The following is a 57,671-nucleotide window of genomic DNA, read 5'->3' on the forward strand; positions in this document are numbered from 1 at the left end:
CGCGCCACCCTTGCCGATGACCACGCCAGGACGGGCGGTCCACACCGTAAAGCGCATGACGTTTCCGATGCGCTCGATCTCAATGCGGCTGATGCCTGCGTGTCCCCAACGCTTCTTGACCCATTGGCGCAGCCTCAGGTCCTCGTGCAGATTCTTCGCGTAGGTCTTCTTGTCGGCGTACCACCGGGATTCCCAGTCGTAAATCACGCCGAGGCGGTATCCCACCGGGTGAACTTTCTGGCCCACCGTCACCCCTCCTCCTAACGTTCGGCCACGACCACGGTGATGTGGCTCGTGTGATGCCGGAAAGCATGGGCTCGCCCCATGGACGCCGGCCGAAAACGCTTCATGTAGGTCCCCTGGTCCGCCGTGGCGGTGACCACCACGAGCTTGTCCATATCCAGACCCAGATTGTGCTCCGCATTCGCCACGGCGCTGCGGAGGACCTTTTCCACCAGTTTCGCACCCTTCTTGGGGGTGTACCGCAGGGTCATCAGTGCCTCTCCGGCCTTCTTGCCCCGAATCAGGGGAAGAATCTGCCGGACCTTGGTCGCGGAAATGCGAACCTGCCACGCCATCGCCTTCGCTTCCATGATGGCCCTCCCTACCTCGACTTCGAGGAGCGTTCCTGCCCCGCGTGGCCGCCGAACTTGCGGGTCGGGGCGAACTCCCCCAGCTTGTGTCCCACCATGTTGTCGCCGATGAACACGGGGATGTGGGTCCTCCCGTTGTGCACCGCGATGGTGTGTCCCACCATCTCCGGGGTGATACTGGAGCGCCTCGCCCAGCTTTTCAGGACGCGCTTCTTCCCCGAATCGTTCATCTCCTCCACTCGACGGAGGAGCTTCGCATCTACATAGGGCCCCTTTTTCAGCGATCGAGCCATCTTCGAGTCCCTCCTACCTTACTTGTTCCGACGACGGACGATGAACTTGTCGGACGGCTTCGCCTTCCGGGTGCGGTAACCCTTTGCGGGGGTACCCCAGGGCGAAACCGGGTGTTTGTGGGACTTGCTCCGGCCTTCGCCGCCACCCATGGGGTGATCCACGGGGTTCATCACCATGCCGCGGACATGGGGCCGACGCCCCTTCCAACGGGTCCTTCCCGCCTTGCCGGAGACGGCGTTCTCATGATCCTCGTTGCCCACCTGCCCCACCGTGGCGGCGCACTCCTGGAGAACCAACCGCAGCTCCCCGCTGGGCATCCGGATGAAGGCGTATTTGTTCTCCTTCGCCATGAGCTGGGCGCTGGCTCCGGCGGACCGGACCAGGACGCCCCCCCGACCGGGCTCCAGCTCGATGTTGTGGACTACGGTGCCCACGGGGATGTCTTTAAGCTTCAGGGCATTGCCGGGGCGGATGTCCGCCGCCGGACCCGCCATGATCTGATCGCCCACCTTTAGCCCCACCGGGCAAAGGATGTAGCGCTTCTCCCCGTCCAGGTAGTGGATGAGGGCAATGCGGGCGGAGCGGTTCGGATCGTACTCCACCGCAGCCACTTTCCCGGGCACACCCAGCTTGTCCCGCTTGAAATCCACGATGCGGTACTGGGTGCGCGCACCGCCGCCCCGGTGACGCATGGTGATGCGCCCCAGGTTGTTGCGGCCCGCGCTGTGCTTGATGGACTTCAAGAGACTGCGCTCCGGGGTTTTCTTGGTAACCTCCTCAAAGCTCGGGGTCACCATGAAACGACGGCCGGGGGTCGTGGGGCGGTACTTCTTCATTCCCATCCTGATTCCCTCCTGCCTCAGGCGCCAGCGCCTTCAAAGAACTCGATGCGTTCGCCCGGGGCCAGTTTGACGAAGGCCTTTTTCCACGAGCGCGAGCGTCCTAAAAACGCGCCAAGGCGTTTGGGCTTCGACCGCACCTGCACGGTGTGCACCTTCAGGACCTTCACCTTGAAAACCGTCTCCACGGCCTTGCGGATCTGGATCTTGTTGGCATCCCGGTGCACTTCGAAGGTGTACTGGTTGTGCTCCATCATGCGGCTGCTCTTCTCCGTGACGATGGGGCGCAGAAGAATGTCGTGGGCCAGAAGGTTCATCGGCCGAACACCTCCTCGATCTTGCGCGCTGCTTCGGCGGTGACGATGAGCTGGTCGTGGTGCAGCAGGTCGTACACGTTGAGGCTGTCCACGTGCAGGACCGCAGCGCCGGGGATGTTGGCCGCCGACTTATGGACCCGGGGGTCCGACTCATGGGTCACCAGAAGGGGCTTCTTGCCGCTCTGCACCTTGCCAAGAAAGGCCAGCATGGCCTTCGTCTTGGGGGCATCCAGGTCAAAGCGATCCAGGACCAGCAGAACCTCTTCCTGGGCCTTCAGGGTCAGGGCGCTGCGCAGGGCTAGCCGCCGGACCTTCTTGTTGACCTTCTGATGGTAGTCCCGGGGATGGGGCCCATGGGCCACACCGCCGCCCACCCAGATGGGAGAACGGGTGCTACCCTGCCGAGCCCTTCCGGTGTGCTTCTGTCGCCAGGGCTTCCTGCCGCCGCCCCGGACCTCGCCGCGGTCCTTGGTGTCGTGGGTCCCCAGCCGGCAGTTGGCCAAATGGGCCACCACGACCTGGTGCATGGCGGGCGCGTGGACGGGGGCGGAAAACACCGCGTCGGAGAGTTCGAATTCCCCGATCACGTCGCCCTGAAAGTTGACTTGCTTGACCCGAGGCATGTCTGTTCCTCCTTGCCTTATTCCGCGGTCTTCCGGATGAGGACGAGACCGTCCTTCGCCCCGGGAACGGCTCCGCGCAGGAGGATCAGATTGTTCTCCACGTCCACGGCGAACACCCGAAGGTTCTTCACCGTGACCCGCTCTCCTCCCATGCGGCCAGGCATCGTCTTTCCCTTGAAGATGTGCCCCGGGTAGCTGCTCGCACCGCTGGAGCCGGGCTGACGATGAAACTTCGACGCACCGTGGCTGGCAGGGCCGCCTCCGAAGTGGAAGCGCTTGATGACGCCCGCGAAGCCTTTCCCCTTGCTGACCCCGATGACGTCGACCGTTTCCCCTTCGGCGAAGAGATCCGCCCGAACTTCCTGGCCCTTGTCGAATCCGTGGCCCTCTTCGACCCGGAACTCCCGGAGCCAGCGCTTCGGCGCGACATCCTGCTTCGCGTAGTACCCCCGCACAGGCTTGTTCAGCCTCTGGGGTTTCACGTCACCGAAGCCGAGCTGGACCGCGCTGTACTGGTTCTTGTCCGGGGTGCGCACTTCCACCACCGGGCAAGGGCCCGCCTCGATCACCGTGACGGGGACCGCCTTGCCTTCGGCGTCAAACACTTGGGTCATTCCGACCTTGCGGCCCAAGATCCCCATGCTCATCTTCCGCTTTCACTCCTTTCGACCCAACGCTTCCCTCGCGCTACAGCTTGATCTGGATGTCCACTCCCGAAGGAAGGTTGAGCTGCATGAGCGCTTCCATCGTCTTCTGCGTGGGATCGACGATGTCGATGAGTCGCTTGTGGGTCCGCAGCTCGTACTGTTCCCTCGCATCCTTGTCCTTGTGAGGGGACTTCAGGATGGTGTACTTCTTGATCTCCGTGGGCAGCGGGATGGGGCCGGAAACCCTGGCCCCGGTCCGCTCCGCCGTGTCGGCGATCTGGACCGCAGAGGCATCTAGAACCCGATGATCGAACGCCTTAAGCTTGATGCGAATCGTCTTGGCCACGTCCATTCCCCCCAGGGGCTACTTCTCGAGGATTTCGGTGACGACTCCGGCGCCCACGGTACGGCCGCCTTCCCGCACCGCGAACCGAAGGCCCGGCTCCAGAGCCACCGGCACGATCAGCATAACTTCGAACTGGCTGTTGTCTCCCGGCATGACCATCTCCACGCCCTCCGGAAGCTTGATGTCCCCCGTCACGTCGGTGGTCCGGAAGTAGAACTGGGGCTTGTAACCCGTGAAGAACGGGGTGTGACGGCCCCCCTCTTCCTTCTTCAGGACGTACACTTCCGCCTTGAAGTGCTTGTGCGGCTTGATGCTCCCGGGCTTCGCCAGAACCTGGCCCCGCTCCACGTCGTCCTTGCCCGTCCCCCGAAGCAGCACGCCCACGTTGTCCCCCGCTTCGGCGTCGTCCAGGATCTTCCGGAACATCTCCAGGCTGGTGGCCACGGTCTTCTGGGTGTCCTTCATACCCACGATCTCCACTTCTTCACCCGGCTTGATGATCCCCCGCTCCACTCGCCCCGTCACCACGGTGCCGCGGCCGGTGATGGTGAAGACGTCTTCGATGGGCATCAGGAACGGCTTGTCCGTCTCCCGCGTGGGAGCCGGGATGTAGTCGTCGCAGGCGTTCATCAGTTCCCAGATCTTCGCCGTCCAGTCGTCTTCCGTCTCGCACTCCAGGGCCTTCAGCGCAGATCCCCGGATGATGGGGATTTCGTCTCCCGGGAACTGGTACTTGTTCAGAAGGTCCCGGATCTCCATCTCCACCAGGTCCAGCAGTTCCGGGTCGTCCACCATGTCGCATTTGTTCATGAACACCACCAGCGCAGGCACGTTCACCTGGCGCGCCAACAGCACGTGCTCCCGCGTCTGAGGCATCGGGCCGTCCGCCGCCGACACCACCAGGATCGCTCCGTCCATCTGCGCCGCCCCGGTGATCATGTTCTTGATGTAGTCCGCGTGGCCCGGGCAGTCGATGTGCGCGTAGTGACGGTGGTCCGTCTGGTACTCCACGTGGGCGATGTTGATGGTGATCCCGCGCTCCCGCTCCTCCGGCGCCTTGTCGATCATGTCGAACGGCGTGAAGTCCGCGTACCCCTTCTTCGCCAGCGTACGAGTGATCGCCGCCGTCAGCGTCGTCTTCCCGTGGTCGATGTGTCCGATGGTCCCGATGTTCAGATGCGGCTTCGACCGGTTGAACTTCTCCTTCGCCATCTCCTGCGTACCTCCCTTGCTTCTGCAGGCGCCCCAGGCGGCGCCTCACCAGTCCTCAAACGCTATTTCTTGAGGAGTTTCTCCGCCACGTCCCGAGGCACTTCTTCGTAATGGCTGAAGGTCATGGAATAGGAGGCGCGCCCGGAGGTGCGGCTCCTGAGGTCCGTGGCGTAGCCAAACATCTCCGCCAAAGGCACGAAAGCCTTGATGATCCGGGCGTTTGCACGTTCGCCCATACCCTCCAGTTTGCCCCGCCGGGAGGAAAGGTCGCCCATCACGTCGCCCATGTAATCCTCCGGCGTCACCACTTCCACGTCCACGATGGGCTCCATGAGGACCGGATCGGCCTTTCTCATGGCTTCCTTGAAGGCCATGGATCCGGCGATCTTGAAGGCCATCTCGGAGCTGTCCACGTCGTGGTAGCTTCCGTCCACGATGGAGACCCGCAGACCGATGACGGGGTAGCCGCCGAGGATGCCGTTGTTCATGGCCTCCTCCACGCCCTTCTGGGCCGCGGGGATGTACTCCTTCGGCACCACACCGCCCACGATGCGGTCCACCCACTCGTAGCCCTTGTGCCCTTCCAGCGGCTCCAGCTCCAGCACCACGTCGCCATACTGTCCGCGACCTCCGGACTGGCGCACGAAGCGCCCCTGGGCGCGGGAGGGTTTGCGGATGGCCTCGCGGTAGGAAACCTGCGGACGCCCCACCTTGACCTCCACATTGAACTCCCGACGCAGACGGTCGACGATGATCTCCAGATGAAGCTCCCCCATGCCTCGGATCAGGGTCTGCCCCGTCTCCTCGTCCACGTTCACCCGGAAGGTGGGGTCTTCTTCCGAGAGGGCCTCCAGACCCTTGGCCAGCTTGATCTGGTCCGCCTTGCTCTGAGGCTCCACGGCCAGAGAGATGACCGGTTCCGGGAACTCCACGGACTCCAGGAGCACCGGGTGCCCCTCCATGCAAAGGGTGTCTCCGGTGCGGACCTGCTTGAGGCCGGGGATGGCCACGATCATGCCCGCATGGACGGCATCCAGCTCTTCCCGCTTGTTGGCGTGCATCCGAAGGATGCGCCCCACCCGCTCGCGCTTGCGCGTGCTGGCGTTGTAGATCCCCGAGCCGCTTTCCAGGGTGCCCGAGTAGACCCGGCAGAAGGCCAGCCGTCCCACGAAGGGGTCCACCATGATCTTGAAGGCCAGGGCCACAAAGGGACCTTCCACGGAGGAGTCCACCTCCACCGCATCCCCCGTCTCGGGGTTGACCCCCTCGTATCGGGGAATGTCCAGGGGACTGGGAAGGTAATCCACCACCGCGTCCAGGACGAGCTGGACTCCCTTGTTCTTGAACGCGGAACCGCAGAGGACGGGAACCACGTTGAGGGCAACGGTCTCCCGGCGCAACGCCTCGCGGATCCAGGCTTCCTCCACGGGTTTGGCATCCAGGAAGGCGGTCATAATCTGATCGTCGAAATCCGCCAGGGTCTCCACCATGGCGTCCCGGGCGAGCTGCGCCTCCTCCAGGAGTTCCGCAGGGACCTCCACCTTCCGGTACTCCGTCCCCAGTTCGTCCTCGTAGATGGCGGCCTTGAAGTCCACCAGGTCCACCACACCCACGAACCCATCCTCCACGCCGATGGGGATCTGGATGGGCACAGGCCTCGCCCCCAGGCGATCCTTCATCTGGGTGACCACGGACCAGAAGTCCGCCCCCACCCGGTCCATCTTGTTGATGAAGGCGATCCGGGGAACTCGGTACTTGTCCGCCTGGCGCCACACCGTTTCGGACTGGGGCTCCACCCCTCCCACGGCGCAGAACACGGAAACGGCACCGTCAAGGACGCGCATGGACCGCTCCACCTCCACGGTGAAGTCCACGTGCCCGGGCGTATCAATCAGGTTGATGGTGCAATCCTTCCACTGGCACGTGGTGGCAGCGGAAGTGATGGTGATCCCGCGCTCCCGCTCCTGTTCCATCCAGTCCATGGTGGCAGCCCCTTCGTGGACCTCCCCCAGCTTGTGCTTGCGACCGGTATAGAACAGGATCCGCTCGCTCGTCGTGGTCTTACCCGCGTCGATATGAGCGGCGATGCCGATGTTGCGAATTGATCGAAGATCCGTTGCGGTCACGACAGAATCGTCCTTCCTGACCAACTACGCCGAGCAGGCCACCCTACCATCGGTAGTGCGCAAACGCCCGGTTCGCCTCCGCCATGCGATGGGTGTCCTCCCGCTTCTTCACGGACCCACCCTCGCCCTTGCAAGCGTCGGTAAGCTCCCGCGCCAGACGCTCCACCATGGGGATTCCCTTGCGGGAACGGGAATACTGAATGATCCAGCGGATCGCCAAGGCCTGGGCCCGGGCGGGCTCCACTTCCACGGGAACCTGGTAGGTGGCGCCGCCGACCCGCCGGGGGCGAACCTCCACCGCCGGGCGGACATTGGCCATGGCCTTCTCGAAGACCTCCGCGGGTTCCAGGGTCAGACGCTTCCCCGCCAGATCCAGGGCTCCGTACATGATGCGCTCTGCCAGGCTCTTCTTGCCCGACAGCATGAGACAGTTGATGAACTTGGCGATGGCCTGGCTCTGGAAGTGCGCATCCGCAGCCGTGGTCCGCCGCTTCACATGTCCCTTACGCGGCATTCTCTGGTCCCCTCCTCTTAGGCAGCGCTCTTCTTAGGACGACGAGCGCCGTACTTGGACCGAGACTGCCGGCGCTTCTCCACCCCGCCGCAGTCCAAGGTCCCCCGCACGATGTGGTACCGGACACCCGGGAGGTCCTTCACACGCCCGCCGCGGACCAGCACCACCGAGTGCTCCTGCAGGTTGTGCCCTTCCCCGGGGATGTAGGCAGTGACCTCGATCCCGTTGGTCAGGCGGACACGGGCAACCTTCCGCAACGCGGAGTTCGGCTTTTTCGGGGTCACGGTGTAGACCCGAGTGCAAACCCCACGCCGCTGGGGGTTTTCCTGGAGCGCGGGGGCGCTGGAACGACGGCGCTTCTCCTCGCGACCATGCCGAATCATCTGGCTGATTGTCGGCACATAACTCCCTCCTTCCTCTTGATCCTTGCTTTCCCTTTCTTACAGGGAAGCACTCCTCTTCTTCAAACCCGCCGCTGCGGCGCTCCTGGAAATGGCGCAGGCCCTTCCCAACAGGAGAGCCTCGTCCACCCATTCCACGTCGAGACCCCGTTGCAGCGCTTCTTCCTCGAGAGCCTGCACCAGGCGAAACTCCGCATCCTTGGCGAGAAAGAGCTTGCGCAGCTCCCCCGTCTGGAGTTTGCGCTGGACCTGGTGCAGTCCCACCACCCGATCCGGTGAAGCCAGCTCGCACAAAGGCACACGTATCCCTCCCGTGCAGACGCACCGAGCGATCATAGCAACGGGCGGCCCCCCTGTCAAGGAAGGCCGCCCGTTCCTGCCATCTGGTGGACAATCCTCAGATCGTGACCGGGGCTGCCTCCGGCACGGATTCCTTGACCTCCACCTTGCGGTAACGCTCGATACCCGTGCCTGCGGGGACCAGCAACCCGATGATGACGTTTTCCTTCAGTCCCCGGAGCCCGTCGATCTCTCCCCGGACCGCAGCGGCCGCCAGGACCTGGGCGGTCTGCTGGAAAGAGGCAGCGGAGAGGAAGCTGTCCGTGGCCAGGGCCGCCTTGGTCACCCCGTGGACCACGGGACGCCACTCCGGCTCCTCCCGAAGCCTCCGGACGAAGGTCACCCGCTGGATGACCCGCCTCAGCTCCGACTGGGCCAGGATGGGACGCACCACCAGGTCGGAGGGACAGGCCTTCACCAACTCTCCCAGGGTCTGGTGGTTGATCTCCCTTCCTGCGGGGACCACCACGTCTCCCAAAGCGTCCCGCACCGGCTCCAGGAGGACCTTGCCGTACACCTTGTCGGTGAGCACCTGGTGCACCAGCTTGTCCCGGGTCAGGATGCCGCTTTCCAGCTCCACGGCGGTGACGCTGCCCGCCAGAAGTCCCTCCACGATCTCCATGTCCACGCGGTTCTCCTCCGGGACGAGGGAGTTCCCCTCCCCATCGATGACCTGGAGGAGTTTCTGGGACAGGTACGTCCCGATGAGGAACTCGTAGAGGTCCTTGGAAAGGTCGATGCGTTCCGGATTCTTCCAGAAACGAAGGTTCTCCTGGGAGGAACGGCGCAGCAGGCCCAAAAGCTCCTCGTCCAGGGCCCGGTCCTTAGCCGGCACCAATTCCCCGTCCACCTTCAGGTCCTCCGCCAGATAGGCCTCGCTGCGAAGCTGTTCCAAAGCCTTAATGTCCCGAACCCAGACGGGTTTCGGTCCTCTGGCGATGAGACGGTTCACGTCTCCGGCGGTCAGGCGGGAACCTGCGGAGAGGACACAACCCTCCGCCACTTCCACCTCCCGGATCAGCTCCAGCCCCTCCATCTCCCGCTTGAAGGAAGCATCTCCCACCACCACGCGCAGCTGCCCTTCCCGGTCCTCGCAGAGCAGCTCCGCCACGGTGATGCCCGGGGCCAGCAGCCGCTTCAGGACCTGCGGCGTCACCGCTTCGTCCTTCAGGCTGCCCGCGCCGTCCATGGCCCCCTGCCCCTGAACCTCCCGAAGAGTGGTCCCCCCCAGGGCGTCCACGGCCTCGGAGAGGGCCGCCTCGTTCTCCCGGCGGATCCGCTCCAGCTCCGCGTCCAGATCCTCCAGCCACACCAGTTCCCCCGACACGAAGGGGCTGTCTCCTTCCTCCACCACCCGGACGCGGTTCACCGGAGCCACCTTGCGGAGGATGGTCTCGATGTGCTTGTCGTTGATGGAGACGCCCTGGGAGCGATAGACCTCCTGGATGCCGTCCAGGATGTACCGCTGCACCGCCTCCAGCCCCTCCACCTCCAGGAGCTGCTGCGGATCGATGTACCCTTCCGTCAGGACCTGCCCCTTGTGGATGGACACGCCTTCTTCGATGCCCACCAGAAGGTTCTGGGACGCGGGGATGTTGTAGGGAATCTTCTCCTCGTTGCCGTTCGCGTCCGTACGGGCAAGGATGACCTTCTTCTTGCCGTCGCTCTCCCGGATCTCCACCACCGTGCCGTCGTGCTCCGCCAGGATGGCCACCTTCTTGGGACGGCGCACCTCGAAGAGCTGCTCGATCCGAGGCAGCCCCTGGGTGATGTCCTCTCCGGTGAACTGCCGCACCCCACCGGTGTGGAAGGTACGCATGGTTAGCTGGGTTCCCGGCTCGCCGATGGATTGGGCAGCCACCACCCCCACGGTCTCTCCCAGGGCTACCCGGTCTCGGGTCGCCAGGTCGCGGCCGTAGCAGGTGCGGCAGATGCCGTAACGAAGCCCGCAGGTGAGGGGGCTGCGTACCCAGAGGCTCTCCACCCCCGCCTTTTCGATCTGCCGAGCCAGTTCGCCGGTGATCTCCTGCCCCGCCCGGACGGCGCAGGTCCCGTCGGGAAGCACCACGTCCTGCAGGGCGACCCGGCCCAGGATGCGCTCGGAAAGGGGGATGACCACCTTCCCTTCCTGGCGCAGCGGGCGGACCTCCACGCCCCGGTCGGTGCCGCAGTCCTCCTCGGTGATGATGAGGTCCTGGGCCACGTCCACCAGTCGACGGGTGAGGTAGCCCGACTTGGCGGTTCTCATGGCGGTGTCGGAAAGACCCTTTCGCGCCCCGTGGGTGGAGATGAAGTACTCCAGCATGTTGAGGCCGTCGCGGAAGTTGGACACGATGGGGTAGTCGATGATGCGCCCCGACGGGTCCGCCATGAGGCCCCGGATACCCGCCATCTGGGCCACCTGGCTCTTGGAACCTCGAGCCCCGGAGTCCACCATCATCCGCAGGGGGTTGGTGATCTCCATGTTCTCCACGATCTTGTCCACGATGCGCCGCACCGCCTCGGACCAGAGGGCGTCCTTCTGGCGCATGTATTCGTCCTCCGTGAGGATGCCCACCCCGTACTGAGAGGACAGCTCCTCCTCGTGGACCATGGTCTCCTGGACGATGATCTCCTTCTGGGGGGGCACCAGGACATCCCCGATACCCAGGCTGATGCCGCTCTGGCTGGACCAGCGATACCCCAGCATCTTCACCGCGTCCAGCATCTCCACCATGGCGGCCTGTCCCACCTGGTCGTAGGCGTTGTCTAACAGGACCCCCAGGTCCTTCTTGCCCATCTGTCGGTTGATGAAGCGCATGGCCACGGGCAGGGCCAGGTTGAAGACCACCCGGCCCGGGCTGGTCTGCAGCCATCCTTCGCCCTGGTTCCACTCCGGCCTGGCCTTGACGTACACCGCAGCGTTCACGTCCACCAGACCGTGATCCAACCCGGAGACCACATCCTCCATGTCCCGGAAATGCATCCCGTGTCCCTTCAGGCCTTCCCGCATCCCCGTGAGGTAGAAGACCCCCAGGATGATGTCCTGGGTGGGGGTCACCACGGGCTTCCCGCTGGCGGGAGACAGGAGGTTGTTGGAAGACAGCATCAGGATCCGGGCCTCCGTCTGGGCCTCCAGGGAGAGGGGCACGTGGACGGCCATCTGGTCCCCGTCGAAGTCCGCGTTGAAGGCGGTGCACACCAGGGGGTGAAGGCGGATCGCCTTCCCCTCGATGAGCACCGGCTCGAAAGCCTGGATGCCCAGGCGGTGCAGGGTGGGAGCGCGGTTCAGAAGCACCGGGTGGTCCTTGATGATCTCCTCCAGGATGCCCCAGACCTCGTCCTTGCCCCGCTCGATGAGGCGCCGGGCGTTCTTCACGTTGGCCGCCAGCCCCTGCTCCACCAGCTTGTGCATCACGAAGGGCTTGAACAGCTCCAGGGCCATCTGCTTGGGCAGGCCGCACTGGTAGATCTTCAGGTGCGGCCCGATGACGATGACGGAACGGCCGGAGTAGTCCACCCGCTTGCCCAGGAGGTTCTGCCGGAAGCGACCCTTCTTCCCTCGGAGGAGGTCGGTGAGGCTCTTGAGGGGCCGATTGCCCGCCCCCAGCACCGCCTTGCCCCGACGGCCGTTGTCGATGAGGGCATCCACGGATTCCTGGAGCATCCGCTTCTCGTTGCGGATGATGATCTCCGGAGCCCGAAGCTCCTGCAGCTTCTTCAGACGGTTGTTGCGGTTGATGACCCGGCGGTACAGGTCGTTGAGGTCCGACGTGGCGAAGCGTCCTCCGTCCAGCTGCACCATGGGGCGCAGGTCCGGGGGGATCACCGGCAGGACGGAGAGGACCATCCACTCCGGCCGACCGTCGCTCTTGCGGAAATCCTCCACCACCTGGAGGCGCTTGGTGAGCTTGCGCTTCTTTTGCCCCGTGGACTCGGCGATCTCCTCCCGCAGCTCCGCCGCCAGGTCGTCCATGTGGATCTTCTTGAGGAGGGCCACCACGCCTTCCGCGCCGATGCCCCCTTCGAAGGCCTTGTCATAGTGGCTGCAGAGGCGCTCCTCCCGCTCCAGGACGATGTCCGCCCTCTGGTAGGGGGATTCCCCCCCCTCCACCACGATGTAGCAGGGGTCCTCGATGGTGATGGTCTCCGGCTGGGCCTGGAAACGACCGGGGAACTTCTGGTAGTAGAGTTCGTACTCGCTCTTGGAGATCACGTCGTTCTTGGCGAAGGGGAGGTGGGTCACCGAAACGGCCACGAAACCCTCCTGGTTGCCCAACACCACGGGCTTGGCCTCAGCGTCGGCCGTCAGGGCCAGGACCGCCTGGACCCGGGAGGCGGGAACAACCTCCCCCCCCTCGGGATCCTCGGGCCGGACGATGCGGAAAGCAGGCTCCACCTTCAGGACGTCGTCGCCGTACTCCGAGCGGATCCGGGACAGCTGGGAAGCCCCCACCACGTCCCCTTCGCTCAAGGGAACATCGTCCACCCGGACGATGCGGAAGGCCTCTTCGGCCTTGAACTTCGGGTCGAAATGCCGGTGGATCCGCTCTTCGCAGGCCGCCATCAGGTCGCCCCGCCGGGCCAGGTCGATGCGACGGCCCTCGGTGACCACCTTATAGACCGGCTCCCTCCGCCTCGTGGGGGCGAAGTAGACCACCTTCTCCAGGTCCTTGGTGGAGGCCCCGAGCAGGAGAGACAGGCGGCTCGGGATCCCCCGGAGATACCAGATGTGCACCACCGGGGCGGCCAGTTCGATGTGCCCCATGCGCTCCCGGCGGACCCGGTTGTCCGTGACCTCCACGCCGCAACGGTCGCAGATGATGCCCCGGAACTTGGGGCCGCTTCGCTTGTACTTCCCGCAGGCGCACTCGAAACTGCGGGTGGGACCGAAGATCCTCTCGCAGAAGAGACCGTCCTTTTCCGGGCGCAGGGTTCGGTAGTTGATCGTCTCGGGCTTCTTCACCTCGCCGCTGGAAAGCTCCCGAATCCTCTCCGGGGAGGAGAGTTTCATCCGAACGCCGACGATTTCGTGGTGAGCCATCTACGCGTCCTCCTCTTCCCGCTCTTCCGCGAGGTCCCCGGGCCCGGACTCCTGCTCCGGGTCCACCACATGGAACAGATGGTCCGCCCCCTCGGGCACCGCGGGCAGGGACACGTCACCCTCGAACAGGTCCTGGGGGGTAAGGGGCCGCTCTCTCGTCTCGAACACATCCTCCAGGGAATCCACCGTGGCATCGGGACGGAAGGGCAACGAACGGCCCCGGACGTCCTCGTCCTCATCCCCCAGGGTCAGCTCCCCGAAGGAACCGTCCTCGTACTGGATCTCCACGTCCAGGCCCAGGCCCTGAAGCTCCTTGATGAGGACACGGAAGCTCTCGGGCACCCCCGGATGGGCCAGGTTCTGCCCCTTGACGATGCGCTCGTAGGTCTTGAGTCGTCCCCGGATGTCGTCGGACTTGACGGTGAGCATTTCCTGGAGCATGTGGGACGCCCCGTAACCCTCCAGGGCCCAGACTTCCATCTCCCCGAAGCGCTGCCCGCCGAACTGGGTCTTGCCCCCCAAGGGCTGCTGGGTGATGAGGCTGTAGGGTCCGATGGACCGAGCGTGGATCTTGTCGTCCACCAGGTGGATCAGTTTGAGCATGTACATGACCCCCACGGTGACCTTCTTGTCCATGGGTTCCCCGGTACGGCCGTCGTAGAGGGTGATCTTGCAGTCCCGGGTAAGCTCCGGGTACTTCTCCGCCTGGATCTCCTCCACCAGACGGAAGATGTCGTCCTCCTGGGCCCCCTCGAACACGGGGGTGGAGACCTTCCAACCCTTGTGCATGGCCACGAAGCCCATGATGGTCTCGAACACCTGCCCCAGGTTCATGCGGCTGGGCACCCCGAGGGGATTCAGCACCACGTCCACCGGGGTTCCGTCGGAGAGGAAGGGCATGTCCTCCTCCGGGAGGATCTTGGAGACCACGCCCTTGTTGCCGTGGCGCCCCGCCATCTTGTCCCCCTCGGTGATCTTCCGGAACTGGGCCACGTAGACCTTGACCACCTCGTTGACCCCGGCGCTCAGGTCCTCGCTGTTCTCCTCCCGGCTGAGACGCTTGACCGCCACCACTTTGCCGCCCTCGCCGTGGGGCACCCGGAGGCACGTGTCCCGCACCTCCCGGGCCTTCTCTCCGAAGATGGCCCGAAGCAGCTTCTCTTCCGGGGACTGATCCGATTCCCCCTTGGGGGTGACCTTCCCCACCAGGATGTCCCCGGCCTTCACCTCCGCCCCCACCCGGACTACACCGCTCTCGTCCAGGTTCTTCAGGGCATCCTCCCCCACGTTGGGGATGTCGCGGGTGATCTCCTCGGGACCCAGCTTCGTGTCCCGGGCTTCCACCTCGTACTCCTCGATGTGGATGGAAGTGTAGAAGTCCTCCTTCACCAGCCTCTGGCTGAGGAGGATGGCGTCCTCAAAGTTGTAACCTTCCCAGGAGACGAAGGCCACCAGGACGTTCCGTCCCAGGGCCAGCTCGCCCCCGTCGCAGGACTGGCCGTCGGCGATGATCCGCCCCCGGTCCACCCGCTCCCCCTGATGCACCAGGGGCTTCTGGTGGATCACCGTACCCTGGTTGGACCGGCGGAACTTGATGAGCCGGGACTCGTCCCGGGCTCCATCGTCTCCCCGGATCACGATGCGGTCCGCGTCCACGAACTCCACGACCCCATCCCGGCGGCTCAGGACGCAGGAACCCGAATCCCGGGCAATGCAGCCTTCGATGCCCGTGCCCACATAGGGGGCCTCCGCCATCACCAGGGGCACCGCCTGACGCTGCATGTTGGAGCCCATGAGGGCCCGGTTCGCGTCGTCATGCTCCAGGAAGGGGATCAGAGCCGTGGAGATGGAGACGATCTGTTTGGGGGACACGTCCAGGAAGTCCACCCGATCCCGCTCCACCGTGAGGATGTTGCCCCGGTAGCGGACGTAGACCTCCTGCTCCGACAGGTTCCCGTCGTCGTCCACGGGGGTGTTGGCCCGCCCCACGTAGAACTCGTCCTCTTCGTCCGCGGCGAGGTAGACCACCTCGTCCCCCACCCGCCCCTCCACCACCCGACGACGGGGGGTGACCAGGAACCCGTACTCGTTGAGCCGGGCGAAGGTGGACAGAGACGTCACCAGACCGATGTTCGCCCCTTCGGGGGTCTCGATGGGGCAGACCCGTCCGTAGTGGGTATAGTGCACGTCCCGGGCCTCGAAGCCCGCCCGTTCCCGGGAGAGCCCCCCGGGGCCGAGGGCGGAAAGCCGCCGCCGATGGGTCAGCTCCGCCAAGGGGTTCGTCTGGTCCATGAACTGGGAGAGCTGGCCGGAGCCGAAAAACTCCCGAAGGGCCGCGCTGATGGGGCGCACGTTGATCAGGTCCTTCGCCGTGGCCGCCGCCAGATCGGGGGTGGTGGTCATGCGCTCCTTGGCGATACGCTCCATGCGCAGCAGCCCGATGCGCACCTGATTCTGGAGAAGCTCTCCCACGGCGCGCACCCGTCGGTTCCCCAGGTGGTCGATGTCGTCGTCCCGCTCCATCCCATCCCGAAGGCCCAAGAGCCCCTTCACGATGGCCACCACGTCCCCCACCGTGAGGAGTCGAGCGGCCTCGGGGATGTCCAGGCCCAGACGGCGGTTCACCTTGTAGCGTCCCACCCGGCCCAGGTTGTACCGCCGGGTGTCGAAAAAGAGGCCGTGGATGTACTCCTTGGCGTTCTCCATACGGGCGGGCTCGTTGGGGCGCAGTCGTCGGAACAGCTCCAGGGTCGCCTCGTCCCCGGACTGGGTGTTGTCCTTCTCCATGGTGGCGGCAAGCCCCGGGTCCACATCCCAGACCCAGACCTTGGTGCGCCCCTGGTTCCAGAGGGTCTCCAAGTGCTCCTTGGTGATGCGCTCGTTCTTGCGGAGCAGCACCTGGCCGTCGGGATTCACCACCGTTTCGGCTAGGAGGCGTCCCTTGATCTCCTCCTCCACCAGGTCCAGCTCCACTTCCTTGGCATCGAAAAGCCGCAGGATCTCGTCACCCGACCCCACGCCGAAGGCCTTGAGGAGCATGGTGACGGGGATCTTCTTCCGGTTGTCGATCTTCACGGACAGGAGGTCCCCCGGGGTGAGGTCAAACTCCAGCCAGGCACCCCGATCGGGGATCACCTTGGCCAGGTAGCTTTCCTGCCCCGGAACCCCCACCTCGGAGGAGAAGTACACCCCCGCGGAACGGGCCAGCTGGCTGACCACCACCCGCTCCGTGCCGTTGATGATGAAGGTACCCCGGTCGGTCATGACCGGGAAGTCCCCCAGGTAGATCTCTTCCTCCTTGATCTCGCCGCTCTTGCGGTTCACCAGACGGATGGTGGCGCGGACGGGCATGGACCAGGTCAGATCCCGACTGCGGGCCTCGTCGAGGCTCGTGCTGGGGGGATCCACGTAGTAGCGAACGAACTCCAGGGCGAAGGAACCGTCGTAGCTCTCGATGGGGAAGATCTCGTCGAAGAGATCCTGGAGACCCTGGCTCGGCCGGGGTCCCCTGTCCGCTTCATGCTCGAAAAACCAGTCGTAGGAGTGACGCTGCACTTCCACCAGATCGGGCAGTTCAATCAGGTCCTTGGCTCGACCAAAGATCCTCCGCGTGAGCGCCTGGGAAGGAGTTTCCGTAACCATGGGAGACACAACCTCCCTTGTGGGGTTTGGGTGGTTAAAAAGTCGTACAGTCGGGCATCATAGCAAAAAGGGCGCACGAAGTCAACGGACTCCGCACGCCCTCTTACGTCCTATGGTGTCGAGGGGGGGAATTGAACCCCCATGAGCGTTAGCTCACTGGATCCTGAATCCAGCGCGTCTACCAGTTCCGCCACCCCGACACATGGTCTGCTGCCACAACGCTGGAGATTCTAACAGCGTTCCGGTTCGTTGACAAGAGGCTCCCGTCCCCCGGAAGCTCGGCTCAGACGATCTCGTAGCGCCCGGGCGATGCCCGCCTTGCCCCGAGGCCATTCCGCCAGGATGCCCCGAGCACCTTGCTGCTCCAACCGGCGCAGGGCGCGAAAGAGGAGGGCGGCATACTCCTCAAAGGTTCCCCCCCGCAGCTCCCAGGCAGGGTTTGCGGGGGGCGGCAAAACCCCCACGTAGCCCCAGGGGACGCCCTCCCGCTCCAGGATCCGGATCTCCTCGGGAACATCCCCCCCGTCCCAGAGCCACAGGGGAACCCCCGGGGCGTAGTGGCGGTGTCGAGTGCCCGGGGAGCGCCGAAGCAGGTCCTCCCCCTGGGGGTAGCCCAGGGGGCCGCAGACCCGTTCCAGATCCTCCGAGGAGATCCCCCCCGGGCGAAGAAGGACCACCTTTTCTCCCGTGACGTCCACCACCGTGGACTCCACCCCCACCTCCGCAGGGCCCCCGTCGAGAATCAGGGGGATGCGGCCGTCCAGATCCTCCCGAACCGACGCCGCGTCGGTGGGGCTGGGCCTGCCGCTGCGGTTCGCGCTGGGAGCCGCCACGGGAACCCCGGCCAGGCGGATCAGATCCTGGGCAAGGGGGTGCCGGGGCATGCGGATCGCCACCGTGGGCAACCCCGCCCGGACCTCCTCGGGAATCCGGGGGTCCGCCTCCACCACCAGGGTCAGCGGGCCGGGCCAGAAACGGGCCGCCAGGGCTCGGGCACGATCGTCAAAGGCCCCCAGGGCTTGCGCCTCCTCCAGGGAGGCCACGTGGACGATCAGGGGGTTGTCCCCGGGGCGTCCTTTGGCGGCGAAGATGCCCCCCACCGCCCGGGGGTTGGTGGCGTCCGCCCCCAGGCCGTAGACGGTCTCCGTGGGGAAGGCCACCAGCCCCCCGCCCAGGAGTACCCGCACGGCCTCCTCCAGGTGACGGGACCGGGACGAGGGGGTCACGGCAAGCAGGCGGGTCCTCACGCCTCTGCCTCCCGCACGTCGTCGAACCGGGCGTGGAAGGCCTCCCGATAGGCAGGGAAGGTGCCCTCCAGGATGGCGTTTCGAGCCCCCTCCACCAGGGAGAGGAGGAAATGCAGGTTGTGCCAGGTGCAAAGCCGCGCCGCCAGGATTTCCCCGGCCTTGTACAGGTGCCTCAGGTAGGCCCGGGTGTAGTGGCGGCACACGTAGCAGTCGCACGTCTCGTCCAGGGGGCGGAAGTCCTCCGCCAGGGCCTGGTTCTTCACGTTCAGACGTCCCGTGGAGGTGAACACCGTGCCGTTGCGTCCGTTGCGGGTGGGAAGCACGCAGTCGAAGAGGTCCACCCCCCGGGCGATGCCCTCCACCAGGTTGGCGGGGTGCCCCACCCCCATGAGATACCGGGGCTTCGTTCGCGGCATCTCCGGGGCCAGGCAGTCCAGGATGCGGTACATCTCCCCGTGGGACTCCCCCACCGAGAGCCCCCCGATGGCGTAGCCCGGGAAGTCCAGGCGAACCAGTTCCCGGGCGCAGAGGACCCTCTGGTCCTCGTACACGGAACCTTGGACGATGCCGAAGAGGTCCTGTCCGGGTCGGGCGTGGGCCTCCCGACACCGGACCGCCCACCGAAGGGTGCGCTCCATCCCCTCCCGGGAGGCCTCGGGGGTAGAGGGATAGGGGACGCACTCGTCGAAGCACATGGCGATGTCGCTGCCCAGCTTCTCCTGGATTTTCACGGACCGTTCCGGGGTCATGAGGTGACGGCTTCCGTCCCGGTGGGACCGGAACACCACCCCCTCGTCGGAGAGGGTCCGCAGCTCCGCCAGGGAGAAGACCTGAAAACCCCCGCTGTCGGTGAGAATGGGGTGCGGCCAGTCCATGAACCGATGGAGCCCCCCCGCCCGTTCCACCAGATCCTCCCCGGGGCGCAGGAACAGGTGGTAGGTGTTGCCCAGGAGGATCTGCGCCCCCATCTGCTCCAGCTCGAAGGGCGCCATGGCCTTCACCGTGGCCTGGGTCCCCACGGGCATGAACACGGGGGTTCGGAGGGTTCCGTGGGGGGTGGAGTACTCCCCCGCCCGGGCCCCCGTGACGGGACACTCCGCCAGCAGCCGGAAGCTCATCGGGGACCTCCGGGGCAGAAGAGCCGTTCCGCGTTCTCCCAAACCGCTTCCGTCAGCGCCTCCAGGGAAAGGCCCCGGACCTCCGCCAGGGTTCGAGCCACCTCCACCACCCAGGCGGGTTCGTTGGGCTTGCCCCGGTGCCCCTGGGGAGCCAGGTAGGGAGCGTCGGTCTCCGTCAGGATCCGGTCCAGGGGGCAGTCCCGGGCGATGTCCCTCAGGGCGTGGTTCTTCGGGTAGGTGAGGGGACCGGCGAAGGAAAGATGGAACCCCAGATCCAGGGCGGCCCGGGCCTGGGAGGCGTTCCCCCCGAAACAGTGGAACACCCCGCCGACCTCACGGGCTTTCCCCTCCTCCAGGATGCGAAACGCCTGCCCGTAGACCCCGTCGGCCTCCGGGTCCTTCCCGTCCCGCAGGTGGAGCACCAGGGGCTTGCCCACCCCCACCCCCAGGGCCACCTGTCGGGCGAAGACCTCTCGCTGCACCTCCCGGGGGGAGTTGTCGTACCAGTAATCCAGCCCGATCTCCCCCAGGGCTGCGGCTCGGGGATCCGCCAGGAGGGCCCGGAGGTCCTCGTAGAAGCCCTCGTCGGCGGTGCGGGCATCGTGGGGATGCAGCCCCACCGCCGCCAGGATCTCCGGTACTCCGGGCTGGCGGGCCAGCTCCAGGGCCCGGCGGGACGAGGGCAGATCGAAGCCCACCACCACCGCCCGGACCACCCCCGCCTCCGCAGCGGCGGCCCGCTGCTCCTCCAGGGGAGCCTTCAGGGGCTCCTCGTTCCAATGACAATGGGTGTCCACAAATCTCATGGTTTCTCCTCCCGAAAAGGGAAGACCGGGAACCCGCCCGACGGGGCGGAACTCCCGGTCCCCTGCGATGCTTCTGTGCCCCAGAGGGGCGATCCGTCAGTGGATCCGGCTTCCCACGGGGATGTCCTGGTCCACCGTCAGCAGGGCAAGACCGAAGTTCGTCTTGCTGGGGCTTTCCGCCGCCAGGAGCATGCCGTTGCTCTGCACCCCTCGGATCACCGAGGGCTTGAGGTTGCAGATGACGATGATGTTCTTGCCCTCCAGCTCCTCGGGGGTGTAGAACTCCCGGATCCCCGAGACGATGGTGCGTTTCTCGTAACCCAGGTCCAGGTCCAGCTTGAAGAGCTTGTTGGCCTTGGCCACGGGCTCCACATGGAGCACCCGGGCCACCCGGAACTCCAGCTTACGGAAGTCCTCGATGGTGATCTGCTCCTCGTGGTCGCTGTAGTCCATGTCCCCCCCCGATGCGGCGGCGTCCCGGGCGGCCTTCTCGACCTTCCACTGCTCCAGGTCCACCCGGGGGAAGAGCACCCCCGCCTTGCGCACCTGCACGGGTTGCGGCAGGGGGCCGAAGGACCAGGGGCTCCGCCCCGTCCCTTCCGGGGTTCCCGGAAGGCCCAGCTGGTCCCACATGCGCTGCGCCGTTTCGGGAAGGAAGGGGGCCGACAGGAGAGCCGCCTGACGCAGCGCCTCGAAAAGGGTCCGCAGAACCGTGTCCAGCCGTTCCTGGTTCCCCTCCTTGGCTAGGTTCCAGGGGAGGTTTTCGTCGATGTACTTGTTGGAGCGCCCCAGGAAGGCCCACAGGGCCTTCAGGGCCTCGTCGAAGGCGAACCGCTCCAGAAGCCGGTCCATCTCCTCGGCGGTGCGCCCCGCCAGGATTTCCAGTTCCCGGTCCAGGGCCTCGGGGTGCACTGCGGAAGGCACCTGGCCGCCGCAGTACTTCTCCACCATCTGGAGGGTCCGGTTCAGCAGGTTCCCCAGGTCGTTGGCCAGGTCCGCGTTGGAGCGCTGCACCAGGGCCAGCTCGGAGAAGTCCCCGTCCAGGCCGAAGGGCACCTCCCGGAGGAGGAAGTACCGGAACACGTCCACCCCGTAGCGCTCCGCCATCTCGAAGGGGTCCACCACGTTGCCCTTGGACTTGGACATCTTGTCCCCCTCCACGGTCCACCAGCCGTGGGCGAAGACCCGTTTCGGGGGCTGCAGCCCCAGAGCCAGGAGCAGGGCGGGCCACACCACGGAATGGAACCGGATGATGTCCTTGCCCACCAGGTGGTGCGCCACGGGCCAGAAGGTCTCCCAGGGCTTGCCCGCCTCTGGGTACCCCAGGGCGGAGAGGTAGTTGATGAGGGCGTCGAACCACACGTACACCACGTGCTGCTCGTCTCCGGGTACCGGGACCCCCCATTTCATGGTGGTGCGGGAGATGGACTGGTCCTTCAGCCCCCCCCGGAGGAAGCTCAGGATCTCGTTGGCCCGGGTGCGGGGCAGGATGGCCTCGGGAAGCCCCTCGTAGTAGTCCAGCAGGGGCTGCTCGTACTTGGACATGCGGAAAAAGTAGCTCTGCTCGGTCATCTTCTGGAGGGGCCTGCCGCAGTCGGGACAGGTGTTCCCCTCCCCCATCTGGGCCTCGGGGACGTAGGTCTCGCAGGGCACGCAGTACCAGCCCTCGTAGGACCCCAGGTAGATGTCTCCCTTTTCCAGGAGGGTGGAGAAGATGTGCTGCACCACCTTCTCATGTCGAGGCTCGGTGGTGCGGATAAAGTCGTCGTTGGTGATGTTCAGGACCTTCCAGAGCCGGCGGAAGTTCTCCACCGTCTGGTCCGCCAGCTGCAAGGCCGTCAGGCCCTTGGCCGCCGCGGCCTGCTGGATCTTCTGGCCGTGCTCGTCCGTACCAGTGAGGAAGGTGGTGGGGTCCCCCAGCATTCGGTGGTGCCGGGCCAGCACGTCCGCCGCAATGGTGGTGTAGGCGTGCCCGATGTGGGGGACGTCGTTGACGTAATAGATCGGGGTGGTGATGTAGAAGGGGGTTCGCTGTTCACTCATGGGGGGTTCCTCCTCACGCAGGTCCGTTTCGGGATTCTTCGCCGCGGCGCTGCCACAAAAAGGCCTTGGCGCGGTTCTTCGGGATACCATAGCGCTCCCCCAGGGACTTGACAACCGCGCTATAGAACGGGGTAAAACCCGGTTCCGTTTTTTCGCCCCCGGGAAGAATGTCAGGGAGGGGGTTTGTCATATGGGGAGCGCCGTTCCGATTCGCAAGGTCTTGCCTACCCTGTCACAGATGGTCGAAGAGTACCTTGATGAACGAAGCCTGGACCTTGCGCCATCCACCGTGAAGAACCAAGGCTATATCCTACGGCAGTTCGCCGCCCAGAGCCAGGATGAAGGGAACCGAGCCGACGCGGTGCGACTCCTTCAGCACGCCAAGAGTCCCAACGTCCACAACCTCTACCGCGCCACGCTGAAATGCTTCTTCGACTGGTGCATCTCCCAGGGCTACCGCACCGACAACCCCGGCGAGGGGATTCGGACGAAGAAGGGCACCCACAAGTTCATCGATACCCCGGTACAGGCCCTTGATTCCTTCATCCGAGAGGGGTTCGACACCACCACCTATGTGGGCCTCCGCGACAAGGCCGCTGTCCTGTTTCTCATCGACACGGGAGCCAGGCCGAACGAAGCATGGCAGCTTCGCCCTGAAGACGTGGACCTAGTGCAGGGGATCGCCCTTCTCCGCGCCGAGACCACCAAGACGCGCACACCCAGGACCGTGTTCTTCTCGAAGCCCACCGCAAAGCTGCTGAACACCCTTCTGGGGAACCGCCCCGACTGGTGGGGCCCAGACGTGCCGATCTTCGCCGCCTCCACAGGAAGTCCCATGACCTCTACGGAGTTCGGACACCGCCTCCGCCCCGTCACCGCCCGGTTCGGGTTGAACCTCACCGTCTACAGCCTTCGGCACATCTTCGCCACCAATTTTCTGAGGGGAGGAGGGAGCGCCTTGGAACTACAGCGCATCCTTGGCCACAGCAACATGACGATGACCACCCGGTACGCCAACCTGAACCGGGAGGACCTGCAAGAGGCCCATCGGCACGCCTCCCCGGTCAACGCTTTGTTCCCGGAGGCGAAACGGCACGCACCCCGGAAGCTCAAGAAATGACGCCGCTCTTACCCCCCCAGAGTCCCACCTTGAGCCCCAGGAGCCACGTGGAACCCCCCAGGAGCCCCTACTTTCCCCCGGACGGGTTCGGACACCACCCGGGCCAAGGGAGGGGCCTTCTGGGGCTCCCGCGAAGGGGGCGGGAGCAGCGCGGCGGATCGGGGCCGGGAGTGAAGGGAGCAGGCCCGGGAGGCGGCGGGACCAGGGGCCGGGGGGGAGACCTCCGGTCCTTCTCCTTTGGGAGGGTCCCCCTTCACCCCGCCGGTCACGTTCTCGGAGGGTCGTCACGCGACCGCCACGCGACCGCCGCAAGGGGTACCCAACCCCCAGGGGCCAGGAGCAGGGTGAAGGGGAACCGGTCCGCTTTGGAGCAGGTCCGCCTAACGTCGCGATCCGCGACCTTTGGGCGCTGCCGCAGGCCCGTGACCGGCACAGTATGCCGCCCCCGGATGCCCTCAGCCGAATTGAGGCCATCCGCCAAGCTGTCCCTTACTTGAAGTAACCCCACCGCCAGGAGCAGCCCGATGGAATCGCGGATCGCGAATCCATCCGCTTCTCGTGGACTCATTGCCCCTGCGGCAGCCGGGGGAGTAGCTTCGGGAGTGGTGATGTTACCCGAGAAGGCCCTTTACCGACGCCGGTAAAATGATCCGCCTCGACCATTCCGTTGACAGCACCGATATGATCCCAAGGATGGGGACAGTACCCCCACCCTCAAGGGGTCTAAGCAGTGGTGAGACCCTTTGCCCGGGAGCAACCGGATGGCGTCGTGAAACGCGACGGCATCCGCCGCGCCGCCGCCCAGGTCCGCCAAAGGGTGTAACAAAACGTTACCCCCCTTCCACCGCCCGGGCCATCAAAGGGCGTCGGCACTCCCGACACCCCCGAAGGGTACAAGCAGTCCTTGTCCCCCCGCCTCATGAACTACCAATTTTCAGGATTACCCCGCTTCACCGCCCAGCGCGTACCCCCTTCACCCTTTTGCACCGTCCATCCTGTACCCCTACCCAGTTAACCTACTGGCAGCCCTGCACCGGGACATTCCCCCTGCCGGGAGTCCTCCTTGACGGGTATCCTATGGCTTCCCTTCAGCTTCGCCGTACAGGCCAATGTGAGGAGACCGCGCCACGTGCCCACGGAGGGGCCCAGGACGCCCCAGGATCGCGTGTTTGGTGCCGGGAGGGTATCGGTGCTGCCCGTGAGGGCACACCGCCGGGGGTCGTCAATTCGATGACCCCGGGAGGGTATCGGTGCTGCCTGTGGGGGGGGGGGAAGGCCCGTGCGTGCCGCTCTGGGGGGAGGTGTCCAACAAACACCCCCCCCTGCGCTGCGGGAGGGGGCCTGGGTGAAGGGAAAGCCCGCCCGGGATCAGGACCAACCAGGGGATTGTTAAGCCGGGTTCAGCGACATCTTGTCGCTCCGCCTCCGCCAGCCGCCGCAGGGCTTCGATCTCGTCCTGCTTGGCCTCCAGCTCCTGGGCTGCGGTGGTGGCGTTAACGGTGGGGACATGTTCACTTTTGAACGCCTCGTTGGCTACCGCATTGACCTTGCCCAGCGAGCACCCCGCCGCAGTAGCGATCTTTCTTTGTGGCACCCCCGCCGCCGCAAGACGACGGATCATCTCGTCCCGCTTCTCCCGGGTCAGGTTCCGCCGACCGAGCTGGTTCAGGTCCTCGACCAGGAACCCATGGATCAGCCCACAGCAAAGGACCGGATGAAGGGATCTCCCCCTCACCCGGTCCTTGTCTTCCCCGTTGGTTTTGCCTTCGAGTCTCGCTACGGCCCCGCCATGGTCAACGACACGACCCCATCCTCCCTGGAGGAACCCAGACGAACCGCCATGTCACTCTCCAGGAACAGCACGACCCCATCCGGGCCCCCTACTTCGATCCGGGCAACGCTCAAGTCCGCCTCAAAGTCTCCCTTGGCCGTCGCTACGTGCATCTTCATGGTCTACGCCTCCCGTCCACTCTACCGACCTTCCCCGCTCTACTCTTCCGCCTTCGCCGTGCCCCGCTGGGCTACCTCGTCCAGGGCGCTTTCCGGTACCCGCCAGGCCCTACCTACCTTTACCCCCCGAAGGTTCCCCGACCGGAGCCACCGTCCTACCGTCACCATAGAAACGCCCAGATGCTCCGCTGCCTCCTCCACCGTGTAGAGCCGTTCCGCTGTCACCGCCTCACCCCCTAGGCCACCCGGGCCAGGATGTACCTCACCGTCGAAGCGTGCCACTGACCGCCCCGCTTCGAGGGAACCCCTTGGGTGTTCAACCGGTCTGCAATGCCCCGCAGCGTCTCCCCCGAGTCCCGCCACTGCCGGATGAGGGAGAGCACCCCCATTTCCTTCACGTCGTCCTCCAGCAGATCCCCCGTGCGGGTCTTGCCGTAGGGCGTCGGGGAGTACGCCGTCCCCGCGTCCCGCTTGTGGGCCAAGGCCGCCTTGGTGCGCTCCGCCGTCAGGTCCCTTTCGAACTGGGCGAACCCCGCCATCATGGTCAGCATCATCCGCCCCATGGCCGATCCCGTATTGAGCGACTGCCCGCCCATGTCCACCAGGTGCAGGGCCACTCCCCGCCGCTCCCATTCCTCCGTGGTGGTCAGTGCGTCCACCGCCGACCGGAAGAGCCGGTCCAGCTTCAGGGCCACCACGTGCTGCACCTTCCCCAGGGCCACCAGATCCACAACCCGGGAGCCTTCAGGGCGGGAGTGAAGGGGAACCGTCCCGCTCACCGCCTCCTCCCGGAGGACCGCCACCACCCGAAGGCCGGAAGCCAGGGCATAGGCCCGAAGGCGCTCTTCCTGAGCATCCAGGCTCACCCCGTTCTCCGCCTGATCCAGCGTCGAGACTCGCACGTAGAGCACCGCGTCGGTTCCGTCGCTTTGGGCCTTGCGGGTCATGGGCTCCACCTCCCCCGGGATGTCCATAGCATATCGGATCAAATATGCTCTGTCAATATCATTCGATATCAAAAGATGCCTTGTGCAGATCCGACCGGTTCTGTACAAAGATGGCCCCGGCCTTGTCGTCAGTAGCACTAGGTGCTAGTATATCCTCATGAACCGAATCCTCCGGACTGCCCCTTTTACTCGATGGATGAAGGACAACGATGTCGACGATGCCTCCCTTGAAGCGGCGGTTCAAGAGATGGGAACAGGGTTGATCGACGCCAGCCTTGGAGGACACCTCTACAAGAAGCGGGTAGCCCTGCACGGTCGAGGGAAGCGGGGCGGAGCCCGTACCATCGTGGCGACTCGGTACGAAGGCACGTGGTTCTTCCTCTTCGGGTTCAGGAAGAACGAACGCTCCAGCATCACGGACCGAGAAACAAAGGCATTGCAACAATTGGCCAAATCCCTGCTTGGCCTAAGCGAAAGCGAACTGGAAGCAGCCATCAAAGCGGGAGACATTCAGGAGGTGACACCATGAGCCGCATTCTTCAGGAAGTGCACGAAACGGCCCAGGATTTGCATGCCTCGGGAGTCCTTTCGGATGAGGGGATGCGGGAGTTCGATGCCCTTTGCCTTCCGGCAATTCCCACCTACTCCCCCGAGGCCATCCGTAAGATTCGAGCCGATACCCGCTTGAATCAGAATACCCTAGCTGCCCTCCTGAATATCAGCGCCTCCACCCTTCAGAAGTGGGAAACCGGCGCAAAGAAGCCCGTTGGGGCAGCCCGAAAGCTGCTTCACATCCTGGAAACCCGGGGCATCTCCTCGCTGCTGTAATCCTGCCCCATCGTCCCCGGGAGGATGCCGCCCCGGGCCACCGTCGCCTACGCCACCCCCAGCCGTCCGTCCTTTTCCAGTTCATCGACATCCAGATCAAGGAGCCGCTGCTTTTCCCCGGTTTCGTCGCGCAACGCCTGGAGGGGATCAAGCTGTGCTTCCCCAATCAGCTCTTCGGCGATTTGCTCCGCGTCTCTCGGTTCCGGCGCAGCGGAGGTGAAGAACCTCTCCGTTCTCCACAGAAGGCCCGCCGCTACCTGGAGCTTCACGTTCGGGGAAACTTCCTCATCGTCCAGTAGCTGAAGGGTCACTTCGGCAGCCTTCATCACCGCAGCCTGGAGCTTGCCGCGCAGCTCTGACAAGACTTCGTGCCGCCGGACCTCAAGGGCCGCCCGGAAATGAGGGCTTTTCCGCGTCAGGTCCGAAACCCGCTGCCGCGACATGCCCACAGCAAGGGCCGCCGCCGTGATGCTGGCTCCCCCCGCAAGGAGTTCCACCAGGTGACGATGTCTTTCGTTGAGGCCCCCCCTGTTGCTGTCTCGTTTAGTCAACTTTGTCTCCCCCTTTCAACTTCCGTTTGTTCCGTTCCACCCCCGCACAGGGCCCGGTACACCGAGAAGAACCGGGACCGGGCTTGGTACTCCAAGACCCCGCAGCCGTCCACCAGGTCCACCACCAGGGGAACCGCCTTCCCCGGAAGGGCCCGGAGGATGCGACCTACCCGCTGTTCCAGGAGCCCCGGGTTCTTCGTGGGGGCCGTCAGGAGTAGGGCGTCCAGGACGGGGACGTTCAAGCCTTCGTCCGCCAGGTTCACCGACACCACGCAGCGCAGGGAGCCCCCTTTCAGGTCCTCCAGGATGCGTTCCCGGTCCGCCTTCGTACGACCTCCGTGCAGGGCCTCCGCCCCATACCCTTTCTCCCGAAGTCCCGCCGCCAGGACATCCGCCTGTTCCTTGCGGGAGGCCAGGATGAGGAGGGCCCTCCCTTCACCCAGAAGGCCCGCCGCCTCCCCGACGATGAGCCGGTTCCTTGGTTCGCTTCGAGCCAGCCGGGAGACGGACCGTGACCAGTCCTCCGGGTCGAACCCGGGGACAGGGAGGCCCCGAAGCCACCGCAGCGCCGGACGCACCCGCACCCCTTCGTCCTCCAGGTCCTCCGCTTCGATCCGGGCCAGGGTCGGGCCGAGAACCGCATGGAGCAGAGGCGTCAGGCCGTCCGCCCGGGTCGGGGTCGCCGAAAGGCCGTACCGGTACACTGCGGGGAAGGCCCCCACCACCTCGCCGAAGGTCATAGCGGGGACGTGGTGGCACTCGTCCACCGCCACCAGGCCGTACCGCCCGGTCAGGTCGCCCAGCCGTTCCGGGTCCCGCAGGCTTTGGAGCAGGGCCACGTCCACCACGCCCCCGGGGGAGTACTCCCCCGCCCCCACCAGGCCCACATGGACACCCAGCCACCGCCCCAGGTCCTCCCGAAGCTGGAAGGCCAGGTCCCGGGTATGGCACAGGACGATGGCAGGTTGCCGCCGTTTTGCGACCAGCGCCCCCAGCAGCGCCGTTTTCCCCGCACCGCAGGGGGCCACAAGAACCCCCTGAGACCGGCCCCCCACCTGCCGCAGGGCGTTCTCCTGGTACTCCCGGAGGGTCCCCTTGAAGGTCAGGCCCAGGCCCTGGAGGAGGAGCCGATGGTCCACTAGGTCCACGTCCAACCCCCGGTCTTTGGCCTCTCGCAGCAGCCGCCCCACCAGACCCCGGGGGAGGAGGAGGGTGTCCCCCACCTCCCGGGCCAGGCACAGGGTTTCAGGGATACCTCCGGTCCAGCGCCCCGCCCGTGCCGCGCTGACGTAGGCCGGGTTCGGGGCCGAAGCCAAGGCCACCATTTGGGCCACCAGATCCCGGGAAGCCCCCTCCACCCGGGCCACCGCATCGACCACCAGCCTCAAGACCGCACCCCCCGCAGCAGGGCCAGGACGTCCCCGAAGCGCTCCCGCAGGTCCTCCAGATCCTCCAGCATCAGGGAGACATCCACGGGCCCGTCCAGGCCCCTGTACACCTCCATCAGGACTTCCAGCCGATCCGCGTACCGCTGCCCCGCCAGTCCCGCCAGAAGGCCGTGCATCACGCCACTGCCCTTCCCGCCGCCCGTAGGCCGTACCACGCCAGGGCCAGGGCATCCGCTCTTCCGTCCAGTCCTTTCCCCCGGGGGGTGAAGAGGGACGCGCCGGGGAAGGCCAGGGAGGCCCACCGCAGGGCCCGCTCCTTCCCGTCCCCCGGGGTTCCCCGCAGCACGTCCCCCTGCCAGGTCCGGGGAGACACCTCCAGGAGGGGAACCCCCAGGGCCTCCAGAACCCCCACCACCACGCCCACGTTCCGCCCGAAGGAGAAGCAGGAGGAGACCCCCTGCCCAGGCATGGCGTGCACCGCCTCCACCACCGCAAGCCGGATCTCCCCGGCCTCGACCAGGAACCGGGCCAAAGCCGCCCCGTCCACCTCCTGCCGTGTCTTCCCCAGGGAGCGCAGGGGCATGTCCTCGATCCTCCACGGGGAACCGTCCGCCTCAAGGATCGCCACCGCGCCGCGCAAACCCGGGTCGATGCCGCAGATCCGCATCACGCAGCCCTCCTCAAGGTCCCGTCGATCTCCGCGTCGATCAGCCCCGCCCGCACGGCGTCCCGGATCGCTTGCCCCCCGAAACGGCGGTGGGCTTCGGCGTAGTGGATGCCTTCGGCCCGGGAGGCCGCCGAAAGAAGGTCCCCAGGGTCGGATGAAGGGGAATCCCCCGCCTCCGAGACCGGGAGCACCCGGACCGCCTCGACCGGCGCAGGAATCACCGGGTCCGCCACGCGGGGAGCCTTCCCCAGGAAGACGCGATCCCCCGACCGACGGACCAGCCCCGCACCCATGGCAGCGTAGACCAGCCGTTCCCCGCAGCCCCGCACCGCCGCCGCGAAGCTCAGGGGTCCGTCCTGGAGACGGGAAAGCAGACTCACAAGCACCTGATCCGCGCTACTCGCTCCCGGGACCGGGACAAACCGGGACAATGTCCCTTCTGCCACTTGTCCCGGGGGGACCGGTTCCCCCTCGCCCATGATCGCCTCCCTTTCGGCCAGGAGTTCCGCCACCTGTTCCCACCCGGGAGCCTTCGCGTCCACCAGGTGGAGCAGCAGGGCCCCCTCCAACCTCGAGGCGTCCAGGAGCGCCCGCGCCCGTTCCAGGGGTCCCGGGTCGGGACCGATGAGGGCCACCCTGGGACCGCACAGGATCGGGACGATCCCGAGTTCTTCCGTCAGCGCCACATAGTCCTGCATCGTCATCGTCCTCATGCCCCCTTCAGCCAGTCCCGGATGTTGCCCTTGGGAAGATCAACCACCTTCGCCGCCCTTTCGGTCAGCTCCGCCAGTCGGACAGGAGCCGGTGCCCGGTCCAGAGTGGGGGGAGCCGTCGCCGTCGGGTCCGTGACCGGCATACTATGCCGCTCACCTGTCGGGTCCTTCGCCGGTGCCGCCGTCGCCGCCCGGGCCATCGGAGGTTCCTGAGGGCGGGTCCTGGGGTCGGGTCTGGATGAAGGAAGGTTCTCTTCATTCGGCCCCTTCTCCCCCCGGGACACCGGGACGGGACCGGGACACGGGACACCCCCTATAGGGGTGTGTCCCGGTTTGTCCCGGGACAGGCCGGGACATGTCCCGTTTTGTCCCGCTTTGTCCCGCTTCGTAATGTGCTGTGTTGAAGTGTCCTCGGCGGGTCCGTCGAGCCCGAGGGAACCCCCGGGAAGGTCCTCCTCACCCCGGCCCCTGGGGGTCCAGCCGATCCGTTCCCGCAGATCCCGGGCCAAGTTCCCTTCCTCAATGCCCGCCCCAGGGGAAGCCGGGCCGAGGCGGTACAGGTCCTCCTCCACCAGAAGCCACCCGAGGGACACCAGTTCGTCCCTTGTCCGCTGGAACGCCTTCTTCTTCGCGTCCGAGCTGTCCTTCGTGCTGCCGGAGTAGAACGTCCTCCTCCAGTCCTCCAGGTGGACCCCGAGGAAAGCCCCGTCCCGGTCCAGCCTGCCGTGGTCCTTCGCCGCCGCGTACCAGGAGTCCAGCGCCTGCCGCAGGACCGGACGAAGGGATTCCCTCCTGGGGGCTTGGATGCCTCCCTGAGCCTCCACCAAGACGGCGCTGTGGACAGGCCGCCCCTCTTCATCCGCCAGGCCCGGGAGGACTACATCCTGGAGTTCCAGGGTCAGGGGATTTCCCAGTTCCGCGTCCTTCGATTTCGTGGCGGTGACCGTCACCAGGTGGTTGCTTTTGGTGACGCACAGCTCTGTGTCCATCGCAGCCTTCAGGGCCGAGGAGCCCCGCGCCCGGTTCCGGTCCCCGTGCCCGGAGTGGTGAACCGCCAGGATCAGCGCCCCGGGGTTCTCCAGCCGCAACCGATCCATGGCCCCGATGAAGCGCCCCACGTCCTGGGAGCTATTCTCGTCCGCCCCCGCAAGGCACCGGGCCACGGTATCCAGGACGATCAGGGCCAAGGGTTCTCCCGCCTCTTCCCGGATGACAGCCAGGGCCGCCGAGGCTTCCTCGATGCCCTCCAGGGTCGCCAGGTCAGCAGCGCAGTTCGACAGGGCCAGACGATCCACCAGAACCCCGTGGTGCTCTTCCCATCCGGCGATACGTCGGGCCAGGCCCCTTGCCCCTTCCCCGGCGACGTAGGCCACAACCCCCTGCCGGACCTTCCGCCCGCAGAAGTACCGCCCCGTGGCTACGGAACAGGCCAGGCCCACGGACGCGAAGCTCTTCCCGCTGCCGGGCTCCCCGAAGATCAGGCCGAGGGTGTCCCGCTCGAAGAGCCTTTCCACCAGCCAGTCCGGGGGGAGAACCTCCAGGTCCCGCCTCCATGCGAAGCGAAGACGCCCCGCCTTCCTGGTAGCCGGTCCCGCCTCCGGGAACGCCTCACAGGTCGTTGCTACAGCAGCCGGGGGGAAGTCGTCGTCCTCCGGGTCGTCCGAGAGGGGCAGGAGGGGGATGGGGGGCCCTACTTCGAGGTCGCCCCAGTCATCGCCCTGATCCACGGCGGAATCCTCCGCCACCTGTTGGAGCCGCAGGATTTCCGCCGCCATGGTTTCACCACGCCCTTTCGCTGTTTGGAGTTCTTCCCGTGCCGCTTCGAGCCCCAGGGACGTCGCCAAGTCGTTCCAGTCCGACCCCGGGGTCCCTTCCGGGGTGAGGGGAACCGCCCCGGATTCCTTCGCCGCCGCTTCCGCAGCCCGCCGCCCGGCTTCGTCGTTGTCCGTCGCCGCGTAGAGGACCACATGGGGACGGCACCGCCGCACCAGGGAGCAGACGGCCGGGACGTTCGACGTGCTGAAGGCCGCTAGGACCACGCCAGCGTCACCCACTAGCTGCTGAAGGCTGTAGGCCGTCGCGTAGCCTTCTGCCACGTAGATGGCCTTGTGCTTGGGGTTCCGCCAGTCAGGGGCCATCGAATGAAAGGAGCCCGTCAGGACGGAGCCCCTGATGAGCCGCTTGGAGCCGTCCGCGCCGATCCGCTGGACCCCCGCCAGGCCGCCGATGGAGTCGTACAGGGGAACCAGCAGGCCCCCGGTGCCGTCCACCTTCAGGCCCGGGAGAACAGGGAGCCCCTTACGGACCTGGTACACATGGGGGGAATCCAGGACCTTCCCTTCATCCCAGGCCTTGCGCATTGCCACCGCCGCCCGGGCCGCTTCAAGGGCTGCCTTCTGGCGCTCCGCTTCGGCCTTCGCCAGGGCTTCCGGGTCGGCCTGTCCGCCCTCTCCGGGAGGGTCCACCCCCAGCAGCCGGGCCAGCTCCAGGACACCGCCGTGCTGCCCCGTGGTGCGATCCAGGAACCCCGCCCGCTCCGGGTCGCAGCAGACGCCGAAGCTCGGGTTCTTCTCAGGCCGCAGGGGAGACAAGCACCTGCCGGACCAACCGCCCGGGCCGCCCCACTGGACGGGGGAAGGAATCACTCTGCAAAACCACCGCCGCAGCTCGTCCGGGGAGGCGTTGTAGCGACTCATCAGCACCCACCCCCAAGATCAAGGCTGCCTTGCCGCCCCTGGAGAGGCTGGTTCTCCTCATCCGGGGTCTGCGTCCAGGAAGCGTCCAGGTCCAGCGAGTACTCCGCTACCCGCCGACCGTCGCCGACATCGACCAGCCGGGACCGGATCGGCCAGCCACGGCGCTTCAAGTCGTAGATTCGAGCGCTCAGGCGGAAGGACCCCACTCCGTCCAGAGCCTCAAGCGGGGTGATGTGTTCCCCGGTCAGGAGCCGCCTCAAGATGGCCTCCGCTTGGGTCTGCGCCTGGGATGCGTTCGGGTTCAGGTTCATCGGCAGTCACCCCCGGAGACCATGCAGTAGCGACCCTCGGGCTCAGGGCCGGAGGGGATCAGGTCGGATGAGGAGGATCTAGGGGATGGCGGTACTAGACCCTGACCGTGCAGCCAGGGTGATGCAGGTGGGTCTCCTTGTTGTTGGTCGGGGTCTCCGTCGCCGGGACCACCACCTCCACCTGGGGAGGCTGCCACCGTCGCCACCCGGGCCACGTGGGAACGCCGAGGAGCACGGGACCGAGACTGCACAGCTCGACGGGGAGCAGGGCGGGAAACAGGACGGCGGGGGATGACCACCTTGCGAGGTTCCGGTTTCTCTGCTGTTCCGATTTTCGAGATGCGCCGGCGCGGAGACATCCCAGGAGGAAGACCCTGGGCCCTCAGGAGCCGACTGCAAGCTTCGTCGTACTCCCGCTCAAGTTCCTGGGAAAATAGAAAACGTGCTACAGCTTCCTCCGCATCTCGAAGAGAGGGATCTTGTGAGTCCAATAAACGACGTGCCGCGTCCCAGACTGTCTCCCTGCCCAATTTAAGCCGTTTCCTTGTCCTTCTAGCGATTTGCAGGTATCTCGTTTTGATTTTACTAGAAAGCCTCTCCATGTAATCCAAAGACTTGCTCTTGGTGTAATTTAGGTGCTTAATTGGCAAACAAAGAGTGAATGGCCCTTCTTCTCCGGGAAAATAAACTTCATCACAGATACAGCGTGCCTTATGGTCTATATGACCACATACTTGTATCGCTCTCGGGTCCTTCGTGGTAAGATTGGACTTACCAGGCATGCGTGCACCACCTTTCTCTTTGGGCCTCGGGGAGACGCTCCCCGGGGCTCTTTCTTTTCTCACGCCGACTTCGGCCACTCTCGCCCGCAAAGTTCGTCCAGGCTCACACCTAGGACGTCCGCCAGCTTGACGACAGAATCGAGACGCAACCCCGCCTTCCCCTCTTCGGCGTCCCGTAGCCGCCCCCAATCCAACCCGCTGTCTCGCGCCACTCGGTATCGGGTTAACCCCCGGGCTTCTCGAAGCTCCTTAATTCGCATGTTTTCACCTCCCCTAACGAGATACCCCATTGTATATCTATCGGCAAAAGAGGGCAACCGCCATGTCGACACGATGGACAGCGCCACTACAGGTAGAGGGGAACCCGCCCGGGGCTAGTGCATGTGCCCATGTGCTATTTGCCTTTTTGGGTCAGCAGGAAGGGGGCACCTGGGTCTTGGCATATGTGACAGACAACATATACTAGAGTGACATACTCCGCAGGGAAACCGGACCACGGGGAAGGATTACGGAAGTTGAAATGTGCGGATGCAGATTAGCGGAACATTGACCGAACGGGGGCGAATACAAGGGAAACCGGAGAAAAACCCGGTGATACCAACGGTTTTTAGCCGATGTGGGGGACGTCGTTGACGTAATAGATCGGGGTGGTGATGTAGAAGGGGGTTCGCTGTTCACTCATGGGGGGTTCCTCCTCACGCAGGTCCGTTTCGGGATTCTTCGCCGCGGCGCTGCCACAAAAAGGCCTTGGCGCGGTTCTTCGGGATACCATAGCGCTCCCCCAGGGACTTGACAACCGCGCGCCAGTCCCCGCCCTCCTCCAGCTCCCGGAGGGCCTCCTCCTGCCAGAGAGAGTCGGGGACGTCCGAGTTCTCAGGGGGTTCCGCTCCCGCCACCACCCCCACCAGCTCCCCACGAAGCCGTCCTCCCCGGGCAGCCTCCAGAAGCTCCCCCAGAGTGCCCCGAAGGGCCTCCTGGTGTACCTTACTGATCTCCCGGACCACCGCCGCGGGCCGGTCCCCCAGCTCCTCCCTCCACAGGGCGAGGTCCTCCTCGGGATGGTGAGGGGAGAGGTAGAAGATCAGGGTCTCCGGGCGATCCGCCAGGGAGCGGACTCGTCGGCGGCGGGCGGCGGGGCGTCCCTCCAGGAAGCCCACGAAGAGGAAAGACCGCGGATCCAGCCCCGAGAGGAGCAACGCCGGGATCAGGGCGTTGGGACCCGGGAGGACATCCACCTCGTACCCCGCCGCCAGGGCCGCCGCCAGCACCTGCCCCCCCGGGTCAGAGATCCCGGGGGTCCCCGCGTCGGACACCAGGACCACCGTCTTCCCTTCCCCCAGGACCCGGAGGATCTCCGGGATCCGTCGGACCTCGTTGTGTTCGTGGGTGGAGAGCAGGGGCTTGCGCAGGCCCAAATGGTTCAGCAACCCCAGGGTGCGCCGGGTATCCTCGCAGGCCACCAGATCCGCCGCCTCCAGGACCTCCAGGGCCCGGAGGGTGATGTCCTTGAGGTTGCCGATGGGTGTGGGGACCAGGATCAGGGGCATGGGGTATCCTCCAGACGGTACGCCTCCAACAGTTCCTCCGAGTGGGTCCCGTCGCCTCGGTGGATGAACAGGGGAGGCTCCACCGTCAGCCCGGGCCCCCCGTCCCGCAGGGCCTCCAGGAGCACCACCGAGGCGGCTCGGTCCGGCTTGGGGTGCACCGCCCGCAGGCGTTTGGGCTCCAGCCGGTGTTCCCGGAGCAGGGACGTGAGCTCCCCCAGGCGTTTGGCCCGCATCACGAGGAAAAGGCGCCCCCGGCTGCGCAGGCAGCCCCGAGCCGTCCGGACCAGGTCCTCCAGGGAGCAGGCCAGACCGTGTACCGCCAGGGCCACTCCCTCCCGGGGGCTGGGTCGGCTCCGCTTCGGATCCTCGTAGGGCGGGTTGGCCACCACCGCGTCGTAGGGCCTCCCGTCTCCCCAGCAGGCTCGGTCCCGAAGATCCCCCGGGTCGAAGCGGGTCCAGCGTTCCAAGCCGTTGGAACGGGCGTTCCTTCGGGCCAGTTCCACCAGCCGGGGCTGGAGGTCCAGCCCCCGAAGGGAAAAGCCCTCCCCCAGACACCCCCGGGCGCGCAGCCGCGCCGCCAGAAGCAGGGAGAGGGCCCCGTGGGCACACCCCAGCTCCAACACCCGCTCCCTCCCCTTGAGACGGACGAAGTGGGCCAACAGCACCGTGTCCACCGTGACCCGAGGGCCCTGCCCCTCCGAGGGCTGCTCCAGGGTGAGGGCCCCCCAGAGCAGGTCGTCCCGGGTGGTCTCCATCAGGCCCAATCCTCCAACCGGACCCCCACCACCTGGGAGAGCCCGGGCTCCGAGAGGGTGACCCCGTAGAGCAGATCCGCCCGCTCCATGGTGACCCGACGGTGGGTCATGGCCAGGATCTGACGGGACTGGGCGTACTCCCGGGCCAGGTCGGCGAAGCGGCGGAGGTTCACCTCGTCCAGGGCCGCGTCCACCTCGTCCAGCACCGCCAGGGGACACCCCGCCACCTCCATGGAGGCGAAGAGCAGGGCGATAGCGGAGAGGGACTGCTCCCCCCCGGAGAGCTGGGAGATGCCCTGGGGACGCTTCCCCGGGGGGCGGGCCACCACCTCCACCCCCGCTTCCCAGGGGTTGGCCGCCTCCAGCAGCACCAGGTGCGCCTCCCCGCCCCCGAAGAGCCGCTGGAACAGGTGGTCGAAGCGCCGGTCGATCTCCCCCAGGGCCTTGGAGAACACCGTCTGGGCCTGCCGGTCCGCGTCGGCGATGAGCTTCTCCAGCTCCCCCATGCTTCCCCGGACGTCGTCCAGCTGTTCTCCCAGGAAGGCCAGACGGTCCTGGAGGGATCGGTCCTCCGAGAGAGCCCCCAGATCCACCGGCCCCAGATCCTTGACGGCCCGATCCAGCTCCCGGACCTTCCGTCGCAGTTCCTCCGGGTCCGGGGCAGCGGGGTCCTCCTCCGTCCCCGGCTCCACCCCCGGATAGGGGTACTGGTCCTCCCAGGTGGCCACCAGCTCCGTCAGCTCCCGATCCAGGGCGGAACGCTCCTGCATCGCCTCCCCCAGCCGCGCTTCCAGGGCCACGGACGCCCCTTCCGCCCCCTTCTGGCGCCTTCGGGCGACCTCCAGTCGGACCTGAAGGGACCGGAGGCGTTCCGCCCCTTCCTCCCCCTGTCGGGCCAGGTCCTCCCGGCGCCGGTGCGCCTCCAGCCACCGTTGCCCCAGATGCCTCAGCTCCTCCAGAGCCTCCCCCCGACGGACCTTCCTCTCCTCCAGAAGCCCCCGGATCTGCTCCCTTCGGCCGACGAGGCGTCGTCTCTCCTCCTCCATGCGCTCCAAGAGGAAACGGGCTCCCTTGAGGCGTTCCTCCAGCAGCTCCACCCGGGAACGGCACCGTTCCCATTCCGCCTCCAGGGCGGACTCCTCCTCCGCGCCCTCCCCCGAGGGAAGGCGCTCTTCCAGGTCCCGAGCCTCCCGGAGAGTCTCCAGGCGCTTTCTCCCCTGTTCCTTCAAAAGCCGCCGGAGGTCCTCCCCCAGCTGGAGGGATCGACTCCGTTCCTCCTCCAGCGCCCCGAGACGGCGACTTGCCTCCTCCAGGATCGCCTCCGCCTCCTTCAAGGCCCCCAGGGCCTTTTCCCTGCCCGAGGCGGCCTCTCGCTCCGTCTCCTCCTGGTCCAGAAGCGCCGCCTCCAGGGAGGCGATCCGGCTCTCCATCTCCCCCACCCGGGCCTGCCCCTCTTCGATCTGGGCCTTCAGTTCCAGGGCCCGATGGCGGGAGGCGTTCTTTCCCCCGGAGACCGCCCCGGTAGGCTGGAACACGTCCCCCTCCAGGGTGGCCACGGGGCCCCGGAAGGCACTGCGCGCCACGGACTGGCCGTCCCGGTAGGTGCGCACCACCAGCAGATCCCCCATGAGGTGTTCCAGGGCCGGACGCCACTGGTCCTGGATCTCCACCAGGTCCAGGGCAAACCCCACCGCCCCGGAAGCGGAGGCCGCGCCGGCGCGGTCGGGGTGGCGGGGACGGGTGCGTTCCAGGGGCAAAAACGTCCCCCGTCCCGCCTGGTGTCCCTTGAGAAGGTCGATGCAGCGCCCCGACTCCTCCAGGGTCTTCACCAGCATCCAGAACTGCCTCCCCCCCAGGAAGGCCTCCACCGCCTCGGCGCATTCGGGAGGGCAGCGGAACGCATCCAGCACCACCACGGGACTGGCGTCCAGCTTCCCCAGACGGGCCGCAGAGACCACGTGCTGCACCGGCCGGGGAAGCACCTGCAGCTCCAGCACCTCGGACCATTCCTCCGTCTTGGAGCGCAGGGAGGCGGTCTCCCTGCGAAGCCGCTGAATCTCCGCCGCGCTTTCCTGGCAACGCGCGTAGGCTTCCGCGTGACGGGAAGAGGCGGTCTCCACCCGGGCCAAAGCCCCTTCCCGGCCCTGTGCCGCCCGATCCCGCTCTGCCCCCACCTCCTCCAGGAGGTGGCCCAGACGCTCCAGGTCCTTTCGTCCCTCCAACCATCGCTGCCCCAGGGTGGACAGGTACGCCCCGGCGCTGGCTTTCTCCGCCTCCAGGGCACCCCGACGCCGCAGAAGCTCTTCCCGGATCTCCCGGTCCGCCCGGGCCCGGCTCCGGATCTCTTCGTGCCGCGTCTTCAACTCCTCCCGCTGGGCCAGGACCTCCTGCCACTCCCCCTCCAGGGAGGAGCAGACCTCTCGGTGGGCCTCCGACTCCGCGGCCTGTCGGCGGTCCTGCTGCTCCAGAGATCGCTCCTCCCCGCGAAGCTCCTCTTCCCCCCGGGCACCCTCCGCCAGGGAGGTGCCCAGGGAATAGGCCCGCCGCCCCTGCTCCTCGAAGAAACGGCGCAGGGTTTCCCGTTGGCGGGTTTCCTCCTCCCGGGAGGCGGTGGCCTGATTCCACTCCCCCTCCAGGTAGGCGGCCTTGAGGCTCCAGGCCCGTCGCCAGAAGCTCCGGCTTTCCCGCAGTCCCCCCAACAGCTCGAGGGCGGCGGCACGCTCCTCCAGGGTCTCCTCCAGGTGTCGCCTCCGAACCCAGTAGTAGCGCCTGCGCAGCTCCTCCAACCGATCCAGCAGCTCCCGGGCTCGGGTCGCCCGGGCCACCTCCGGGGCGATCTCCTCCCTACGCGCCGCCAGCTCCGCGGAGAAGGCCCGAAGGCGCTGGTATTCCTCCTGTCCCCGGGCGAGGCGGTCCGCCGCGTCGGTGCGTCTCTTCCGGTACACGTCGATGCCGAAGAGGGTCTCCAGCTGGAGACGGCGGGCGGAAGGACGCTGCTGGATCACCTCCGCCACCTCGCCCTGCCCGATGAAGGCGAACCGGTCCCCCTCCAGGCGAAACTGGCGCTTCGTCTCCTCCAGCTCCTGGAGGGTCCGGCGCTCCCCGTCCACCAGGGCCTGGGTGGAGCCGTCCGCCAGGACCCGGCGGCGCAGGGTGCAGACCCGCAGATCCTCCCGAAGCTGGAGGGTCACCTCCGCCTCCTTCGCTCCGGGCAGGCTGGGGGATCCCTGAAAGAGCAGGTCGCTCTGCCGGGCAATGCGCAGCCGCCCCGGGTGGCTGTCCCCCAGGGTCCAGCGGAGGGCATCCAGCAGGTTGCTCTTGCCGCTGCCGTTGGGCCCCACCACCGCCACGAAGCCGGAGCCCAGGGCCAAATCGTGGCTCCCCCCGAAGCTCTTAAACCCTCGGAGATGCAGCCGCGCGATGTACAACCGCCCGTTCCTCCCGCCGCTCCAGCAGATCCACCCGATGCTCCATCTGAGCCAGGGAGCCCTGGGAATCCAGGCGGTACCGGGCCCAGGAAAACTCCGGCACCTCCCGAAGGAAGAGGGTCCGCCCGAACTCCTCCTGCCAGGCCTTGAGGTAGGTCTCCCCCACGTACCGGGCCACCGCCGGGTAGGCCTCCACCAAAAGGGCCTCGGATCGGGAGGACTGGCAGACCTTGCGCAGGAAGCGTTTGATCTGCATGGCCACGCTCTCCTCCTTCTCCACCCACCCCAGGCCGCCGCAGAAGGGACAGCCCCGGCTCACGAGGGAGCGCAGGTCCGGGCGGGCCCGTTTGCGGGTGATCTCCACCAGTCCCAGCCCCGTGACCCCGTAGACCCGGGCACGGTAACGGTCCTTGCGGAACAGCTCCTGAAGCCTCGCCACCAGGGCTCGACGGTCCTCGTCGGTCTCCATGTCGATGAAGTCGATGACCACGATCCCCCCCAGGGCCCGCAGACGCAGTTGCCGGGCCACCTCGTCCGCCGCCTCCAGGTTGGTGGCCAGCACGGTGTGCCGCAGGTCCGTGGAGCCGGTGAACTTGCCCGTGTTCACGTCGATCACCGTGAGGGCCTCGGTCTGGTCGATCACCAGGTAGGCCCCGGAGTGAAGCCAAACCTTCCGGTCCAGAAGCCCCTCGATCTCCTTCTCGATGCCGTAGATCTCGAAGAGGGGGGTGTTGCCCCGGTAGTAGTTCACCTCCGGGGGTTCGCCGTCGCGGAAGTGCTTCAGCCACTCCTCCACCCGGTCCCGCTCCTCCTCGTTGTCCACCACGATCTCCGTCACGTCCCCGTCCAGCTCGTCCCGAAGCACCCGCTCCAGGAGGCCCAGGTCCCGGTAAAGCAGGCAGGGAGCGGCGTTGCGCCGGCCGTTCTCCTCCACCTCCTGCCACTGCTCCAGGAGCTCCTCCACGTCCCGCATCAGGTTCTCCTCGTCGCACCCCTCCGCCACGGTGCGCACGATGAGGCCGTATCCCTGGGGCCGACAGGACCGGGCCAGGCCGCGCAGCCGGGCGCGCTCGTCCTCGTCGGCGATGCGCTTGGAGACCCCCGTCTCGTGCCCCCCCGGAACCAGCACCAGATAGCGCCCCGCCAGGGAGACCCGGGGGGTCACCCGAGCGCCCTTGCCCTTCCGGGCGGATTTCACCACCTGGACGATCATCTCCGCGTTGGGCTTCACGTTTCGGTCCGGCACGTCGTCCAGGTAGAGGAACCCGTTGCGCCCGTCCCCCAGGTTCACGAAGGCGGCGTGCATCCCCGGAAGCACGCTGTCCACCCGGGCCTTGTAGATCTCCCCGGTGCGCTGACGCTCCCACATCCTCTCCAAGTAGAGGTCGTACAGCCGCCCCCGCTCGTCCAGGATGGCCACCCGCATCTCCTCGGAGTCCACGGTGTTGGCCACGATCTTCTTGCCCTTCGTCACAGAACCGCCTCCTCCGACGGATCCGGGGTACCCGGTCTCATCAGCTCCAGGACCTCTTCCGTCTCGTCGTTCCACCCTCCCAGACGTTCCCGAACCACCAGGAGGTCTCCCCAACCCGAGATCCTCCCCGCCGCCGCAAGCCATCGGACCAGGTGGGAGGCCCCGTACCGGTCCGGATCCAGCAGGACCAGGCTCAGCCCGTCCCCCTCCGGGCGGACCCGCCTCACGCAGGGCGCCGCGGCCTCGCAGGTTCGGAGATCCTCCGCCGCCCCTTCCCGATCCACGGGTCCGTGGAAGAACAGCCGATAGGCCCCTGCCTTGCAGAGGGAAGCCAGGGAAGAACCCTGGACCTCCTCCGCCCCCAACAGGGAGAACCCGGGGGGCAACACCGCCCCGAAGCGTCCCGCTGCCCGAGGCTCCCAATCGTCGAACCAAACCTCCAGGGGCTCCCCACACCCCACCACCCCCACGGGCAGAGGGGGACCCAGGCTCACCTTGGGGTGGGGGGAGAAACCCTGGGTGAGGCTCACCGAGAGCCCCGCCCTCCGGGCGGCCCGCCCGAAGAGCACCGGAAGATCCGCATGGGAAAGGAAACAGGCGGCTCCCCGCTTGGCGTAGAGGAATCGGACCCGAGGGTTGACCGGGGCCGGAGTAGGGCGCGGGGAGACCCCCTCGATGCCCTCCCGAAGGACCTCTTTCTCTTCCTGGGACATCACCCCTTCCCCCCCTTCCCGGCGAGCTGCCCCCTCCGGGGGCACTCCTCCACGGCGAAACCGCAGGCATGACAGGCGCCGACCCGGCAGTCCCCCGTAAGCTCCCCTGAAAGGGCTCGGGCCCGTTCCCGGAGCAGGAACTCCTGGGTCACCCCCGCGTCCAGGTGCGCCCAGGGCAGGGGCACGTCCAGGGGCCGGGGACGGGCTACGTACGCCTCCGGGTCCACCCCGCACCGCTCGAAGGCCTCCAGCCACCGTCCCAGGTCGAAGGTCTCCGTCCACCCGTCGAACCGGGCTCCCTGCCTCCATGCCTCTTCCAGCACCGGAGCCAGAGCCCGGTCTCCCCGGGAGAAGACCCCCTCCAGGAAGGTCTGGTCCGGATCGTGGTAGGACAGACGGATCTTGGAGTCCTTGATGAGCCGGGACTTGACCCACCGGCCCCGCTCCCGGAGGGCCTCCCGGGTGGCCTGAGCCTCCCACTGAAAGGGGGTATGGGCCTTGGGGACAAAGCCAGCCAGGGAGATCGCCACCTCCCCCCGCCGTTTGTGGGCCCGAGCGGTCCGCACCGTCTCCTTGGCGATGCGGACGATTCCCTCCAGGTCCTCTTCCGTCTCCGTGGGGAGGCCCATCATGAAGTACAGCTTCACCCGATCCCACCCGTGGGCAAAGGTGGCCTCCAGGGAGGCCCGGATGTCCTCCTCCGTGACCCCCTTGTTGATCACGTCCCGAAGCCGCTGGGTCCCCGCCTCGGGGGCAAAGGTGAGCCCCCCCTTGCGAAGGGTCTCCAGCTTCGCCGCCAACTCCACGGAGAAGGCGTCCATGCGCAGGCTGGGCAGGCTCAACTTGATGGATCGGGGGCGAAGGATCTCGTCCAGCCGGACCAGCGCCTCCTCCAGTCCCGACCAATCGCAGGTGGCCAGGGAGAGGAAGCCCACCTCCTCCCATCCGGTGAAGTCCAGCAGCCGCTTCACCTGGTCGCACACCGAAGCGGCGCTCCGCTCCCGTACGGGGCGGTCGATCATCCCCGCCTGGCAGAACCGGCACCCCCGAGTGCAGCCCCGGAACACCTGCACCGCCACCCGATCATGCACGATGGCGGTGGAGGGGACCAGCATCCGATCCTGAAGGAAACCCTCGTCCAGGTCCGCCAGGACCTGACGACGCACCGGGGTTCGGGGGATCCCCAGGGCCGGAACGTAGACCCCCGGAAGCTCCGCCAGGGCGCGCAGGCGCTCCTCCCGGGGACACCCCTTCAGACCAGAGAGGGTCCGCACCAGGGAGGGCCACAGCACCTCCCCGTCCCCCAGGAGGAAGGCATCCACGAAGGGTGCCAGGGGTTCCGCCACAAGGGCGCCGGGGCCTCCCGCCACCACCAGGGCATGGGCCTCCGTCCGGTCCTCCGCGTGCAGGGGCACCCCCCCCAGGTCCAGCATGGTGAGCAGGTTCGTGTAGGAGAGCTCGTACTGGAGGGTGAAGGCCAGGACATCGAAGGCCCCCAGGGGGCGATCCGTCTCCAGGGTCCCCAGGACCTTGCCCCGGCTCCGAAGCTCCGCCTCCATGTCCGGCCAGGGACAGTAGGCCCGTTCCGGGTCCGCCTGGGGCAGGCTCTTCAGGAGGGCGTGGAAGATCTGAAACCCCAGGTAGCTCATCCCCACCTCGTACACATCCGGGAAGGCAAGGCAGACCCGCACCAGCCCCGGGGCATCGGGCTTCGGAGGGGTCAAGCCCCACTCCGCCCCCACATAGCGCGAAGGACGCTTCACCGATGCCCACAGGGGCCAGCGAGGGTCCTTCCTCTCAACGCAATCCATGTTTTCTCCTCCAAGACAAAACCGACCTCGGGACCCGCAAGGGTCCGGCCGGAACGGGGTATGGCGCAAGGGGTTCCTCGCTCAGTCGAAACGCTCTCGGGCCGTGGACACGGCGACGCTCTGCACCAGCCCCAGGGCCAGGGCTTCCGCCAGCAGGGAGCTGCCTCCGTAGCTGAACAGGGGCAGGGGCAACCCGGTGATGGGGGCCAACCCCATGCTCATAGCGATGCTCTCCATCACCTGAAACCAGAGCCAGGCGGAGAGGGTGGCCACCAGGATCTTGGCCCGAAGGTCCCGGCTTTGGAGAGCCACCTTGATCATGCGCCAGAAAAGCAGGGCGAACAGGCAGAGCACCAGGGAGCACCCCAAAAAACCAAACTCCTCCGCAAAGACGCTGAAGATGAAGTCCGTGTGGGGTTCGGGAAGAAAGTGCAGACGGCTCTGGGTCCCCGCCAGAAAGCCCTTCCCCACCAGCCCCCCGGAGCCCACGGCGATGCGGGACTGGATGACATTGTACCCGGCCCCCTGGGGGTCCAGGGTCGGGTCCAGGAAGACCAGCAGACGCATCTTCTGGTACGTCTTGAGGCCCTGCCAGGCAAAGGGAAAGGCCAACAGCCCCGCGCCTCCCAGACAGGCCAGATAGGAGGGCTTTGCCCCGGAGACCCACAGGGCGACCATGGTCATGGCCCCGTAGACCAGGGCGCTTCCCAGGTCCGGTTGAAGCAGCAGGAGGGACAGGGACACCCCCGCCACCCCCAGGGTCCCCAAGAAGGCTCGGGGGGTCTCGGGAGGGACGCGGCTGCAGTGTTTCGCCAGGACAAGCCCCAGGGCCACCTTGCCCAGTTCCGAGGGCTGAAGGCGGAAGGGCCCCAGGTGGAACCAGCTCTGAGCTCCCTTGGCGGCGTGCCCCAGAACCAGCAGGGCCACCAGCAACCCCAGAGCCCCCAGGTAGAGGGGAACGGCCTGCTTCAGGAAGTTCTGATACCCCACCTTGAGGACCCCCAGGTAGGCCAGGGCTCCCAGAAGGCCCCACAACAGCTGTTTCATGGGGTACTCCGGGTGGTTTCTCCGGACCCCCAGGGAGGCGCTCACCAGGGCCACCAGGCCCAGGACGAACAACCCCAGGGTCAGGACCACTAGGGGGCGGTCCAGGTTCTTGCGGATCTCCGTCCAGGACGGAGAGAAATCAGCCATGCTTCGGGTCCTTGGTTCCCTTCGGCGTTCCCGCCGCACCCCGTCTTCGGACGTTCTTCACCGGGATGTTCGCCACCAGGGCCACGGACCGGTCCTCCCTCTCCAAATCCAGCTCGATGCGGCTCTCGTCGATCTCCATGTAGTTGCGGATCACCGCAATGATATCCTGCCGCAGGTTCTCCATGGTCTCTCGGGAGATGTCGCTTCGGTCGTGGATCAGGACAAGCTGCAGCCGCTCCTTCGCGGTGTTTCCCGAAGGCTCCTTGCCAAGCAGACGACTCAGAAACCCCATCGTCAACACCCCTAGAACCCGAAGATCTTGCAGACCTTGGAGAACAGGCCCTTCTGCTGGGCCGCGTCCAAGGAAAGCAGGGGGACGTCCTCCCCGTCCAGCCGGCGCGCCACGTTGCAGAACGCCTGGGCGGCGGGGGACAGCTCCGCGAGGGTCAGGGGCTCTCCCCGGTTGCTGGAGGTGACCACCGTGTCGTCGTCCGGAACCACCCCGATCAGGTCCACCGCCAGGATGTCCAGCACGTCGGAGACGTCCATCATGTCCCCCTTTTTGACCATGTGGGGACGGATCCGGTTGATCACCAGGCGGATGGGGGCTTTGCCCATGGACTCCAGCAGACCGATGATGCGGTCCGCATCCCGCACCGCCGAGACCTCCGGAGTGGTGACCACCAGAGCCTCGTCCGCTCCCTCCGCGGCGTTGCGGAAACCCGCCTCGATGCCTGCGGGGCTGTCCACGAAGACGAAGTCGAAGTCCTCCCGCAGCTCGTCGCAGATGGCGGTCATCTGATCCGCCGTGATGGCGTCCTTGGTCCTGGTCTGGGCGGCGGGGATCATGAAGAGGTTCTCCACCCGCTTGTCCCGCACCAGGGCCTGGGCAAGCCGGCAGGATCCCTCCGCCACGTCCACCAGGGTGTAGACGATGCGGTTCTCCAATCCCATCACCAGGTCCAGATTCCGCAAACCGATGTCCGCGTCGATGGCCACCACCTTGCGGCCGCTCTTGGCCAACGCCACCGCCAGGTTCGCGGTGGTGGTGGTCTTGCCCACGCCTCCCTTGCCGGAGGTCACCACGATCACCCGTGCACCCAACACAATCCCTCCTAACGCTCTCGTCGAAGGTCCCCGTCGGTGCCGGGCCAATCCCCCACCACCACCGAGTCCTCCTCCACCGAGACAAGCACCGAATGGCCCCACCAGGGAGCCCCGCGATCCATGGAGCCCACCCGGCAGCCGATGCGCACCTGGGTGGCCTCGAACACCCGCACGGAGACCGTAGCCTCGTCGTCCCCCTCCATGCCCGCATGCACCAGGCCCTGAAGGCGGCCCAGCACCACCACGTGCCCCAGGGCGAAGACCTCCGCCCCGTCGTTGACGTGGCCGCAGACCACCACGTCCCCCCGATGCTCCACCCGCTGTCCGGAACGCAGGGACCGGCGCAGACACAGGGCAGGCTGAAGTCCCTGCCCCTTTCGGACCGAGGAGACGGGTTCCCCCACGGGCAGCCCCGCCGCCTTGAACCGTTCCAGGGTCGCCCCGTCCAGGCTCTTCCAGGACAGGACCGTCATGCCCCCGGGCCAGACGAACCCCTCCAGGATGCGCTGCAACAGCCCACCCGAGAGGTTGCGTCCCTGAAAGTCCAGCACCACCTTGGCGCCGGAGAGCATGTGAGCCCCTTCCGCCAGGACGCGGGAAAGCTCCCCGGGCAGGTCCGCCTCCGGGATGGTCTCGGGGACGACGCACCGAAGGGCCTCGGCGGTTCCCTTGAGTTGGATCATGGTCCCGTGCCTCCTTTGCGGTCATGCTGCACCAGATACGAGAGAATTTTACCCACCAGGGGAGCGGCCACGGAAGATCCGTGCCCTCCCCCCTCCACCAGAGCCACCGCCACGAACCGGGGGCGTTCCACGGGGGCGTAGCCCACGAACCAGGCGTGGTCGTCCCCGTGGGGGTTCTGGGCCGTCCCGGTCTTGCCCGCCACGGTCACCCCGAAGGCTCCCGCCCGCTTGCCCGTTCCGCTTCGCACCACTTCCTCCAACCCTCTCTGGAGGGACCGAAGCCCCGACTGAGGGATTCGAAGGTCCTTGCGGGGGAAGCGCTCCCGGGAGTTCAAGTGGGGAATCACCAGGTGCCCTCCGTTGGCCACGGCGGCGTACACCCGGGCCAGCTGAAGAGGAGTCATGAGAAGAAACCCCTGGCCGATGGAGTAGTTCACCGTGTCTCCCTTGTACCAGGGCTCCCGAAAGCGCTTCTTCTTCCAGGCGGGACCGGCCAGGTTGCCCGACGCCTCTCCGGGGATGTCGATCCCCGACGGAGAACCCACCCCCAGGATGGCGGACCACTTCAGGAGCCGTTCGATGCCCAGCCACACTCCGGTCTGATAAAAGAACACGTCGCAGGAATCCCGGATGGCCTCCAGCAGGTTCTCCGACCCGTGACCGGAGTGCTTCCAACACTTGAAGGTCCGGTTACCCAGGGTATAGTACCCCGGACAGTAGACGGTGGTGTGGTTGTTCACCACGTTTTCCTCCAGAGCGGCGATGGTGGTGACGGCCTTGAAGGTGGATCCGGGGGGGTAGGTCCCGCTCACGCACCGGTCCATCATGGGTCGGGCGGGGTCCTTGAGCAGATCGTTCCACTCCCGGGAGGAGATGCCCCAGGTGAGGGGGTTGGGGTCGAAGGTGGGGGAGGAGTAGAGGACCTTCACCCCTCCGTCCTGCACGTCCAGGACCACCAGGGCCCCCTTCTCGTTTCCCATGAGTTCCGCCGCCACCCTCTGGGCTCCCAGATCCAGAGTGAGACGAAGGTCCTCTCCCCGGGCAGGCTCCCGCCGGGAAACCTCCCGCAGCCGTCGCCCTCGGGAGTCCACCTCCACCGCCTCTTCCCCCACGTCCCCCCGAAGGCGTCCCTCGTAGAACGCCTCGATCCCCGTCTTCCCGACCCCGTCCCCCCCCTGATACCGGGCATCCGCAGCGGATTCCAGCTCCTCCCGGGTGATCTCCCCCACGAACCCCGTGACGTGGGAGACCAGGGCCCCCGCCGGGTAGACCCGTCGCCAGACCGGAAAGGGAAACAGGAGGGAGGAAAACTCCGGATCCGCCACCAGGTCCGCCACCTGGGCCAGGGTCAGGTTGTTCGCCAGGCTCACCGCCCGGTAGGGGGCCACGTACTGCTTCTCCACCATCTCCGTCAAGGTGGCCTCGTCCAGGGGAAAGCCCTTCCGCCGAAACAGCTCCACCACCCGCTTCCGGTTCTCGGGCTTCTGGAGATCCATAGGGTACCCCTTGACGTCGAAGGTCCGCACGTTCACCGCCAGGGGCGCTCCGTTGACGTCGGTGATCACCCCGCGAGGGGGCAGCAGGCGCACCAGACGCAGCCGGTTACGGGAGGCCAGCTCCACGTAGCGATCCGCCCGAAGGACCTGAAAGTACCCCAATCCTCCCATCAGAGTCAGGAGAAGCACCACCGCCAGCACCCGCACCCGCTCCAGGCGCTGGTCCATGGAGAGCCGCTCGAACCCTTTAGTCATGGGTTTTTCGACGCCACAGCAGGATCAGGGAGAAACCGAGGACGAGGGGCAGGGCGGTGAGCTGCTGGATCGCCAGGAGGCGAAAGGCCGCGGCGCTCCGATCCCCCCACAGGAGAAACCGGGCGGCCCCCAACCCCAGGTGGGCGATCCCCGCCATGAGGATCCAGAGCATGGGGGTCCTCCCCGCCATGGGGGTCCGGTACCACAGAGCGGAAGCCACCGTGAGGGCTCCTGCCTGGATGGCCGCGGTGATGCCCGGAACGCTGGTCCAACGGAGGTCCCAGAGCAGGCCGCCGAAGAAGGCGAACCAGACCCATCGTGGGAGGAGGTCCCGGGCATCCTCCTCCCGGAGGGCCCGCTGGAGGACTCCCAGGAAGAAGAGATCCGGCACCACGAAGAAGCCCAGGAAGAGGACCTGCATCAGGTCCTGCAGAAGCCAGAGTCCCGCCAGGAGGATCATGGGGTCTCTCCCGGGGGGATCAGGATCTCCAGGGTATAGAGCTGGGTCAGGTGGGCTCCCAGCACCACCCGGTAGAGCTGGAATCCCCCGCTGGCTCGCCCGGGGGACCAGATCCGCCCCACGGGGATGCCCGGAGGGACCGCTTCGCCCACCAGGGCGGTGGAGAGACGCATGTCCCGTTCCAGCCGTTTTTCCGCGGGGATGTACTGAAGCCACACGTTGCCCCGGTCGTCCCCCGCCAGGACGCCCAGGTCCCGGGTATCCTCCACCACCATGGCCAGCAGGGATTCGGAGGAGGTCAGGAGACGTACCCAGGCGTAATCCTTCCCCACCCGGTCCACCGTGCCGATGAGGTAACCCTCCGAAACAGCGGGCGCCCCCAGGACGACCCCGTCCCGAGATCCCCGGTCCACCCGGACCTCGCTCCACCACGCTTCGGGGTACCGCAGGGTCACCTTGGCCCCCACCAGAGAGCCCGTTCGGGGGGGCACCGGTTCCGCCAGCACCTCCAGCCTGCGCCGCAGGGCCAGGTTCTCCGTCTCCAGGTCCAGCAGTCGCTCCTTGAGGGTCTTGCGCTCCGCCACCCAGGAGGTGAAGCCCTGGGCCACCATGCGCAGCTCCAGCATGGGGCGCTCGGGCCAGGAAAGGCTCTGCCCCACCAGGTCCACCGCAGGACGGGACCAGGGAGCGTGGAAGCTGCTCCAGGCAAGGATCAGTCCCGCGACGGCGGCCAGAGCACCGTGAAACCAGAGGGATTCCAGGCGACGCATGAAGGGGGGGACCGGAAGGCCCCTACGCTCCGCCGCCCTCGACGGAGACGGTGATCTTTCTGGTCAGGTCCATGCTCTGGAGCATCTTCCCCAACCCCAAGGCCACGGAGAAGAGGGGCTGCTCCGCCAGGTGCACCGGCACGTTCAGAGCGTCCGCCAGTCGAAGGTTCAGCCCCCGGAGGTTGGCTCCGCCCCCGGTGAGCATGAGCCCCTGATCCACGATGTCCTTGACCAGCTCCGGCGGGGTCTTCTCCAGGGCCATGCGGAGCATGTCCTCGATGCGTTCGATGATGGGGGACAGGGCCTCCCGGACCTCCACGGAGGAGACCCGGACCACCTTGGGCAATCCGTCCATGAGATCCCGCCCCTTGACCTCCATCTCCAGCTCCTGCTCCAGGGGCGCGGCGGAACCCAGGGCGAACTTGATCTCCTCCGCCGTGGTCTCCCCGATGGAGAGGGTGTAGTTCTGCCGCATCATGGCCACCAGGGCGTTGTCCATCTCGTCCCCCGCCACTCGAAGGGAATGGCTGATGACGATGCCCCCTAGGGAAAGCACCGCCACCTCGCTGGTTCCGCCCCCGATGTCCACGATCATGTTGCCCCGAGGCTCGTGGATGGGCAGCCCCGTGCCCAGGGCCGCCGCCAGAGGCTCCTCCACCACGAAGGCCTCCCGGGCTCCCGCCCCCAGGGTGGCGTCCACCACCGCCCGCTTCTCCACCTCCGTGACGCAGGCGGGCACGCACACCACCACCCGGGGGTGCACGAAAAGCCGCCGCCCCTGGTTCGCCCGGACCATCACGTGCTGGATGAGGTTCTCCGTCATTTCGAAGTCCGCGATGACCCCGTGCTGAAGGGGACGCACCGTCTCCACCCCCGCGGGGGTCTTGCCGATCATCCTCTTGGCTTCCATCCCGATGGCCAGGATCTCCTTCTGGCCCTTCCGCCCGGACTTCCGCGTGGCCAGCACCGAGGGCTCGTTGAGCACCACGCCCTTGTTCTCCACGTAGACCACCACGTTGGCGGTCCCCAGATCGATCCCCACATCCCGACTGAACCATCCTGCAAGGAACTTGAACACCCGAACCCCTCCGCTCGACCCCCGCAAGGACGCGTGACGCCGTCCGTCCAAAGGGCGCGACATAGTAAAAGGGAACCTTTCGGTTCCCGAGAGACTTCCTTTAGGTTGAGCATACCGCAAGGGAAGTTGGGTCACAAGACGGGGGGACCGTCCTCCTCTCCCCAGAACGCCCCTCCCGCCAGGACATAGTGCCCCGCAAGCTCGATCCCCAGAAACCGGAGGCACTCCCTGCAGTGCTTCGTCAGGGCCCGGTCCTCCTCGCTGAGCCGGGGATCCCCGCAGGGGTGGTTGTGCCACAGCACCACCCGGGCCGCGTCCAGGCGCACCGCCCGCCGCCAGAGGAAACGCAGGTCCACGAAGGCCCCGTCGAGGCCGCCGTAGGAGACCACCTGTTCGTCCAGACAACGTTCCTTGGGGTCCAGGAACAGGGCCCCCACCCACTCCCGTTCTTCCTCCTCCACGCGCAGGGCCCGGTCGCGCAACCGATCCCGCCAGGACGTCTCGGGCTCCCGTTCCTCCCGTCTGAGGCGGCAGCCCAGCTCCAGGGCGGCGCACAGCACCGCGGCCTTGGCGGGTCCCAGGCCGGAGAAACCCGTCAGCTCTCCGGCGGGGATGCGGGCCAGTCCCCGAAGCCCCCCGTAGGTCTCCAGGAGAGCTGCTCCGGTCTGCAGGGCGTCCCGATCCCGAGTCCCGGTGCGCAGAAGCACCGCCAAGAGCTCCGGGGCGGAGAGGTTCGAGGCCCCCTCGGCCAGGAGGCGCTCCCGGGGGCGGTCCTGGGGAAGAAGCTGGCGAATCCGCATGGCATCAGCCTCAGCGGGGCCAGAAGGGGTTGTTCCGCCGCTCCTCCCCGATGCGGGTCTCCGGGCCGTGGCCGGGAAGGACCCGCAGTTCGTCGGGAAGCTCCGCCAGAACCCGAAGGGAGGCCTCCAGAAGCTCTTCGCTCCCCCCCGGCAGGTCCGTCCGGCCGATGCTTCGGGCGAAGAGGGTGTCCCCGGCGAAGAGGACCCGTTCCTCCCCTTCCGTCACCAGGAGGCAGATCCCTCCGGGGGTGTGGCCGGGGGTGTGGATCACCCGGACGGTCAGGCTCCCCACCGCCAGCTCTTCCCCGTCCGCCAGGATCCGTTCCGCCGGATCGAAGGACAGGGGCTCCCCCATGAAGGTGGAGAGGTTCTTCCCCGGTTCCAGCAACATGTCCGCATCGCCCCGATGGATCGCCACGCCGCACCGGGAGAGGGGGCGCATCTGCGGCAGTCCCCCGATGTGGTCCCCGTGGCCGTGGGTGAGAACGATCCACTCCAGGGTCAGCCCCTTATCCTCCAGGAAGGCCCGGACCTCCGAGGCCTCCCCCCCCGGGTCCACCAGGAAGGCATGCCCCCCCTCGTCCCAGACCAGGTAGCCGTTGGTCCACAGGGCTCCCAGGGGGAACCGTTTGATCTCCATCCTCATTCGCTCCTCTCGGTCTCCAGGATCAGGGTGACGGGGCCGTCGTTGGCCAGCTCCACCCGCATCAGGGCCTGGAAAACCCCGGTCTGGACCTCCGGCCCCTTGCTCCTCAGGGCCTCCACGAAGGCTTCATACACCCCCGCCGCCTCCTCGGGCCGGGCCGCCTCGGTGAACGAGGGACGCCGCCCCCGGCGGCAGTCCCCGTACAGGGTGAACTGGGACACCGCCAGCACCGAGCCCCCCACGTCCAGAAGGGATCGGTTCAGCTTCCCCTCCTGATCCTCGAAGACCCGCAGGTGGACCACCTTCTCGGCCATCCACTCCACTTCCTTGGGGCCGTCCCCGTGGGTGATCCCCACCAGAAGGCAGAAGCCCGGGCCGATTTCCCCCGTCCGGACCCCCTCCGCGAAAACCCGAGCCCAGAGGACCCGCTGCAGCACCACCCTCAAGCTCTCACCCCCGCTGCACTTCCTGCACCCCGTTGAGCCCGCTCAGCCGGGCCATGACCCGGTAAAGGTGCTCCACGTCCCGCACCTGCACCTCCACGCTCATCCGGGCCCGGGTGCCCCCCGCCACGCTGGCCTTGATCCCCACCACCCCGCCGTCCGCAGCGCCGATGGCCTGGGTGACGTCGGAGAAGAAACCCGGACGATCCACCCCCTCCAGGCAGACCCGGGCCACGTAGCGGGACTGTTTCGGGTTGCCCCAGGCCACGGTGACCAGGCGGTCCCCCCCCTTGGCGGTGACGTTGGGACAGTCCCCCCGGTGGATGGTGATGCCCCGGCTCTTGGTGACGCAGCCCGTAATGGGGTCTCCGGGCACGGGACGGCAGCACTGGGCCAGGGAGACCAACACCCCTTCCGCCCCCTCCACCACGATCTCCGCATCCACTTCCTTGCGGGGCGGGGGCAGGATCTCTTTCTTCGTCTCCTCCCCGCCCCCGTGGGGCCGATCCACCCCCAAGCGGGCCAACACCCCCTGGGGGGTCTGGTTGCCTCCTCCCACCGCCAGGATGAGGTCCTCTCCCCCGCCGTACCCCAGCTCGTGGCCGATGTGGTTGATCTGGGGCATAAGCCCCTCCAGGGTCACCTCTTTGTTGGGGTAGCGCCGGACGATCTCCCGCTCCAGAAGCTCCCTCCCCCGGACCAGGCGTTCCTCCCGCTCCGCCCGATCCTGCTGGCGGAAGTAGGCCCGGATCTTGTTGCGGGTTCGGTTGCTTCGGGCGATCTTGAGCCAGTCCCGGGAGGGTTTGCCCTGGGGGGAGGTGAGGATGCGCACGATGTCTCCGTTGGAGAGGACGTGGTCCATGGGGACGATCCGCCCGTTCACCATGGCCCCCACGCACCGATGCCCCACCTCCGTGTGGATGGTATAGGCGAAGTCGATGGGGGTGGACCCGTGGGGAACCGAGACCACCTCCCCCTTAGGGGTGAACACCAGCACCTCCGAGGAGAGCACGTCGGTCTTCAGGTTGTCCAGGAACTCCGTGGGCTCCGAACCGTCCTGCTGGGACTCCAGGACCTGGCGGATCCAGGTGAGGCGCCGATCCAGCTGGTTCACCCGCTGCTTGCCTTCCTTGTAGTGCCAGTGGGCGGCGATGCCGTACTCCGCCAGGCGATGCATCTCCCAGGTGCGGATCTGCACCTCCAGGGGTTCCCCGCTGGGGCCCAGCACGGTGGTGTGGAGGGACTGGTACATGTTGCTCTTGGGGTTGGCGATGTAGTCGTCGAACTGCCCCGGGATGGGTTTCCAGATGGTGTGCACCAGCCCCAGGACCTGGTAGCACTCCGCAAGCCCCCCCACCACCACCCGGAGGGCCAAAAGATCGTAGAGCTGGTCCAGGGAGAGGTTCTTCCGACGCATTTTTTCGTAGATGCTGTAGAAGTGCTTGGGGCGCCCGTTCAGGGACGCCTCTACCCCCTCCTCCAGGAGCCGCTGCTGGAGGATGTCCAGGGCCTGCTTAATGATGGCCTCCCGCTCCGGGAGCTTCTTGCGGACCCGGCGGCGGATCTCGTAGTAGATCTCCGGGTCCAGGATCTTGAAGGACAGGTCCTCCAGCTCCCGCTTCACCTGGTAGATCCCCAGGCGGTGCGCCAGGGGCGCGTAGATCTCCAGGGTCTCCTTGGCGATGGCCAGCTGTCTGTCCCGCCGGTGGGCCTGGAGGGTCCGCATGTTGTGCAGCCGGTCCGCCAGCTTGATGAGTACCACCCGGATGTCCTTGGCCATCACCAGGAACATCTTCCGGAGGTTCTCCGCCTGGTAGTCCTCGATGGACTTGAAGGGCAGCTTCCCCAGCTTCGTGACCCCGTCCACCAGGGTCAGGACCTCCGGCCCGAACCGCTCCTTCAGGACCGCATCCCCCACGGGGGTGTCCTCCAGCACGTCGTGGAGCAACGCCGCGGAAAGGGTCTCCACGTCCAGCTCCATGTCCGCCAGGATGGAGGCCACGCTGATGGTGTGGACCACGTAGGGCTCCCCGCTGTGGCGTTTCTGCTCCCTGTGGGCTTCCGCGGCGAACACCAGGGCCTCCCCGAGGCGCAGGAGATCCTCCTTGTCCAGGTAGCGGGCCGCCTTGGACCAGAGTTCCTGCAGCACCAAGCGGACGGAGCTGACCCGATGGTCCTCCGGCAGGCGCCCCACGAAGCTCTCCATGAGGTTTCGCAGCGCCCGGTCCTGGGCGAAGGAGCTCTTGGGACGCACCACCCCCGAGGACGGAGGAAGCTGGGATTCGCTCATCCGACACACCCCCCCGCAGCGCTTCCGACGGGGGCTCCCTGGACGATCCGCTCCAGGTAGAGACGAAGCTGCCTGCGCCCACGCCAGACCTCCTGCCTGGGGCGGTAGATCCACCCCTGGGGGATCACCCGCTCCAGAAGCCGCTCCTCATCGAAGGCCACCAGTTCACAGCGCCCCAGGAGGACCTTGAACACCTTGCCCGTCTTGCCCAGGGGCTGCACCGAGGGGATCGCGCCCCCCGCATCCAGGAAGAGCGGGGAGGGGTTGCCCATGCCGAAGGGGCGCAGCACCTCCGCCTCCGCCCACGCTTCCGGCGTCAATGCCTCCAGGGGCCAGGCCAGGACGTGCAAGGGCTCAGAAAGGAGGGGAACGTCCCGGAGAAGCTGCTCCAACCGGGGACGGACCTTCCCCCAAAGCCCCGGTTCCACGGCAAAACCCGCCGCCTGCCGGTGCCCTCCCCATGCCGCCAGATCCGAGGACAGTTCCTGGAGGACCGCCACCGCATCCCCACCCCCGCCCTCGGGCATCCGCAGGGTCCCCCGAAGCTGCGTCCCCGTGGGGGCCACCAGGGCCACCGGACGCCCCCGTTCGCTGCACAGGCGGCTGGCCACGCTGCTCAAGACCCCTACGGGCCAGTCGTTTCCCTGGTGGACGTGGTGGTCCCCGTCTCCTCGGGCATCCCGGTGCACCTGCCCGGAGAGGAAGCGGCGCTTCTGGTTCAGGTCTACCAGGTTCCGCACCAAGGGGTCCAGTGGCTCGTCCCCGGGATGGAGGAGACGAACCGCCTGCTCCGCCAGGTCCAGCCTGCCTGCGGCATTGAGGCAGGGGATCACCTTCATGGTCAGGTCCTCCTCGTCCACCTTCGGGGCCTGGAGATCCAACTTCTCCAGCAGCAGGCGAAGCCCTCGCCTGGGGGCGGAACGAAGGACCTGAAGCCCCCTCCGGACCAGGCTTCGGTTCAGGGGGTTCTTCAGGCTGACGCAGTCCGCCAGGGTCGCCAGACAGACCAGGTCCAGCCTCTCCTCCAACCACTCCCGAGGAGCCGCCTCGGTCCGGGAGGCCCAGGCCCACAACACCCCCGCGGCGCACAGCTGGCGAGCGGCGGGGGAGGATGCCGGCTCCGCGTGGGGGTTCACCAGGACCGCATCCTCCGGCAGCACTTCCCCGGCCTGGTGGTGGTCGAAGATGGCCACGGGAATGCCCGCCCTTCGGGCTTCCCGCACCGCCTCCAAATCCTTGGTGCCGCAGTCCACCACCACCAGGAGATCGCACCCCCGACTGGCGATGGTGCGCACCACCGACTCGTGGAACCCGTATCCCTGGTTGAAGCGATGGGGGATGAAGTAGCGCACCGAGGCACCCCGCAGGAGCAACAGCTCCAGGGCCAGGGTGGTGGAGGTCAGGCCGTCCACGTCGTAGTCCCCGTAGACCACCGCCCGTCCTCCCGGAGGCAGCGCCTCGAAGAGTTCCCGAGCCTTCCGTTCCGAGGGGGTCAGGGGCAGGGCACGCAGCAGCCCTTCCAGGTCCGGGGACAGCCAGCCGGGGAGCCCCTCCGAAGCGCTCCCGAACTCGGGGTCCTGCAGGCGAAGGAGTCCGACGAGGAAGGGAGAAAGACCGAGGCGACGGGCCAGGAGGCACGTCGCCTCATCCACCTGGTGGACCCGGATTTCCTCCGGGGCGTGGGCGAGGATCAAGGGTGTCCCTGCATTCCTTCCTCGGAGGCCTCCAGGGGGGCCGGATCGGCGAGGGAAACGCCAGCGAAGGAAGGATCGGCGGCGGGCTGGGGAAGGACCTCCTGCCCGTTTCGATGCTGGAACGCCGCAAGCAGGGATTTCCGTTCCTCCTCCAAACCTTCCGCCCGCTTCTCCGCCGCCTTGAGCTGGCTGCGGTACTTCTTGCGGACCTCCAGCAGGGCCCCCAGGGAAAAGAGCCACATCAGCACCACTCCGGAGGAGAAGAGCAGCACCTCCCACAGCCCCTGGGGCACCGTCCGTTCGTACAGGAGGAAACGCACCGTCACGTCCCCGGGATTTTGGAAAGCGTACAGAGCCGAGAGCAGCATCGCCAAGGCCACCGCCAGAGTGTAGCTCTTCATGGGGGTTCCTCCTCACACTGCGAGTTTGCGTTGCCCCACCATCATACCCCAGTCCTTGCGGTGGCCCAAGAGGAGCGCGGGCACTGGGGTTGTTCCTTCTTCCTGCACACAAAAGGGAGGGGCCGAGGCCCCTCCCACGGGATCGAACGGAGGAACGGAAACCGAAGGATCAGTACTTCGGGGAGCGGAGATACCACTCCGCCACCACCGCGCTGGCGATGTAGATGGAGCTGTAGGTCCCCACGGTGATCCCCACCAGGAAGGCGAAGGCGAAGTTGGAGATGACCTCTCCCCCCAGAAAGTACATGGCCAGAACGGGCAGGAGGGTGGTGAGGGAGGTGTTGATGGTCCGGGAAAGGGTCTGGTTGACCGATTCGTCCACCAGGTCCACGATCCCCTTGCCCCGCAGTTCCTTCCAGTTCTCCCGGACCCGGTCCAGAACCACGATGGAGTCGTTGAGGGAGTAGCCCACCACGGTGAGGATGGCGGCGATGAAGGACACCCCCACCTCCTTCCCCGTGAGGCTGTACACCCCCAGCATCA

54 protein-coding genes and 1 tRNA gene (2 of these 55 running past the window's edge) are annotated in these 57,671 nt (G+C 66.6%); 3 read left to right on the plus strand and 52 right to left on the minus strand.

Annotated elements, in window-relative coordinates; all coding sequences use genetic code 11:
* From rpsC to metG, 20 genes are all read right to left on the minus strand, one after another.
* Positions 1-246 carry the 5' portion of a 30S ribosomal protein S3 gene (rpsC, locus tag APAU_RS08275; protein WP_006301275.1) on the minus strand. 426 nt of this gene lie to the left of the window's left edge, so the window shows 246 of its 672 coding nt (coding positions 1-246); it begins with the start codon at positions 244-246; the stop codon falls past the left edge of the window.
* Positions 247-260: 14 nt separating this feature from the next.
* Positions 261-593 (minus strand): 50S ribosomal protein L22, encoded by a 333-nt coding sequence (rplV, locus tag APAU_RS08280; RefSeq protein WP_006301276.1) that lies wholly within the window; start codon positions 591-593, stop codon positions 261-263.
* Positions 594-604: 11 nt separating this feature from the next.
* Positions 605-886 carry a 30S ribosomal protein S19 gene (rpsS, locus tag APAU_RS08285; protein ID WP_006301277.1) on the minus strand — a complete coding sequence of 94 codons (282 nt, stop codon included), beginning with the start codon at positions 884-886 and terminating at the stop codon, positions 605-607.
* 18 nt (positions 887-904) lie between these two features.
* On the minus strand, positions 905-1,729 hold the full coding sequence (gene rplB / locus APAU_RS08290) for a 50S ribosomal protein L2 (RefSeq protein ID WP_006301278.1): 825 nt from the start codon (positions 1,727-1,729) through the stop codon (positions 905-907).
* 17 nt (positions 1,730-1,746) lie between these two features.
* A complete protein-coding gene (gene rplW, locus APAU_RS08295; protein WP_006301279.1) occupies positions 1,747-2,043 on the minus strand; it encodes a 50S ribosomal protein L23 in 297 nt (98 codons plus the stop codon).
* Entirely contained in the window at positions 2,040-2,666 is a 627-nt protein-coding gene (gene rplD / locus APAU_RS08300) for a 50S ribosomal protein L4 (protein WP_006301280.1), read from the minus strand. Before rplD ends, rplW begins: the two co-directional genes overlap by 4 nt.
* Positions 2,667-2,683: 17 nt before the next feature.
* On the minus strand, positions 2,684-3,313 hold the full coding sequence (rplC, locus tag APAU_RS08305; RefSeq protein WP_006301281.1) for a 50S ribosomal protein L3: 630 nt from the start codon (positions 3,311-3,313) through the stop codon (positions 2,684-2,686).
* 40 nt (positions 3,314-3,353) lie between these two features.
* Positions 3,354-3,659 (minus strand): 30S ribosomal protein S10, encoded by a 306-nt coding sequence (gene rpsJ / locus APAU_RS08310; protein ID WP_040345917.1) that lies wholly within the window; start codon positions 3,657-3,659, stop codon positions 3,354-3,356.
* A gap of 18 nt (positions 3,660-3,677) precedes the next feature.
* Positions 3,678-4,871 (minus strand): elongation factor Tu, encoded by a 1,194-nt coding sequence (gene tuf, locus APAU_RS08315; protein ID WP_006301283.1) that lies wholly within the window; start codon positions 4,869-4,871, stop codon positions 3,678-3,680.
* A gap of 62 nt (positions 4,872-4,933) precedes the next feature.
* Positions 4,934-6,997: an elongation factor G gene (fusA, locus tag APAU_RS08320; protein ID WP_006301284.1), complete on the minus strand. Its 2,064-nt coding sequence runs from the start codon at positions 6,995-6,997 to the stop codon at positions 4,934-4,936.
* A 43-nt stretch (positions 6,998-7,040) separates the two neighbouring features.
* Entirely contained in the window at positions 7,041-7,511 is a 471-nt protein-coding gene (gene rpsG, locus APAU_RS08325) for a 30S ribosomal protein S7 (protein WP_006301285.1), read from the minus strand.
* Positions 7,512-7,528: 17 nt separating this feature from the next.
* Positions 7,529-7,912 (minus strand): 30S ribosomal protein S12, encoded by a 384-nt coding sequence (gene rpsL, locus APAU_RS08330; RefSeq protein WP_006301286.1) that lies wholly within the window; start codon positions 7,910-7,912, stop codon positions 7,529-7,531.
* A 39-nt stretch (positions 7,913-7,951) separates the two neighbouring features.
* Entirely contained in the window at positions 7,952-8,212 is a 261-nt protein-coding gene (locus APAU_RS08335; protein WP_006301287.1) for a ribosomal L7Ae/L30e/S12e/Gadd45 family protein, read from the minus strand.
* A 97-nt stretch (positions 8,213-8,309) separates the two neighbouring features.
* The gene (gene rpoC, locus APAU_RS08340; protein ID WP_006301288.1) at positions 8,310-13,274 is read right to left on the minus strand and encodes a DNA-directed RNA polymerase subunit beta'; all 4,965 of its coding nucleotides are present in this window, start codon (positions 13,272-13,274) and stop codon (positions 8,310-8,312) included.
* Positions 13,275-16,916 (minus strand): DNA-directed RNA polymerase subunit beta, encoded by a 3,642-nt coding sequence (gene rpoB, locus APAU_RS08345; RefSeq protein ID WP_006301289.1) that lies wholly within the window; start codon positions 16,914-16,916, stop codon positions 13,275-13,277.
* A 113-nt stretch (positions 16,917-17,029) separates the two neighbouring features.
* Positions 17,030-17,116: transfer RNA gene (locus APAU_RS08350), tRNA-Leu, on the minus strand.
* A 30-nt stretch (positions 17,117-17,146) separates the two neighbouring features.
* On the minus strand, positions 17,147-18,163 hold the full coding sequence (locus APAU_RS08355) for an L-threonylcarbamoyladenylate synthase (protein WP_006301290.1): 1,017 nt from the start codon (positions 18,161-18,163) through the stop codon (positions 17,147-17,149).
* Positions 18,160-19,281: a tRNA guanosine(34) transglycosylase Tgt gene (gene tgt, locus APAU_RS08360; protein ID WP_006301291.1), complete on the minus strand. Its 1,122-nt coding sequence runs from the start codon at positions 19,279-19,281 to the stop codon at positions 18,160-18,162. Before tgt ends, APAU_RS08355 begins: the two co-directional genes overlap by 4 nt.
* A complete protein-coding gene (locus APAU_RS08365; RefSeq protein WP_006301292.1) occupies positions 19,278-20,087 on the minus strand; it encodes a TatD family hydrolase in 810 nt (269 codons plus the stop codon). The genes tgt and APAU_RS08365 overlap by 4 nt, the downstream gene beginning before the upstream one ends.
* Positions 20,088-20,183: 96 nt before the next feature.
* Positions 20,184-22,130 carry a methionine--tRNA ligase gene (gene metG / locus APAU_RS08370; protein WP_006301293.1) on the minus strand — a complete coding sequence of 649 codons (1,947 nt, stop codon included), beginning with the start codon at positions 22,128-22,130 and terminating at the stop codon, positions 20,184-20,186.
* Positions 22,131-22,491: 361 nt separating this feature from the next.
* Between metG and APAU_RS08375 the strand changes: the two genes are divergently transcribed.
* Complete coding sequence (locus APAU_RS08375) at positions 22,492-23,250, plus strand: tyrosine-type recombinase/integrase (RefSeq protein WP_198004001.1); 759 nt, start codon at positions 22,492-22,494, stop codon at positions 23,248-23,250.
* A gap of 1,776 nt (positions 23,251-25,026) precedes the next feature.
* Here APAU_RS08375 and APAU_RS13330 read toward each other — a convergent pair.
* Genes APAU_RS13330 through APAU_RS08390 form a run of 3 tightly spaced genes read right to left on the minus strand, consistent with a single transcriptional unit; the run spans position 25,027 to position 26,174 of the window.
* The gene (locus APAU_RS13330) at positions 25,027-25,200 is read right to left on the minus strand and encodes a hypothetical protein (protein WP_006301296.1); all 174 of its coding nucleotides are present in this window, start codon (positions 25,198-25,200) and stop codon (positions 25,027-25,029) included.
* 39 nt (positions 25,201-25,239) lie between these two features.
* Positions 25,240-25,425 (minus strand): helix-turn-helix domain-containing protein, encoded by a 186-nt coding sequence (locus APAU_RS08385; RefSeq protein ID WP_006301297.1) that lies wholly within the window; start codon positions 25,423-25,425, stop codon positions 25,240-25,242.
* 11 nt (positions 25,426-25,436) lie between these two features.
* The gene (locus tag APAU_RS08390) at positions 25,437-26,174 is read right to left on the minus strand and encodes a recombinase family protein (protein WP_198004002.1); all 738 of its coding nucleotides are present in this window, start codon (positions 26,172-26,174) and stop codon (positions 25,437-25,439) included.
* A 130-nt stretch (positions 26,175-26,304) separates the two neighbouring features.
* Between APAU_RS08390 and APAU_RS08395 the strand changes: the two genes are divergently transcribed.
* Positions 26,305-26,676, plus strand: a complete 372-nt coding sequence (locus APAU_RS08395) for a type II toxin-antitoxin system RelE/ParE family toxin (RefSeq protein WP_006301299.1) — start codon at positions 26,305-26,307, stop codon at positions 26,674-26,676.
* Complete coding sequence (locus APAU_RS08400) at positions 26,673-26,975, plus strand: helix-turn-helix domain-containing protein (RefSeq protein ID WP_006301300.1); 303 nt, start codon at positions 26,673-26,675, stop codon at positions 26,973-26,975. Before APAU_RS08395 ends, APAU_RS08400 begins: the two co-directional genes overlap by 4 nt.
* A 47-nt stretch (positions 26,976-27,022) precedes the next feature.
* Here APAU_RS08400 and APAU_RS08405 read toward each other — a convergent pair whose 3' ends face one another.
* From APAU_RS08405 to secF, 29 genes are all read right to left on the minus strand, one after another.
* Positions 27,023-27,472, minus strand: a complete 450-nt coding sequence (locus APAU_RS08405) for a hypothetical protein (protein WP_040345013.1) — start codon at positions 27,470-27,472, stop codon at positions 27,023-27,025.
* Between the two features lie 50 nt (positions 27,473-27,522).
* Entirely contained in the window at positions 27,523-28,905 is a 1,383-nt protein-coding gene (locus APAU_RS08410) for a DEAD/DEAH box helicase (protein WP_232207834.1), read from the minus strand.
* Between the two features lie 5 nt (positions 28,906-28,910).
* Positions 28,911-29,093 (minus strand): hypothetical protein, encoded by a 183-nt coding sequence (locus APAU_RS08415; protein ID WP_156789467.1) that lies wholly within the window; start codon positions 29,091-29,093, stop codon positions 28,911-28,913.
* A complete protein-coding gene (locus APAU_RS08420; protein ID WP_006301304.1) occupies positions 29,090-29,581 on the minus strand; it encodes a RuvC family protein in 492 nt (163 codons plus the stop codon). Before APAU_RS08420 ends, APAU_RS08415 begins: the two co-directional genes overlap by 4 nt.
* Complete coding sequence (locus tag APAU_RS14660) at positions 29,581-30,294, minus strand: hypothetical protein (protein WP_156789468.1); 714 nt, start codon at positions 30,292-30,294, stop codon at positions 29,581-29,583. Before APAU_RS14660 ends, APAU_RS08420 begins: the two co-directional genes overlap by 1 nt.
* Positions 30,291-32,885 (minus strand): AAA family ATPase, encoded by a 2,595-nt coding sequence (locus tag APAU_RS12620; protein ID WP_050792498.1) that lies wholly within the window; start codon positions 32,883-32,885, stop codon positions 30,291-30,293. The genes APAU_RS14660 and APAU_RS12620 overlap by 4 nt, the downstream gene beginning before the upstream one ends.
* A 104-nt stretch (positions 32,886-32,989) precedes the next feature.
* A complete protein-coding gene (locus APAU_RS08435) occupies positions 32,990-33,301 on the minus strand; it encodes a helix-turn-helix domain-containing protein (protein ID WP_006301307.1) in 312 nt (103 codons plus the stop codon).
* An 841-nt stretch (positions 33,302-34,142) separates the two neighbouring features.
* Positions 34,143-34,373: a helix-turn-helix domain-containing protein gene (locus tag APAU_RS14905; RefSeq protein WP_083806796.1), complete on the minus strand. Its 231-nt coding sequence runs from the start codon at positions 34,371-34,373 to the stop codon at positions 34,143-34,145.
* Between the two features lie 405 nt (positions 34,374-34,778).
* Positions 34,779-35,630, minus strand: coding sequence for a 16S rRNA (cytidine(1402)-2'-O)-methyltransferase (gene rsmI / locus APAU_RS08450; protein ID WP_006301310.1), 852 nt, complete (start codon positions 35,628-35,630; stop codon positions 34,779-34,781).
* Positions 35,621-36,385, minus strand: coding sequence for a tRNA1(Val) (adenine(37)-N6)-methyltransferase (locus APAU_RS08455; RefSeq protein ID WP_006301311.1), 765 nt, complete (start codon positions 36,383-36,385; stop codon positions 35,621-35,623). The genes rsmI and APAU_RS08455 overlap by 10 nt, the downstream gene beginning before the upstream one ends.
* Positions 36,385-39,813 (minus strand): chromosome segregation protein SMC, encoded by a 3,429-nt coding sequence (smc, locus tag APAU_RS08460; RefSeq protein ID WP_006301312.1) that lies wholly within the window; start codon positions 39,811-39,813, stop codon positions 36,385-36,387. The genes APAU_RS08455 and smc overlap by 1 nt, the downstream gene beginning before the upstream one ends.
* Positions 39,779-41,287, minus strand: coding sequence for an Rne/Rng family ribonuclease (locus APAU_RS08465; protein WP_006301313.1), 1,509 nt, complete (start codon positions 41,285-41,287; stop codon positions 39,779-39,781). The genes smc and APAU_RS08465 overlap by 35 nt, the downstream gene beginning before the upstream one ends.
* Entirely contained in the window at positions 41,284-42,000 is a 717-nt protein-coding gene (locus APAU_RS08470; RefSeq protein ID WP_006301314.1) for a TIGR03936 family radical SAM-associated protein, read from the minus strand. The genes APAU_RS08465 and APAU_RS08470 overlap by 4 nt, the downstream gene beginning before the upstream one ends.
* The gene (locus APAU_RS08475; RefSeq protein WP_006301315.1) at positions 42,000-43,811 is read right to left on the minus strand and encodes a radical SAM protein; all 1,812 of its coding nucleotides are present in this window, start codon (positions 43,809-43,811) and stop codon (positions 42,000-42,002) included. The genes APAU_RS08470 and APAU_RS08475 overlap by 1 nt, the downstream gene beginning before the upstream one ends.
* An 81-nt stretch (positions 43,812-43,892) precedes the next feature.
* Positions 43,893-45,005, minus strand: coding sequence for a rod shape-determining protein RodA (gene rodA, locus APAU_RS08480; RefSeq protein WP_006301316.1), 1,113 nt, complete (start codon positions 45,003-45,005; stop codon positions 43,893-43,895).
* Positions 44,998-45,297 (minus strand): cell division topological specificity factor MinE, encoded by a 300-nt coding sequence (gene minE / locus APAU_RS08485; protein ID WP_006301317.1) that lies wholly within the window; start codon positions 45,295-45,297, stop codon positions 44,998-45,000. The genes rodA and minE overlap by 8 nt, the downstream gene beginning before the upstream one ends.
* Positions 45,298-45,308: 11 nt before the next feature.
* Positions 45,309-46,109 (minus strand): septum site-determining protein MinD, encoded by an 801-nt coding sequence (gene minD / locus APAU_RS08490; RefSeq protein WP_006301318.1) that lies wholly within the window; start codon positions 46,107-46,109, stop codon positions 45,309-45,311.
* A gap of 11 nt (positions 46,110-46,120) precedes the next feature.
* On the minus strand, positions 46,121-46,795 hold the full coding sequence (locus APAU_RS08495; protein WP_006301319.1) for a septum site-determining protein MinC: 675 nt from the start codon (positions 46,793-46,795) through the stop codon (positions 46,121-46,123).
* Positions 46,792-48,546: a penicillin-binding protein 2 gene (gene mrdA, locus APAU_RS08500; RefSeq protein ID WP_006301320.1), complete on the minus strand. Its 1,755-nt coding sequence runs from the start codon at positions 48,544-48,546 to the stop codon at positions 46,792-46,794. Before mrdA ends, APAU_RS08495 begins: the two co-directional genes overlap by 4 nt.
* Complete coding sequence (locus APAU_RS08505; RefSeq protein WP_006301321.1) at positions 48,539-49,006, minus strand: hypothetical protein; 468 nt, start codon at positions 49,004-49,006, stop codon at positions 48,539-48,541. Before APAU_RS08505 ends, mrdA begins: the two co-directional genes overlap by 8 nt.
* Positions 49,003-49,776: a rod shape-determining protein MreC gene (gene mreC, locus APAU_RS08510; RefSeq protein WP_006301322.1), complete on the minus strand. Its 774-nt coding sequence runs from the start codon at positions 49,774-49,776 to the stop codon at positions 49,003-49,005. The genes APAU_RS08505 and mreC overlap by 4 nt, the downstream gene beginning before the upstream one ends.
* Positions 49,777-49,798: 22 nt before the next feature.
* A complete protein-coding gene (gene mreB / locus APAU_RS08515; RefSeq protein WP_006301323.1) occupies positions 49,799-50,854 on the minus strand; it encodes a rod shape-determining protein in 1,056 nt (351 codons plus the stop codon).
* A 131-nt stretch (positions 50,855-50,985) separates the two neighbouring features.
* Positions 50,986-51,654: a JAB domain-containing protein gene (locus tag APAU_RS08520; protein ID WP_006301324.1), complete on the minus strand. Its 669-nt coding sequence runs from the start codon at positions 51,652-51,654 to the stop codon at positions 50,986-50,988.
* 10 nt (positions 51,655-51,664) lie between these two features.
* Entirely contained in the window at positions 51,665-52,294 is a 630-nt protein-coding gene (locus tag APAU_RS08525) for an MBL fold metallo-hydrolase (protein ID WP_006301325.1), read from the minus strand.
* 2 nt (positions 52,295-52,296) lie between these two features.
* On the minus strand, positions 52,297-52,746 hold the full coding sequence (gene dtd, locus APAU_RS08530; RefSeq protein WP_006301326.1) for a D-aminoacyl-tRNA deacylase: 450 nt from the start codon (positions 52,744-52,746) through the stop codon (positions 52,297-52,299).
* Positions 52,747-52,750: 4 nt separating this feature from the next.
* On the minus strand, positions 52,751-55,033 hold the full coding sequence (locus APAU_RS08535; RefSeq protein WP_006301327.1) for a RelA/SpoT family protein: 2,283 nt from the start codon (positions 55,031-55,033) through the stop codon (positions 52,751-52,753).
* A complete protein-coding gene (locus APAU_RS14665) occupies positions 55,030-56,727 on the minus strand; it encodes a DHH family phosphoesterase (protein ID WP_006301328.1) in 1,698 nt (565 codons plus the stop codon). The genes APAU_RS08535 and APAU_RS14665 overlap by 4 nt, the downstream gene beginning before the upstream one ends.
* On the minus strand, positions 56,724-57,128 hold the full coding sequence (locus APAU_RS08545; RefSeq protein WP_006301329.1) for a LapA family protein: 405 nt from the start codon (positions 57,126-57,128) through the stop codon (positions 56,724-56,726). The genes APAU_RS14665 and APAU_RS08545 overlap by 4 nt, the downstream gene beginning before the upstream one ends.
* Before the next feature lie 169 nt (positions 57,129-57,297).
* Positions 57,298-57,671, minus strand: partial view of a protein translocase subunit SecF gene (gene secF / locus APAU_RS08550; protein ID WP_006301330.1) — the final stretch only. It continues 502 nt past the right edge of the window; 374 of the gene's 876 nt are visible here — the last part of the coding sequence; its start codon lies beyond the right edge, outside the window; the stop codon is at positions 57,298-57,300.

It is taken from the genome of Aminomonas paucivorans DSM 12260 (assembly GCF_000165795.1).
In the GTDB taxonomy this organism is placed as follows: domain Bacteria; phylum Synergistota; class Synergistia; order Synergistales; family Synergistaceae; genus Aminomonas; species Aminomonas paucivorans.

Excerpts from the sequence above, each read along its gene's own strand:
- rplV (WP_006301276.1), bottom strand. The coding sequence starts at position 593 with ATGGAAGCGAAGGCGATGGCGTGGCAGGTTCGCATTTCCGCGACCAAG.
- rpsS (WP_006301277.1), bottom strand. The coding sequence starts at position 886 with ATGGCTCGATCGCTGAAAAAGGGGCCCTATGTAGATGCGAAGCTCCTC.
- rplB (WP_006301278.1), bottom strand. The coding sequence starts at position 1,729 with ATGGGAATGAAGAAGTACCGCCCCACGACCCCCGGCCGTCGTTTCATG.
- rplW (WP_006301279.1), bottom strand. The coding sequence starts at position 2,043 with ATGAACCTTCTGGCCCACGACATTCTTCTGCGCCCCATCGTCACGGAG.
- rplD (WP_006301280.1), bottom strand. The coding sequence starts at position 2,666 with ATGCCTCGGGTCAAGCAAGTCAACTTTCAGGGCGACGTGATCGGGGAA.
- rplC (WP_006301281.1), bottom strand. The coding sequence starts at position 3,313 with ATGAGCATGGGGATCTTGGGCCGCAAGGTCGGAATGACCCAAGTGTTT.
- tuf (WP_006301283.1), bottom strand. The coding sequence starts at position 4,871 with ATGGCGAAGGAGAAGTTCAACCGGTCGAAGCCGCATCTGAACATCGGG.
- rpsG (WP_006301285.1), bottom strand. The coding sequence starts at position 7,511 with ATGCCGCGTAAGGGACATGTGAAGCGGCGGACCACGGCTGCGGATGCG.
- rpoC (WP_006301288.1), bottom strand. The coding sequence starts at position 13,274 with ATGGCTCACCACGAAATCGTCGGCGTTCGGATGAAACTCTCCTCCCCG.
- rpoB (WP_006301289.1), bottom strand. The coding sequence starts at position 16,916 with ATGGTTACGGAAACTCCTTCCCAGGCGCTCACGCGGAGGATCTTTGGT.
- tgt (WP_006301291.1), bottom strand. The coding sequence starts at position 19,281 with ATGAGCTTCCGGCTGCTGGCGGAGTGTCCCGTCACGGGGGCCCGGGCG.
- APAU_RS08365 (WP_006301292.1), bottom strand. The coding sequence starts at position 20,087 with ATGAGATTTGTGGACACCCATTGTCATTGGAACGAGGAGCCCCTGAAG.
- metG (WP_006301293.1), bottom strand. The coding sequence starts at position 22,130 with ATGAGTGAACAGCGAACCCCCTTCTACATCACCACCCCGATCTATTAC.
- APAU_RS13330 (WP_006301296.1), bottom strand. The coding sequence starts at position 25,200 with ATGAAGATGCACGTAGCGACGGCCAAGGGAGACTTTGAGGCGGACTTG.
- APAU_RS08390 (WP_198004002.1), bottom strand. The coding sequence starts at position 26,174 with ATGGACATCCCGGGGGAGGTGGAGCCCATGACCCGCAAGGCCCAAAGC.
- APAU_RS08395 (WP_006301299.1), top strand. The coding sequence starts at position 26,305 with ATGAACCGAATCCTCCGGACTGCCCCTTTTACTCGATGGATGAAGGAC.
- APAU_RS08400 (WP_006301300.1), top strand. The coding sequence starts at position 26,673 with ATGAGCCGCATTCTTCAGGAAGTGCACGAAACGGCCCAGGATTTGCAT.
- APAU_RS08420 (WP_006301304.1), bottom strand. The coding sequence starts at position 29,581 with ATGCGGATCTGCGGCATCGACCCGGGTTTGCGCGGCGCGGTGGCGATC.
- APAU_RS14660 (WP_156789468.1), bottom strand. The coding sequence starts at position 30,294 with ATGAGGACGATGACGATGCAGGACTATGTGGCGCTGACGGAAGAACTC.
- APAU_RS08435 (WP_006301307.1), bottom strand. The coding sequence starts at position 33,301 with ATGAACCTGAACCCGAACGCATCCCAGGCGCAGACCCAAGCGGAGGCC.
- APAU_RS14905 (WP_083806796.1), bottom strand. The coding sequence starts at position 34,373 with ATGGGGTATCTCGTTAGGGGAGGTGAAAACATGCGAATTAAGGAGCTT.
- rsmI (WP_006301310.1), bottom strand. The coding sequence starts at position 35,630 with ATGCCCCTGATCCTGGTCCCCACACCCATCGGCAACCTCAAGGACATC.
- APAU_RS08455 (WP_006301311.1), bottom strand. The coding sequence starts at position 36,385 with ATGGAGACCACCCGGGACGACCTGCTCTGGGGGGCCCTCACCCTGGAG.
- APAU_RS08470 (WP_006301314.1), bottom strand. The coding sequence starts at position 42,000 with ATGTCCCAGGAAGAGAAAGAGGTCCTTCGGGAGGGCATCGAGGGGGTC.
- APAU_RS08475 (WP_006301315.1), bottom strand. The coding sequence starts at position 43,811 with ATGGATTGCGTTGAGAGGAAGGACCCTCGCTGGCCCCTGTGGGCATCG.
- rodA (WP_006301316.1), bottom strand. The coding sequence starts at position 45,005 with ATGGCTGATTTCTCTCCGTCCTGGACGGAGATCCGCAAGAACCTGGAC.
- minE (WP_006301317.1), bottom strand. The coding sequence starts at position 45,297 with ATGGGGTTTCTGAGTCGTCTGCTTGGCAAGGAGCCTTCGGGAAACACC.
- APAU_RS08495 (WP_006301319.1), bottom strand. The coding sequence starts at position 46,795 with ATGATCCAACTCAAGGGAACCGCCGAGGCCCTTCGGTGCGTCGTCCCC.
- mrdA (WP_006301320.1), bottom strand. The coding sequence starts at position 48,546 with ATGACTAAAGGGTTCGAGCGGCTCTCCATGGACCAGCGCCTGGAGCGG.
- APAU_RS08505 (WP_006301321.1), bottom strand. The coding sequence starts at position 49,006 with ATGATCCTCCTGGCGGGACTCTGGCTTCTGCAGGACCTGATGCAGGTC.
- mreC (WP_006301322.1), bottom strand. The coding sequence starts at position 49,776 with ATGCGTCGCCTGGAATCCCTCTGGTTTCACGGTGCTCTGGCCGCCGTC.
- APAU_RS08520 (WP_006301324.1), bottom strand. The coding sequence starts at position 51,654 with ATGCGGATTCGCCAGCTTCTTCCCCAGGACCGCCCCCGGGAGCGCCTC.
- APAU_RS08525 (WP_006301325.1), bottom strand. The coding sequence starts at position 52,294 with ATGGAGATCAAACGGTTCCCCCTGGGAGCCCTGTGGACCAACGGCTAC.
- APAU_RS08535 (WP_006301327.1), bottom strand. The coding sequence starts at position 55,033 with ATGAGCGAATCCCAGCTTCCTCCGTCCTCGGGGGTGGTGCGTCCCAAG.
- APAU_RS08545 (WP_006301329.1), bottom strand. The coding sequence starts at position 57,128 with ATGAAGAGCTACACTCTGGCGGTGGCCTTGGCGATGCTGCTCTCGGCT.